At 71.1% G+C, this 55,901-nt stretch carries 50 protein-coding genes (1 of these 50 running past the window's edge); 26 read left to right on the top strand and 24 right to left on the bottom strand.

Annotated features, from left to right (window positions below):
• On the bottom strand, positions 1-512 hold the 5' portion of the coding sequence (locus D9598_RS18250) for an amidohydrolase family protein (protein WP_198367990.1). The gene continues 832 nt to the left of window position 1, outside the view; only the first 512 of its 1,344 coding nucleotides appear in the window; its start codon is at positions 510-512; the stop codon falls past the left edge of the window.
• Positions 513-649: 137 nt separating this feature from the next.
• On the opposite strand from D9598_RS18250, the gene D9598_RS18245 reads away from it, so the two are divergent.
• Entirely contained in the window at positions 650-2,029 is a 1,380-nt protein-coding gene (locus D9598_RS18245; RefSeq protein ID WP_198367989.1) for a class II 3-deoxy-7-phosphoheptulonate synthase, read from the top strand.
• 10 nt (positions 2,030-2,039) lie between these two features.
• Positions 2,040-3,221 (top strand): nicotinate phosphoribosyltransferase, encoded by a 1,182-nt coding sequence (locus tag D9598_RS18240; RefSeq protein WP_370592079.1) that lies wholly within the window; start codon positions 2,040-2,042, stop codon positions 3,219-3,221.
• A 4-nt stretch (positions 3,222-3,225) separates the two neighbouring features.
• Here the strand turns inward: D9598_RS18240 and D9598_RS18235 are convergent, their stop codons facing one another.
• Positions 3,226-3,963 carry a prephenate dehydrogenase/arogenate dehydrogenase family protein gene (locus D9598_RS18235; protein ID WP_232477422.1) on the bottom strand — a complete coding sequence of 246 codons (738 nt, stop codon included), beginning with the start codon at positions 3,961-3,963 and terminating at the stop codon, positions 3,226-3,228.
• A gap of 273 nt (positions 3,964-4,236) precedes the next feature.
• Between D9598_RS18235 and D9598_RS18230 the strand changes: the two genes are divergently transcribed.
• Positions 4,237-5,229, top strand: a complete 993-nt coding sequence (locus D9598_RS18230) for a D-2-hydroxyacid dehydrogenase (RefSeq protein ID WP_198367987.1) — start codon at positions 4,237-4,239, stop codon at positions 5,227-5,229.
• Positions 5,230-5,328: 99 nt separating this feature from the next.
• On the opposite strand, the gene gpt is transcribed toward D9598_RS18230, so the two are convergent.
• The gene (gene gpt, locus D9598_RS18225; RefSeq protein WP_198367986.1) at positions 5,329-5,808 is read right to left on the bottom strand and encodes a xanthine phosphoribosyltransferase; all 480 of its coding nucleotides are present in this window, start codon (positions 5,806-5,808) and stop codon (positions 5,329-5,331) included.
• Positions 5,809-5,810: 2 nt separating this feature from the next.
• Positions 5,811-6,152, bottom strand: a complete 342-nt coding sequence (locus tag D9598_RS18220; protein ID WP_198367985.1) for a tRNA-binding protein — start codon at positions 6,150-6,152, stop codon at positions 5,811-5,813.
• A gap of 132 nt (positions 6,153-6,284) precedes the next feature.
• Between D9598_RS18220 and ggt the strand changes: the two genes are divergently transcribed.
• Positions 6,285-7,907 (top strand): gamma-glutamyltransferase, encoded by a 1,623-nt coding sequence (gene ggt, locus D9598_RS18215; protein WP_232477421.1) that lies wholly within the window; start codon positions 6,285-6,287, stop codon positions 7,905-7,907.
• A gap of 62 nt (positions 7,908-7,969) precedes the next feature.
• Positions 7,970-9,460 (top strand): amidase family protein, encoded by a 1,491-nt coding sequence (locus D9598_RS18210; protein ID WP_198367984.1) that lies wholly within the window; start codon positions 7,970-7,972, stop codon positions 9,458-9,460.
• 46 nt (positions 9,461-9,506) lie between these two features.
• Here the strand turns inward: D9598_RS18210 and D9598_RS18205 are convergent, their stop codons facing one another.
• Genes D9598_RS18205 through D9598_RS18190 form a run of 4 tightly spaced genes read right to left on the bottom strand, consistent with a single transcriptional unit; the run spans position 9,507 to position 14,009 of the window.
• On the bottom strand, positions 9,507-10,487 hold the full coding sequence (locus D9598_RS18205; protein WP_198367983.1) for a tripartite tricarboxylate transporter substrate binding protein: 981 nt from the start codon (positions 10,485-10,487) through the stop codon (positions 9,507-9,509).
• Positions 10,488-10,527: 40 nt separating this feature from the next.
• The gene (locus tag D9598_RS18200; RefSeq protein ID WP_198367982.1) at positions 10,528-11,247 is read right to left on the bottom strand and encodes a ribonuclease activity regulator RraA; all 720 of its coding nucleotides are present in this window, start codon (positions 11,245-11,247) and stop codon (positions 10,528-10,530) included.
• Between the two features lie 34 nt (positions 11,248-11,281).
• Positions 11,282-13,033 carry an L-arabinonate dehydratase gene (araD, locus tag D9598_RS18195; protein ID WP_198367981.1) on the bottom strand — a complete coding sequence of 584 codons (1,752 nt, stop codon included), beginning with the start codon at positions 13,031-13,033 and terminating at the stop codon, positions 11,282-11,284.
• Between the two features lie 16 nt (positions 13,034-13,049).
• A complete protein-coding gene (locus D9598_RS18190; protein ID WP_198367980.1) occupies positions 13,050-14,009 on the bottom strand; it encodes a D-glycerate dehydrogenase in 960 nt (319 codons plus the stop codon).
• A 175-nt stretch (positions 14,010-14,184) separates the two neighbouring features.
• Here D9598_RS18190 and D9598_RS18185 point away from each other — a divergent pair, with 175 nt between their 5' ends.
• A complete protein-coding gene (locus D9598_RS18185) occupies positions 14,185-14,916 on the top strand; it encodes a GntR family transcriptional regulator (protein WP_198367979.1) in 732 nt (243 codons plus the stop codon).
• Here D9598_RS18185 and D9598_RS18180 read toward each other — a convergent pair.
• From D9598_RS18180 to D9598_RS18160, 5 genes are all read right to left on the bottom strand, one after another.
• Positions 14,906-15,742: a VOC family protein gene (locus D9598_RS18180; RefSeq protein ID WP_370592083.1), complete on the bottom strand. Its 837-nt coding sequence runs from the start codon at positions 15,740-15,742 to the stop codon at positions 14,906-14,908. The two genes, D9598_RS18185 and D9598_RS18180, sit on opposite strands and share 11 nt — an antisense overlap.
• Positions 15,743-15,834: 92 nt before the next feature.
• Complete coding sequence (locus D9598_RS18175) at positions 15,835-17,562, bottom strand: ABC transporter ATP-binding protein/permease (RefSeq protein WP_198367977.1); 1,728 nt, start codon at positions 17,560-17,562, stop codon at positions 15,835-15,837.
• Positions 17,563-17,601: 39 nt separating this feature from the next.
• The gene (locus D9598_RS18170) at positions 17,602-17,874 is read right to left on the bottom strand and encodes a DUF3253 domain-containing protein (protein WP_198367976.1); all 273 of its coding nucleotides are present in this window, start codon (positions 17,872-17,874) and stop codon (positions 17,602-17,604) included.
• Between the two features lie 32 nt (positions 17,875-17,906).
• Positions 17,907-19,259, bottom strand: coding sequence for an MFS transporter (locus D9598_RS18165; RefSeq protein WP_198367975.1), 1,353 nt, complete (start codon positions 19,257-19,259; stop codon positions 17,907-17,909).
• Positions 19,260-19,355: 96 nt separating this feature from the next.
• On the bottom strand, positions 19,356-20,111 hold the full coding sequence (locus D9598_RS18160) for a DUF1194 domain-containing protein (protein ID WP_198367974.1): 756 nt from the start codon (positions 20,109-20,111) through the stop codon (positions 19,356-19,358).
• A gap of 171 nt (positions 20,112-20,282) precedes the next feature.
• Here D9598_RS18160 and D9598_RS18155 point away from each other — a divergent pair, with 171 nt between their 5' ends.
• The gene (locus tag D9598_RS18155; RefSeq protein WP_198367973.1) at positions 20,283-20,507 is read left to right on the top strand and encodes a hypothetical protein; all 225 of its coding nucleotides are present in this window, start codon (positions 20,283-20,285) and stop codon (positions 20,505-20,507) included.
• A 24-nt stretch (positions 20,508-20,531) separates the two neighbouring features.
• On the opposite strand, the gene D9598_RS18150 is transcribed toward D9598_RS18155, so the two are convergent.
• From D9598_RS18150 to D9598_RS18135, 4 genes are all read right to left on the bottom strand, one after another.
• The gene (locus D9598_RS18150) at positions 20,532-22,208 is read right to left on the bottom strand and encodes a carboxylesterase/lipase family protein (RefSeq protein ID WP_198367972.1); all 1,677 of its coding nucleotides are present in this window, start codon (positions 22,206-22,208) and stop codon (positions 20,532-20,534) included.
• Between the two features lie 84 nt (positions 22,209-22,292).
• Positions 22,293-23,498, bottom strand: coding sequence for an OmpA family protein (locus tag D9598_RS18145; protein WP_198367971.1), 1,206 nt, complete (start codon positions 23,496-23,498; stop codon positions 22,293-22,295).
• A 398-nt stretch (positions 23,499-23,896) separates the two neighbouring features.
• Positions 23,897-24,472: a DUF924 family protein gene (locus D9598_RS18140; protein ID WP_198367970.1), complete on the bottom strand. Its 576-nt coding sequence runs from the start codon at positions 24,470-24,472 to the stop codon at positions 23,897-23,899.
• Positions 24,469-27,387 (bottom strand): FAD-binding and (Fe-S)-binding domain-containing protein, encoded by a 2,919-nt coding sequence (locus D9598_RS18135; RefSeq protein WP_198367969.1) that lies wholly within the window; start codon positions 27,385-27,387, stop codon positions 24,469-24,471. Before D9598_RS18135 ends, D9598_RS18140 begins: the two co-directional genes overlap by 4 nt.
• 166 nt (positions 27,388-27,553) lie before the next feature.
• Between D9598_RS18135 and D9598_RS18130 the strand changes: the two genes are divergently transcribed.
• Positions 27,554-28,738 carry an alanine--glyoxylate aminotransferase family protein gene (locus D9598_RS18130; protein ID WP_198367968.1) on the top strand — a complete coding sequence of 395 codons (1,185 nt, stop codon included), beginning with the start codon at positions 27,554-27,556 and terminating at the stop codon, positions 28,736-28,738.
• A gap of 48 nt (positions 28,739-28,786) precedes the next feature.
• Here the strand turns inward: D9598_RS18130 and D9598_RS18125 are convergent, their stop codons facing one another.
• Positions 28,787-29,800, bottom strand: coding sequence for an LLM class flavin-dependent oxidoreductase (locus tag D9598_RS18125; protein ID WP_198367967.1), 1,014 nt, complete (start codon positions 29,798-29,800; stop codon positions 28,787-28,789).
• A 155-nt stretch (positions 29,801-29,955) separates the two neighbouring features.
• Between D9598_RS18125 and D9598_RS18120 the strand changes: the two genes are divergently transcribed.
• Positions 29,956-30,264 (top strand): DUF1244 domain-containing protein, encoded by a 309-nt coding sequence (locus D9598_RS18120; RefSeq protein ID WP_198367966.1) that lies wholly within the window; start codon positions 29,956-29,958, stop codon positions 30,262-30,264.
• A 342-nt stretch (positions 30,265-30,606) separates the two neighbouring features.
• The gene (locus D9598_RS18115) at positions 30,607-30,909 is read left to right on the top strand and encodes a DUF2312 domain-containing protein (protein WP_198367965.1); all 303 of its coding nucleotides are present in this window, start codon (positions 30,607-30,609) and stop codon (positions 30,907-30,909) included.
• Positions 30,910-30,945: 36 nt separating this feature from the next.
• On the opposite strand, the gene D9598_RS18110 is transcribed toward D9598_RS18115, so the two are convergent.
• Positions 30,946-31,923: a tripartite tricarboxylate transporter substrate binding protein gene (locus tag D9598_RS18110; protein WP_198367964.1), complete on the bottom strand. Its 978-nt coding sequence runs from the start codon at positions 31,921-31,923 to the stop codon at positions 30,946-30,948.
• Positions 31,924-32,115: 192 nt separating this feature from the next.
• On the opposite strand from D9598_RS18110, the gene D9598_RS18105 reads away from it, so the two are divergent.
• Together D9598_RS18105 and D9598_RS18100 are read left to right on the top strand one after the other, a co-directional pair.
• Positions 32,116-33,516, top strand: coding sequence for an MFS transporter (locus D9598_RS18105; protein WP_370592078.1), 1,401 nt, complete (start codon positions 32,116-32,118; stop codon positions 33,514-33,516).
• 272 nt (positions 33,517-33,788) lie between these two features.
• Positions 33,789-33,941: a hypothetical protein gene (locus tag D9598_RS18100; RefSeq protein WP_198367963.1), complete on the top strand. Its 153-nt coding sequence runs from the start codon at positions 33,789-33,791 to the stop codon at positions 33,939-33,941.
• A gap of 19 nt (positions 33,942-33,960) precedes the next feature.
• Here the strand turns inward: D9598_RS18100 and D9598_RS18095 are convergent, their stop codons facing one another.
• Positions 33,961-35,667 (bottom strand): long-chain fatty acid--CoA ligase, encoded by a 1,707-nt coding sequence (locus D9598_RS18095; protein WP_198367962.1) that lies wholly within the window; start codon positions 35,665-35,667, stop codon positions 33,961-33,963.
• A gap of 194 nt (positions 35,668-35,861) precedes the next feature.
• Between D9598_RS18095 and D9598_RS18090 the strand changes: the two genes are divergently transcribed.
• Together D9598_RS18090 and D9598_RS18085 are read left to right on the top strand one after the other, a co-directional pair.
• Positions 35,862-37,697, top strand: a complete 1,836-nt coding sequence (locus tag D9598_RS18090; protein ID WP_198367961.1) for a M3 family oligoendopeptidase — start codon at positions 35,862-35,864, stop codon at positions 37,695-37,697.
• On the top strand, positions 37,690-39,063 hold the full coding sequence (locus tag D9598_RS18085) for an AarF/ABC1/UbiB kinase family protein (RefSeq protein WP_198367960.1): 1,374 nt from the start codon (positions 37,690-37,692) through the stop codon (positions 39,061-39,063). Before D9598_RS18090 ends, D9598_RS18085 begins: the two co-directional genes overlap by 8 nt.
• Positions 39,064-39,111: 48 nt before the next feature.
• On the opposite strand, the gene map is transcribed toward D9598_RS18085, so the two are convergent.
• A complete protein-coding gene (map, locus tag D9598_RS18080; protein WP_198367959.1) occupies positions 39,112-39,918 on the bottom strand; it encodes a type I methionyl aminopeptidase in 807 nt (268 codons plus the stop codon).
• A gap of 80 nt (positions 39,919-39,998) precedes the next feature.
• Positions 39,999-40,898 (bottom strand): methyltransferase domain-containing protein, encoded by a 900-nt coding sequence (locus tag D9598_RS18075; protein ID WP_198367958.1) that lies wholly within the window; start codon positions 40,896-40,898, stop codon positions 39,999-40,001.
• A gap of 77 nt (positions 40,899-40,975) precedes the next feature.
• Between D9598_RS18075 and D9598_RS18070 the strand changes: the two genes are divergently transcribed.
• The 3 genes from D9598_RS18070 to D9598_RS18060 all read left to right on the top strand — a co-directional run bounded on the left by D9598_RS18070 (position 40,976) and on the right by D9598_RS18060 (position 42,630).
• Positions 40,976-41,782, top strand: coding sequence for a ComF family protein (locus tag D9598_RS18070; RefSeq protein ID WP_198367957.1), 807 nt, complete (start codon positions 40,976-40,978; stop codon positions 41,780-41,782).
• 74 nt (positions 41,783-41,856) lie between these two features.
• Complete coding sequence (gene grxC, locus D9598_RS18065; protein WP_198367956.1) at positions 41,857-42,117, top strand: glutaredoxin 3; 261 nt, start codon at positions 41,857-41,859, stop codon at positions 42,115-42,117.
• Between the two features lie 54 nt (positions 42,118-42,171).
• Positions 42,172-42,630 (top strand): DUF1178 family protein, encoded by a 459-nt coding sequence (locus tag D9598_RS18060; protein WP_198367955.1) that lies wholly within the window; start codon positions 42,172-42,174, stop codon positions 42,628-42,630.
• A gap of 16 nt (positions 42,631-42,646) precedes the next feature.
• Here the strand turns inward: D9598_RS18060 and ubiG are convergent, their stop codons facing one another.
• Positions 42,647-43,387, bottom strand: coding sequence for a bifunctional 2-polyprenyl-6-hydroxyphenol methylase/3-demethylubiquinol 3-O-methyltransferase UbiG (ubiG, locus tag D9598_RS18055; protein WP_232477419.1), 741 nt, complete (start codon positions 43,385-43,387; stop codon positions 42,647-42,649).
• Between the two features lie 151 nt (positions 43,388-43,538).
• Here ubiG and D9598_RS18050 point away from each other — a divergent pair, with 151 nt between their 5' ends.
• The 8 genes from D9598_RS18050 (at position 43,539) to D9598_RS18015 (ending at position 52,112) form a co-directional block, all read left to right on the top strand.
• The gene (locus D9598_RS18050; RefSeq protein WP_198367953.1) at positions 43,539-44,774 is read left to right on the top strand and encodes an aspartate kinase; all 1,236 of its coding nucleotides are present in this window, start codon (positions 43,539-43,541) and stop codon (positions 44,772-44,774) included.
• Positions 44,774-45,823, top strand: a complete 1,050-nt coding sequence (locus D9598_RS18045) for a nitronate monooxygenase (protein ID WP_198367952.1) — start codon at positions 44,774-44,776, stop codon at positions 45,821-45,823. Before D9598_RS18050 ends, D9598_RS18045 begins: the two co-directional genes overlap by 1 nt.
• A 167-nt stretch (positions 45,824-45,990) precedes the next feature.
• Complete coding sequence (locus tag D9598_RS18040) at positions 45,991-46,992, top strand: helix-turn-helix domain-containing protein (protein ID WP_232477418.1); 1,002 nt, start codon at positions 45,991-45,993, stop codon at positions 46,990-46,992.
• Between the two features lie 76 nt (positions 46,993-47,068).
• Positions 47,069-48,193, top strand: coding sequence for a flavodoxin-dependent (E)-4-hydroxy-3-methylbut-2-enyl-diphosphate synthase (ispG, locus tag D9598_RS18035; protein WP_198367950.1), 1,125 nt, complete (start codon positions 47,069-47,071; stop codon positions 48,191-48,193).
• A 5-nt stretch (positions 48,194-48,198) separates the two neighbouring features.
• The gene (gene hisS / locus D9598_RS18030; RefSeq protein WP_198367949.1) at positions 48,199-49,521 is read left to right on the top strand and encodes a histidine--tRNA ligase; all 1,323 of its coding nucleotides are present in this window, start codon (positions 48,199-48,201) and stop codon (positions 49,519-49,521) included.
• Complete coding sequence (prfA, locus tag D9598_RS18025) at positions 49,518-50,585, top strand: peptide chain release factor 1 (RefSeq protein ID WP_198367948.1); 1,068 nt, start codon at positions 49,518-49,520, stop codon at positions 50,583-50,585. The genes hisS and prfA overlap by 4 nt, the downstream gene beginning before the upstream one ends.
• Positions 50,578-51,447: a peptide chain release factor N(5)-glutamine methyltransferase gene (gene prmC / locus D9598_RS18020; RefSeq protein ID WP_198367947.1), complete on the top strand. Its 870-nt coding sequence runs from the start codon at positions 50,578-50,580 to the stop codon at positions 51,445-51,447. Before prfA ends, prmC begins: the two co-directional genes overlap by 8 nt.
• Before the next feature lie 224 nt (positions 51,448-51,671).
• Positions 51,672-52,112 (top strand): DUF4167 domain-containing protein, encoded by a 441-nt coding sequence (locus D9598_RS18015; protein WP_198367946.1) that lies wholly within the window; start codon positions 51,672-51,674, stop codon positions 52,110-52,112.
• Between the two features lie 61 nt (positions 52,113-52,173).
• On the opposite strand, the gene D9598_RS18010 is transcribed toward D9598_RS18015, so the two are convergent.
• Positions 52,174-52,935, bottom strand: coding sequence for an MOSC domain-containing protein (locus D9598_RS18010; protein ID WP_198367945.1), 762 nt, complete (start codon positions 52,933-52,935; stop codon positions 52,174-52,176).
• A 140-nt stretch (positions 52,936-53,075) separates the two neighbouring features.
• Between D9598_RS18010 and clpB the strand changes: the two genes are divergently transcribed.
• Positions 53,076-55,643, top strand: coding sequence for an ATP-dependent chaperone ClpB (gene clpB / locus D9598_RS18005; protein WP_198367944.1), 2,568 nt, complete (start codon positions 53,076-53,078; stop codon positions 55,641-55,643).
• Positions 55,644-55,901 lie beyond the last annotated feature (258 nt).

Genomic DNA, 55,901 nt, shown 5'->3' with positions numbered 1-55,901 from the left:
AGCTGCATCGGCCCGGAAGGCGGGGCACCGTCGGGGACACCGATGCCGGGCCCGGCGCCCAGGAAGCGGGCGCCCGGCAGGCGTCCCTCCCGGCTGTCCTGCCGCAGCGCATGGAAGGGCGGCGGGTTGAGCCCGAGGGCGGCCACGTTGGTGACGCCGAAATTGCGGTACAGCTCCAGCTGGGCCTGCACGTTCTCCCGCGTGTAGAAGCGCCGGCCCGAGGCCCCGCCGGCCGTGTGGCCGATGTGGATGTGATCCGCCGTCATGCCGGGGAGCAGGCAATGCCCTGTGAGGTCGACGCGCCGCGAGCCCTCGGGAGGCGCCTCGCGGCCGATGGCGCGGATCAGCCCGTCCTGGATGAGGACGGTCGCCGGCTCCCCCAGGCGCTCGCCATCGAAAGGCCGCGCGCCCGTCAGGGCGGTGGGCGGCATGGGCTGGGACCGCGCGGGGCGGGACGAGGCCAGGCACAGCCCCGTCAATGCCAGCATGGAGGCGCGTCGGCTCAGATGCATGGGAGTTGCCTTCCTGTTGAATGAACCGCGGTTCATAATAGCCGGCAGGACGCTGGGTTGCGGATGGGGCGTAGCCCGGCGGGGCAGGCTCGGTCTATTCTGGCCGGCCAGAAACTCTAGTGAGGACGCTCAGTGTCATGACGGTGCGCGGGTGGCAGCCCGGAAGCTGGCGGGAGATGCCGATCCGGCAGGTCCCGGACTATCCGGACCAGGCCAGGTTGAATGCCATGGAATCCCGTCTGGCGAGCTTTCCCCCCCTGGTTTTTGCCGGTGAGGCCCGCAGGCTGCAGCAGTCCCTGGCCCTGGCCGGGCAGGGGCGGGCCTTCGTGCTCCAGGGCGGCGATTGCGCCGAGAGCTTCAACGATTTCCGCGCCAACACCATCCGCGACACCTTCCGCGTGCTGCTGCAGATGGCCGTGGTGCTGACCTTCGGCGGCTCGCTGCCGGTGGTGAAGCTCGGGCGCATGGCCGGCCAGTTCGCCAAGCCGCGCTCCTCGGACACCGAGACGGTCGATGGCGTGACGCTGCCCTCCTATCGCGGCGACATCATCAACGGGCCGGAATTCACCGCCGAGGCGCGGGTGCCCGATCCGGGGCGGATGGAATTCGCCTATATGCAGTCGGCCGGCACGCTGAACCTGCTGCGTGCCTTCGCGACGGGCGGCTACGCCGACCTGCACGAGGTGCACCGCTGGAACCTCGGCTTCGTCGCCCGCTCGCCGCTGGCCGAGCGCTACCAGGACCTCGCCGCCCGCATCGACGAGACGCTGCGCTTCATGGGCGCCTGCGGCATGTCGAACGCGCCGCAGGTGCGCGAGACGGAGTTCTACACCAGCCATGAGGCGCTGCTGCTGCCCTATGAGCAGGCGCTGACCCGGGTCGATTCCACCAGTGGCGACTGGTATGCCTGCTCCGCCCACTTCCTCTGGATCGGCGACCGCACGCGGCAGCCGGACGGCGCGCATGTCGAGTTCCTGCGCGGCGTGCGCAACCCGCTCGGCCTGAAGGTGGGCCCGACCACCGACGCGGCGGAGCTGGTGCGCCTGACCGAGATCCTGAACCCCGAGAACCGCCCCGGCCGGCTGACGCTGATCAGCCGCATGGGGGCGCAGAAGGTGATGGAGAAGCTGCCGCCGCTGCTGCGCGCGGTGAAGCGGGCCGGGCGCGAGGTGGTCTGGATCTGCGACCCGATGCACGGCAACACCCACACCGCCGGCGGCTACAAGACCCGCTCCTTCGACGCCATCCTGGCGGAGCTGCGCGGCTTCTTCGACGCGCACCAGGCCGAGGGCACCTGGGCCGGCGGCGTGCATGTCGAGATGACCGGCAGCGAGGTCACCGAATGCGTCGGTGGCGCGCACCGGCTGACCGAGGCCGACCTCTCCGCCAACTACGCCACCTTCTGCGATCCCCGCCTCAATGCCGAGCAGGCGCTGGAGCTGGCCTTCCTGGTCGCCGAGGAGCTGAAGGCGCGGCGGCCGGAGGGGGTGGCCTTCCCCTCCATCGCGGCGCAGTGAGCGAGGCCTCATGACCAAGCCCCCCGGGGCCGGGCCGTTGCACGGCTCGATGACGTCGGATGAGGCCATCGCCGGCCTCACCGACGCCTATTTCAACCGTACCAAGGCCATCGTCGCCCGCTTCGGCGATGCCCGCGTCACTTATGCCGTCTTCATGCGCCGGCCGGTGGTCTCGGCGCCACGGCTGATGGTCGAATGGCTGGAGCGCGTGGCGGCGGCGCGCGGCATCGAGATCGGCATCGAGCTGATGCACAAGGAAGGGGAGTGGATCGGCGCGGGTGATCCGATCCTCTACCTGACCGGCTCCCTGGTGCAGCTGGGTGACCTCGAGACGCTCTACCTGCAGAAGCTCGGCCCGCCCTGCGTCGCGGCGCACAACGCCTATCAGATGTGCCTGGAACTGCCCGGCGCCGCCTTCCTGGCCATGGAGGCCCGGCACTGCGCCGGGGCCGAGATGCAGGAGATGATGGCCTATGCCGCCTCGGTCGGCAGCCGCGCGGCGCAGCGGGAGGGGGCCAAGGGCTTCATCGGCAATGCCAATGACGCCACGGCGCACTGGTTCGGTCAGGGGCGGGGCTATGGCACCATGCCGCATGCCCTGATCGGCTATGCCCGCAGCACCGTGCGCGCCGCCGAGATGTTCCACGAGACCTTCCCCGACGAGCCGCTCACCGTGCTGGTCGACTATTTCGGCCGCGAGGTGACCGACACGCTGGCGCTCTGCCAGCGCTTTCCGGATCTGGCGGCGGAGGGGCGGCTCTCGGTGCGGATCGACACCCATGGCGGCCGCTTCCTCGAAGGGCTGGACCCGGCGGCCTCCTACGCGGTGCTGGAGCGGCACGCGCCCGGCGCCATCCGCCGCTACCGCTCGGAGACCGAGCTGCGCCACCTGGTCGGCACCGGCGTCTCAGCGGCGGCGATCTGGCGCATGCGCGAGGCCTTGGACGAGGCGGGCTTCCCCCGCGTGCGGATCGTCGCCTCCTCCGGCTTCGGCGTCGGCAAGTGCCGGGTGATGCAGCAGGCCCGGGCGCCGATCGACGTGGTCGGCACCGGCAGCTTCATCCCCGATACCTGGAGCGAGACCTACGCCACCGCCGATATCGTCGCCTATGACGGCGTGGCGCGGGTCAAGCTGGGGCGCGAGTTCCTGCTGCACCGCCATGGGGAGCGGCAGCGGAACTCGGGAGGCTGAGGCCTCACGCGGCCAGGGTGTCCTCGCCCTGGCCCGCGGGCGCGCGCAGCAGCGCCTCGGCCCCGGCCAGCAGCCGCGCCTTCACCTCGGGCATGAAGGGGTTCTCCTCGGTGATGGTGCGGAACAGCGCCTCGCTGTCCTGCGAGACCATGCCGAGCGCGTCCATCAACCGATCGAAGCTGCGGGTCCGGTGTGGCAGTTCGGGCATGTCCAGCCCCTGTACCAGCCGGGCCAGCAGATGGGTCAGCCCCTGCACCCAGGCCATCTGCCGGTCATGCTCCTCGGCCGTCATCCAGACCACGGCGAGGCCGAGGCGGTGCAGCAGCCGCGCGGTTAGGCGGGCGGCGGCGCCGCCGGAGGGATCGACCACCACGCGCAGCCCGACGATCCCGTCCCGCGCGCTTTGCGGCCCGAAGAGGGGGTGCAGCCCCAGGACGCGGACATGGCGCGGCAGCAGGGCGCGCAGCGTCGCCAGGGGGCGCGTCTTCAGCGAGCAGAGTTCGACCACCACGGCGCCCGGCCGCAGATGCGGCGCGATGGCACGGGCCGCCTCGGCCAGCCGGGCGACGGGAACAGCCAGCACCACGATATCCCGGCTCGCGGCCTCGGCCAGGGAGGCCGAGCCGGGCCAGGCGGGATCATGCCCGGCGACGGGGCCGAGACGTTCCAGATGCGGCCGGCAGAAGGCGCCGAAGGCACCGAGGCCGATCAGGCCGAAGCGGAGGCGGGGAAGGCGGGACATTGGCATCCTCGGCGGGCTGGCGCCGCCACCGGAAAGCCAGGGGTCCGAAATGACACTGCCGCCCGGTGGGCGGCAGGGTGTCTCGTTCAAGGCAGGGACGACCGGGCCGCTCTCTATGCGGAGAGCCGGTAATAGGATCGCAGCGCGGGCGCGGCCGGGGTCATGGCCGCATCAAAGCCGCCGCGGGAAGGACCGTCAAGGGCAGGCGCGCCGGAGGCCTTCCGCCTGTGCAACGGCCTTGACGTGGCCGCCCGCCATGCGAGGCTTCGCGCCATGCGCATCCACGTCCAGAATCCCGCCGGCGAAACCCTGTTCCCGATCACGGAGGCGCAGTGGCGCCAGGCGCTGACCCGCCATCCGGACATGACCGGCCTGACCGTCAGCTTCGCCGATGACGATGCCGGCTTCGCCGCCGGCCTGGGCGAGGCGGACATCCTTCTCACCTGGGTTTCCGAGGTGGACCGGCGCCTGAAGGGCAAGCTGCCGCCGGAGCGCGCGCCCGGGCTGAAGGCGATCTTCTGCAACTCCGCCGGGGTGGACCGGCTGCTGCCGCTGGACTGGCTGCCGGCGCGGACGGCGCTGCTGAACAACCGCGGCACGCATGGGGCCAAGGCCGGTGAATACGGCATCATGGCCCTGCTGATGCTAGCCAACCATATCCCGACCTTCGCCCAGGCGCAGCAGCGGGGCGAGTGGCGGCCGCGCTTCGCCACCCTGCTGGCGGGGCGCACCGTCTGCGTCGTCGGCCTCGGCACGCTGGGCGGCGCCGTGGCGGGCTGGGCGAAGCGCTTCGGCATGACCGTGATCGGGGTCCGCAGCCGCGCGACGCCGCACGAGTCGTGCGATGAGGTCGTGGCGCAGGGCGATATGGACAGCGTGCTGCCGCGCGCCGACTACCTCGTGCTGGCCTGCCCACTGACGCCCGAGACGCGCGGCCTGATGGATCGCCGCCGCCTCGCGCTGCTGCCCGCGGGCGCGCGGCTGGTGAATATCGGCCGTGGCGCGTTGTGGGACCAGGACGCGCTGTGCGACCTTCTGGAGGGCGGCCATCTCGGTGGGGCGGTGACCGACGTGGCCACGCCGGAGCCCCTGCCGCCGGAGCACCGACTCTGGCGGGCGCCCAACCTGCTGGTCACGCCGCATATGTCCTCGGACAATCCGGACACCTACAACGACATCAGCCTGGACATCCTGTTCGAGAACATCCGGGCGCATCGCGCCGGCCAGGGCTGGCCGAACCAGGTGCGGCCGGACCGCGGCTACTAGAGTATTTGTTTTTGCGGGCAGCTTCACCCGATCAGGCGCTTCCACCTGATCAGGATCTGCTCCGGGTGCCGCGCCGGGGACCGCCGGCCCCCGGTCGCCTCACTGCGGCGGGGCCGAGCGCGCGATCGGCGCCACGAATTGCGGCTCGGTGTCCCAGGGAAAGAGGATCCAGGTGTCCTGGCTGACCTCGGTGATGAAGGTATCGACCAGGGGATTGCCGGCCGGCTTGGCGTAGACCGTGGCGTAATGCGCCTTCGGCAACAGCCCGCGCACTACCCTGAGGGTGGTGCCGGTGTCCACCAGATCGTCCAGCACCAGCCAACCCTCGCCATCCCCGGCGGCGGCGGGCGCCTTGGCCACCACCGGCTCGCCGCGCGTCTCCTCGTCGTAGGTGACGATGGAGACGCTCTCGATCAGCCGGCAGTCCAGCTCGCGCGCCACGATGGCGGCCGGGATCAGCCCGCCGCGCGTGATGGCGACGATGCCCTTCCAGGGCCCCTTGGCGATGAGCCGCCAGGCCAGCGCCTTGCCGTCGCGGTGCAGCTGGTCCCAGGTGACGGTGTAGTAGCGCGGTGCCATGCTCAGAACATCCTGCCGCCGTTGGGCACGGCGATATCGGGCCTGAGCAGGACGACGGCGCCCTCGGTGTCAGGCAGGCCAAGGGTCAGCACCTGGCTCTCGAAGCCGGCGATGCGGCGGGGCGGGAAGTTCACCACGCAGAGCACCTGCCGGCCGATCAACTGGTCGGGCTTGTAATGCGCCGTGATCTGGGCCGAAGAACGGCGGAGGCCGAGCTCCGGGCCGAGATCGATCTCCAGCCGGTAGGCCGGCTTGCGCGCCCCCTCCAGGAGCTGCGCGTCGACCACCGTGCCGACACGGATGTCGAGGCGGTCGAAATCTTCGATCGTTGCGGTGGCTGCCATGGTCTCCGGATAGCGCGGCGGGCTGGGCGAGGGAAGTGGCAAGCCATCCCCCGCCGTGCCGGCGCGCAGGTGGTGGTGGCCGGCGGGGCGCGGTAAGCTGCTGTGCCTCAACGTCCGACGCGAAAGAGAACAATGCGCGACTACCCGACCCGCGATTTCCATGCCCCTGGCCGCAGCCCGGTCCTGGCGACCCATGGCATGGCGGCCACCTCCATGCCCGCGGCGACGCTGACGGCGATCGACATTCTCCGCCGCGGCGGCAACGCCATGGACGCCGCCATCGCCGCCGCCGCCGTGCTGGCGGTGATCGAGCCGCAGTCCACCGGCATCGGCGGCGACTGCTTCTGCCTGTATGCCCCGGCGGGCGGCGGCAAGGTCGTGGCCATGAACGGCTCCGGCCGCGCCCCGGCCGGCGCCACGCCGGAGAAGCTGCGCGCCGACGGCCTGACCGCCATGGTCAACACCTCGGCCCATTCGGTCACGGTGCCGGGGGCCGTCTCGGCCTGGGCCAAGCTCAACGCGGCGCACGGCCGGCTGTCGCTCGCCGAGATCCTGGAGCCGGCGGCGAAGCTCGCCGAGGAGGGCCACCCGGTGCACGCGCGCGTCGCCTCGGACTGGGAGGCGGCGGTGGGCAAGCTGGCGAAGCATCCGGCGGCCGCGCAGCACTTCCTGAAGGACGGCAAGCCCTTCCGCATCGGTGACATCTTCGCCCAGCTGGCGCTGGCCCGCACCCTCCGCGCCATCGGCCAGCAGGGCGCGAAGGCGTTCTACGAGGGCGAGGTCGCGGCCGACATGGTTGCGACCCTGCGCGCCGCCGGTGGCACCCACACCGAGGCCGACTTCGCCCGCGGCCTCGACGTCGCGGAGTTCGTGGAGCCGATTCAGACGCGCTGGCGCGGGCTCGACGTCTATCAGTGCCCGCCGAACGGTTCGGGCCTGCTGGTGCTGCAGATGCTCGGCGTGCTCGGTCAGTTCGAGACGCCCGAGCAGGGGCCGCTCTCCACCGAGCGCCTGCACCGCCACGTCGAGGCGGCGCGCCTCGCCTATCGCGACCGGGACGGCTTCCTGGCCGATCCCTCGCAGGTCGAGGTGCCGGTGGCGAAGCTGACCAGCGAGGACTACACCCGCAAGCTGCGCGCGCTGATCAGCGACGATGTCGCGATGCGCGAGCTGCCGCCGGCCGGCATGGCGGAGATGCTGCCGAAGCACCGCGACACGGTCTATCTCTGCGTCGTCGATGCCGAGGGCAATGCCTGCTCCTTCATCAACTCGCTCTTCGAGAGCTTCGGCTCCGGCATCCTGGCCGAGAAGAGCGGCGTCATGCTGCAGAACCGCGGCTTCGGTTTCCGCCTGCAGGAGGGCCACCCGAACTGCATCGCGCCGAACAAGCGGCCGATGCACACCATCATCCCCGGCATGGTGATGGAGAACGGCCGCGCACTGATGCCCTATGGCGTCATGGGCGGGCATTTCCAGCCGATGGGCCAGACGCTTTTCCTCTCCAACCACTTCGAGTTCGGCCTCGACGTGCAGGCGGCGCTCGACCTGCCGCGGCTCTTCCCCTACCAGGGCAAGGTGCAGGTGGAGCGCGGCATCCCGGCCGCGGTGATCGACCGGCTGAACCGCATGGGTCACCAGTGCGAGTTCATCAACAAGCCGCATGGCGGCGGCCAGGCGATCCTGATCGATCACCGGCGCGGCGTGCTGATCGGCGGATCCGACCCGCGCAAGGATGGCTGCGCGCTCGGCTACTGAACTCCGGCGGGGCGCCCGGCGCGCCCCGCTTCCCCACCCGCTTTGCCCGAAGGACGTTCCGCGTGACCGAAGCCTGCGACCTCTCCGCCGTCACCGCCCGCCGCCTGATCGGCGAGAAGAAGCTCTCCCCCGTCGAACTGCTGGAATCCTGCATCGCCCGCATCGGCGCGGTGAACCATGCCGTGAACGCCATGGTGGCGATGGATGAGGACCGCGCGCGGCGCGAGGCCAAGGCGGCGGAGGCCGCGGTCATGCGGGGCGAGGCGCTCGGTCTGCTGCACGGCCTGCCGCTCGGCATCAAGGATCTCGACGATACCGAGGGGCTGGCCACCACCTTCGGCAGCCCGATCTTTCGCGACAACGTGCCGAAGCGCGATTCCACGATGGTGGCGGATCTGCGCCAGGCCGGCGGCATCGTCCTCGGCAAGACCAACACGCCGGAGTTCGGCGCCGGGGCCAATACCCGCAACGCCGTCTATGGCGCGACGGGCAATCCCTTCGACCCGGCCCGCTCGGCGGCCGGCTCCTCGGGCGGATCGGGCGTGGCGCTGGCCTGCGGCATGGTGCCGCTGGCCAGTGGCTCGGACACCGGCGGCTCCCTGCGCAATCCGGCGGCCTTCAACGGCATCGTCGGCTTCCGGCCGAGCCCCGGCGTGGTGCCGGCCGAGCGGCGGGCCCTGGGCTGGTCGGCCCTCTCGGTGCTCGGCCCGATGGCGCGCGACACCGGCGATCTGGCGCTGATGCTTTCCGCCATGGCGGCCGACCACGGCGTCGACCCGCTGGCCTACACGCTGCCCGACATCGACGTGCGGCGCGGCATGGCGCTACATGAGGCGATCGACCTCTCGACGATCCGCGTCGCAGCCACGCCGGATTTCGGCTTCGCGCCGACGGAGCGGCATATCCGCGAGGTCTTCGCCGAGCGCGTGAAGGCGCTCGGCCCGCTCTTCGCGGGGGTCGAGGAGAAGCACCCGCAATGCGGCGGTTACGACGAGGCCTTCGCCATCCTGCGGGCCCTGAGCTTCCTGGCCGGACATGAGGAGAAGGTGCGCGCGCGCCCGCAGGATGTGGGCCCGAACGTGCGCGCCAATGTCGAGGAAGGCTGGGGCTACAGCGCCAGCGACGTGGCGCGCGCCTCGGTGTTGCAGACCCAGATCTACCGCGCCTGGCAGGCCTTCTTCGAGACCGGCGTGGATGTCATCCTCTCGCCGGCCATCACCCTCTCGCCGCGCCCGTGGAGCGAGCTCTATCCGGCCGAGATCGACGGCCAGCCGACCAAGAGCTACTTCCACTGGCTGGCCCTGGCCTATGCCGTGACCCTTCCGGCGCATCCGGCGATCAGCCTGCCGCTGGGCGTCGACCGCGCCGGCATGCCCTTCGGGCTGCAGATCGTCGGCGCGCGCGGGGCGGATGCGCAGGTCATCGCCGTGGCGGCGGCCATCGAGGCGGCGGTGAGCGGCGACGCCACCCTCGCGCGGCCGGTGCCCGATCTGGCAAAGCTGAAGGCGGCCCGGCCGATCCGCGAGATGCCGGGCTTCCTGAGCTTCGACTGAGGGGAGGGTGGGCGGGGCGCTCGGCCCACCCTCAACCTCCGGAGGGTCAGGCGGCCTCGATGTTGCCGCGCCTCACCACATCGGTCCAGCGCGCGATCTCCTTGCGCTGGAACGCCTGGAACTCCTCCGGACTGTTGCCCACGACGCTGAAGCCGATACGGTCCATCTGCTTCACGGTCTCGGGGTGCTTCAGCCCGGCGACGATGGCGGCATGCACGCGCTGGATCAGCGCCGGTTCCATCTTCGGCGGCCCGGCCATGGCCTGCCAGGAATAGACGACGAAGTCCTCGAGCCCGGCCTCCGCGGCGGTCGGGACGTCCGGCAGCAGCGGGTGCCGCTTCTCGGAGGTCACCAGGATCGGCTTGACCTGCCTGTCCTGGATGAAGGGCGTGATGAAGCCCAGGTTCTGGAAGGACAGCTGGACATTGCCGGCGATCAGGTCGGTCGTCGCAGGCGAGCCGCCGGCGTAGGGGATATGCGCGACATGGGTGCCGGTGAGCTGCTTGAACAGCTCCATGGTGAGATGATCGGACGAGCCGACGCCGCTGGTCGAGTAGGAATCCTGCGCCCCCGCGCGCTTCAGCCAGGCGATCAGGGCCTTCAGGTCGTTGGCCTGAACCTGCTTCGGATTGACCACCAGAACGTTCGGCGTGGTCACGGAGAGCGTCAGGTTGGTGAAATCCGTCTCCGGATCGTAGCCGAGCTTGGGCCGCAGCGCCTTGTTGATGGCGAAGGTGCTGATCGGCGCCGCCAGCAGCGTGTGGCCATCCGGCGTGGCGCGGGCAAGCTGCCGCGCACCGACCTCTCCGGCCGCGCCCGGGCGGTTCTCCACCACGACCGGCTGGCCCAGCGCCTCGGTCATGCGCTGCGCCACGGCCCGGCCGATGATGTCGGAGGAGCCGCCGGGGGCGAAAGGCACGATCATGGTGGTGGGCCGGTTCGGCCAGGCCTGGGCGCGAGCCTGGCGGCCCAGGATCAGGGCCGGCAGCGCGAGCGAGCCGGCCCGCAGCAGGGTGCGACGGTGCATTCTTCTTGATCTCCTTGGACGTGGAAAGGGGAGGTGGCGGCTAGCGCCCCTTCTCCTTCCTCCAGGCGGCGAAATCGGTGAGCGACTGCTCGTCGGTCGGCGGATAGAGGCCGAGGATGGAGCGGCCGCCACGCACCTGCTCGGTGACGAAGTCCTCGAAGGCCGTCATCTCCGTCGCTTCCTGGGCAAGCTCGTCGGCCAGCTCGGCGGGGATGACGATGACGCCGTCATTGTCGCCGACGATGACATCGCCCGGAAAGACCGGCGCGTCGCCGCAGCCGATCGGCACGTTGATGTCGATCGCCTGGTGCAGCGTCAGATTGGTCGGCGCCGAGGGGCGGGTGTGGAAGACCGGCATCTCGAGCGAGGCGATCTCGGCGCTGTCGCGGAAGCCGCCATCGGTGACGACGCCGGCGACGCCGCGCTTCATCAGCCGCGTCACCAGGATGCCGCCGGCCGAGGCGGCGCGCGGGTCCTTGCGACTGTCCATCACCATCACGGCGCCGGGCGGGCACTCCTCCACCGCCTTGCGCTGCGGGTGGGCGCGGTCGCGGAAGACGTCGATCCTGTTGAGATCCTCGCGCGCCGGCATGTAGCGGAGGGTGAAGGCCTCGCCCACCATGCTCTCCGCCATCGGGCGCAGCGGCTGCACCCCCTGGATCATCTGGTTGCGCAGCCCGCGCTTGAACAGCGCCGTGGCCAGGGTCGCGGTGCTGACCTGCTTCAGCTTGTCGCGGGTCTCGGGCTTGAGTTTGCTCATCGTTGGTTGCTCCGGGCGAAAGGGGGCGTGGCGGTCAGAAGATCGCCGGCTCGGGGACCGGCGGGCCGAACTCGGTCTTCAGGAAGTCGAAGTCGCAGCCCTCGTCGGCCTGGCGGATATGCTTCGAGAACATCCAGCCATAGCCGCGGCCGTAGCGCTCCGGCGGCGGCACCCATTCGGCGCGGCGGCGGGCCAGTTCCTCGTCCGGGACCCGCATGTTGATGCTGCGCGCATCGACATCCACCTCGACGATGTCGCCGGTGCGGAGCAGCGCGAGCGGGCCGCCGATATAGGATTCGGGCGCGACATGCAGCACGCAGGCGCCATAGCTGGTGCCGGACATGCGCGCGTCCGACAGGCGCAGCATGTCGCGCAGCCCCATCTTCAGCAGCTTCTTCGGCATCGGCAGCATGCCCCATTCCGGCATGCCGGGGCCGCCCTGCGGGCCGGCGTTGCGCAGCACCATCACCGTATCGGGCGTGAAGGGGAAGCTCTCGTCCTCCACCGCCTTCTTCATCGAGGGATAGTCGTCGAAGACCACCGCCGGCCCGGAATGCTTCAGGAACTTCTGGTCCATCGCGGCCGGCTTGATGACGCAGCCGGAGGGAGCGAGGTTGCCCTTCAGCACCGCCAGAGACCCCTCGCCATAGATCGGATTGGCGGTGCCGCGGATGACATCGTCGTTGTAGACGCGCGCGCCCTCGATGTTCTCGCCGAGGCTGCGGCCGGTCACGGTCAGGCAGTCGAGATGCAGGTGCTCGCGGATATTGCCCATCAGCGCCCTGATGCCGCCGGCATAGAAGAAGTCCTCCATCAGGTAGGCATTGCCGGAGGGGCGCACATTGCCGATGACCGGAACCTTGCGGCTGAAGCGCTCGAAGTCGTCGAGGCCGATCTCCTGGCCGGCGCGGCGCGCCATGGCGATCAGGTGGATGATGGCGTTGGTCGAGCAGCCCATGGCCATGGCGACGGCGATGGCGTTCTCGAAGGCCTCCCGCGTCTGGATCCTCTGCGGCGTCAGGTCCTCCCAGACCATCTCGACGATGCGCCGCCCGCTCTCGCTGGCCAGGCGGATATGCCCGGCATCGGCGGCGGGGACGGAGGAGCCGCCCGGCAGCACCATGCCCACCGCCTCGGCGATGGCGGTCATGGTCGAGGCGGTGCCCATGGTCATGCAGGTGCCATAGCTGCGGGCGATGCCGCCCTCGACGCCCAGCCAGTCCTGGTCGGTGATCTTGCCGGCGCGCAGCTCGTCCCAGTACTTCCAGGAATCCGAGCCCGAGCCCAGCACCTTGCCCTGCCAGTTGCCGCGCAGCATCGGGCCGGCCGGCAGGAAGATCGCCGGGATGTTCATGCTGGTGGCGCCCAGCAGCAGGGCGGGGGTCGACTTGTCGCAGCCGCCCATCAGCACCACGCCGTCGACGGGGTGCGAGCGCAGCAGCTCCTCCGTCTCCATGGCCAGCATGTTGCGGTAGAGCATGGTGGTCGGCTTGACGAAGCTCTCGGAAACCGAGATGGCCGGCAGCTCGACCGGGAAGCCGCCAGCCATCAGGATGCCGCGCTTCACGTCATCGACGCGGGTCTTGAAGTGCGCGTGGCAGGGCTGCAGGTCGGACCAGGTGTTGACGATGGCGATGACCGGCTTGCCGGTCCATTCCTCGGGCGCGTAGCCCATCTGCATGGCGCGGGAGCGGTGGCCGAAGCTGCGCAGGTCGGCCGGACCGAACCAGCGGCGGCTGCGGAATTCCTCGACGGTTTTGACGCGGGGCAGGGGAGACTGGCTCATGGGTTGGATCCCGGCTTCAGACAGGGTCGATCGGGGCGCGGCCTGCGGTGACGGCGGCGATGTTGTCGAGGGCGCGGAAGCCCATGGCGTCGCGTGTCTCGATCGTGGCGCTGGCCACATGGGGCGCCAGCAGGACATTGGGCAACTCGGCGAAGCGCGTGTCGTAGTCGGGTTCGCTGCGGAACACGTCGAGCCCGGCGGCGAAGAGCTGGCCGCTCGTCAGGGCCTCCAGCAGCGCCTCCTCATCGACCAGCGAGCCGCGCGCGGTGTTGACGAAGACGGCGCCGCGGGGAAGCAGGGCAAAGGTCTCGCGCGTCATGATCGTTCCACTGGGGGCGCCGCCCGGCAGGTGCAGCGACAGGATCTGGCAATGCGGCAGCATCTCCCGCAGGTCGGCGAAGTACCGCGCGCCCTGCTCCAGTTCCGGGGGGAGGCGGTTGCGGTTGTGGTAGAGCACCGTCATGCCGAAGCCGCGCGCGCGCTGGGCCATGGCGCGGCCGATGCGCCCCATGCCGACGATGCCCAGCGCCTTGCCCGAGGGCTTCACTCCCAGCATGTCGGGCAGACCCAGCTTTTTTCGCCAGCCGGCCCGCATGAGGGCGTCGTATTCATGCGCCCGGCGGCAGGCGCCGAGCAGCAGCATGAAGGCGAGATCGGCGGTGCAGTCGGTCAGCACGTCCGGCGTGTTGGTGACCAGGATGCCACGCGCCTTGGCCGCCGCGGCGTCCATGTGGTCGTAGCCGACGCTGCTGTTGGCGATCAGCCGGACATGATCGGGCAGTTGCGCGATGGCGGCGGCGTCCAGCTTCGAGGTGCCGCCGATGAGGATGGCCTCGGCGCGGTGCGCCGCCGCCGCAGCGATGGTTTCCGCGGCGTCCATGTCGTGCTCGGCCATCAGGGCGTCGAAGTCCCGGCGGGCACGGGCGGCGGCGGCTTCGGTGATACGGCGGGCGACGACGATGCGGGGCAGGGGCATGGCGGACTCCTCGGCGCAGGGCAGGGGTGCCAGTGGGCCCGCGAGACCGTCCTGACGTCCATCCCCCAATGATCGGCCCTTGGCAGCAGGGCCTTGCCGTTCCTGATACCGGACATCAGCTTGTCAGGCAAGCAGCCGATATTTCGGATTTCGGTAAAGAACGATATAAAGGGCCATGGACCAGAACGCGCCTCTGCCGATCGCCGCCCTGCGACCCTTCGGCCGCCCGCCCTCAGCGGGAGAGTTCGCCTACCGCGCACTCCGCGAGGCGATCCTGGTCCTCACCCTGGCGCCCGGCGCGGTGCTGTCGCGCGCCGCCCTCGCCGCGCAGCTCGGCCTCAGCCAGACCCCGGTGCGCGAGGCGCTGATGCGGCTGCAGGCCGAGGGGCTGGTGGAGGTGGTGCCCAGCGCCTCGACGCGGGTGGCGCGGATCGATCTCGCCAGCGCCCGCGAGGCCCTCTTCCTGCGCCGCGCGATCGAGCTGGAGACAGTCCGGCACCTGGCGGAGGCCCCCCCGGCCGGACTGCGGGCCGGCCTGCAGGAGCATCTGCGGGAGCAGCGGAGGCTGCTCGAGGGGGGCGATCACGATGCCTTCGCGGCCGCCGACGACGCCTTCCATGCCGAGCTGCATGCCGCCGCCGGCGTCGCGGGGCTCTGGGATCTGGCGCAGGCCCGGAGCGGCCACCTGCGCCGGCTGCGCCGCCTCCATCTGCCGGCTCCGGGGAAGGCCGCCGCGATCCTCGCGGAGCACGAGGCGCTGGCCGACGCGATCCTGGCGGGGCGGGTGGAGGCGGCGGTGGCCGGCCTGCGCCGCCACCTCTCGGACACGCTGGGCCGGATCGCGGAGATCCAGGCCCGGCATACCGGCTATTTCACCGAGGCCAGCGAGGCGCCCCTCAGCCGCTGAAGCTGAGCGCCAGGCCGCCGGTCTCCGCGGCGGGCAGCAACAGGCGGCCTTCCTTCTCACGGGGCCGGAAGCCGGACCGCCGCAGCAGGTCGCGGCTGTCCTCGAGGCGGGCGCTGCGCAGGCCGAGAGCCACCATGCGTTCCCGGCCGTCCGATGGCAGCCGGGGCAGGGCCCGGCCCCAGCGGGCCCGCGCGGCCTCCGGTGTCAGGATCAACACCCGCGCCCCCGCCGCGGCGATCGCCACGCCGCCGGGGATCTCGGCCACGGCCTTGCCGAACAGCGCGCGGTAGGGCGCCGCCGTCCGTGCCGGCTCGCCGCTCGTCACGCCGAACTCGGCCACGCCGGTCACGGCGTTGTCGTGGCGCTGCCATTCCTGCCGCCAGACCAGCTCGGGCGTGTGGTGGTGGCAGAAGAAGACGCGGCCGCCCAGGCTGGCCCCGGCCGCGAGGTGGGTGACGCGGAAGCGCGCTTCCCGCGCGCCGCCGCCGGGCAGCGCGACGGGGCGCGCGAAGTCGCGGGACTCGCCGACCGGCACGCCGGCCTCGGCGATCCGCCTGGCGAAGTCCTCCGTCGGCAGCGGCTTGAAGACCAGACCGCCGAGGCCATCGGGCATCTGCCAGGGCGGCGCGGCGCCCTGCAGCCGGGCCGGCTCGTGGCCGAGCAGTTCCAGATAGTCCGTGCCGAAGACCGCCAGGTGGTTGCTGGAGCCGAGGCTGTGGTGCCCGCGTTCGGTGAGCGTGAAGCCCAGGCGGCGATAGGTCTCGGCCGCCTCGTCCAGACGGTCCCCGACGGAGACGACCACATGATCGATGACAGGCGTCAGCACGGCACTCAAGGCGAGGCTCCTTCGCGCGGCAGGCGCCCCAGCTATGGACGGCTTTTCCGGTGCCGCGAAGCCCCCTCCGGCGATGCCCGGCGTCAAACCGGGCGCAGCACGCCCTCCTCCAGGCGCAACACGCGGTCGTGATGCCGCGCGACGGCGGGGCGATGCGCGATGGACAGGATCCCCGTCTCCGGCAGTTCCCGCCGCAACAGGGCGTAGAGCGCCTCCTCCGCCTCGGGGTCGAGGCTGGCCGTGGCCTCGTCGAGGAACAGCCAGCGCGGGCGCAGCAGCAGGGCGCGGGCGATCGCCAGGCGCTGCTGCTCGCCGCCCGAGAGCCGCTTGTCCCAGGTCTCGGCTTCGTCCAGCCGGGGCAGCAGCCGCCCCAGCCCGACCTGCTCCAGCACCGCGCGCAGCCGCGCCTCCGGCACTTCCGCCGGGTCGCGCGGATAGGTCACGGCGGCGCGCAGCGTGCCGAGCGGCAGGTAGGGCCGCTGCGGCAGGAACAGCGCCTCGCCGGGCGGGGTGGCGATCTCGCCCGAACCGAAGGGCCAGATGCCGGACAGCGCGCGGAACACGGTGGACTTGCCGCTGCCCGAGGCGCCGGTGATCAGCACCGCCTCGCCCGGCCGCACCGAGAGCCGTGCCTGCCGCGTCAGGGTGCGGCCATCGGGGAGATGGATGTCGAGCTGCTCGGCGCGCAGCTCCGGCCCCGGCGTCGCCACGCGGCGCGGCCCTTCCCCGGCGGCGGCGTGGGCGAGGGCGATGGCCCGGCTGAAGCCGGTCAGCCGCTCCACCGTGGCGCGCCATCCGGTCAGCCGGCCGTAGTTGTTGATCGCCCAGGAGAGCGAGCCCTGCACCTCCTGGAAGGCCGAGGAGGTCTGGATCAGCCCGCCGAGGTCGAGGCGCCCGGCGAAGAAGGCCGGGGCGGCGACGAGGATGGGAAAGACGATGGCGACCTGCGTGAAGCCGGCGGTGAAGAAGGTGAGGTGCTTGGTGACGCGCATGATGCCCCACCAGTTCTCCAGCACCGCGTGGAAATGCGCCAGCAGCCCCTGCCGCTCCCGCGCCTCGCCGCCCTGGAGGGCGATGCCCTCCATGTTCTCGCGGAAGCGCACCAGGGCGAAGCGCAGATCCGCCTCGACCCGCTGCTGCAGGAAGTTCAGCCGGATCAGCCGTCGCCCCACCAGATGGGCCAGCCAGGTGCCGATGACGGAATAGAGCAGCGCCACCCAGACCATGTAGCCGGGGATGCTGACACCCAGGATCTCCATCGGCCCCGACAGGCTCCAGAGCACGAAGACGAAGGAGACCAGCGTCACCACCGCGTTCATCAGGCCGAGGCCGAGGCTCAGCGTGTCATCGACAAAGAGGCGGGTGTCCTCGGCGATGCGCTGGTCGGGATTGTCGGTGCCGCGATCGGTCAGGGCGATGCGGTAATAGGCGCGGTGCTCCAGCCAGCCCTCGATCAGCTTCTCGGTCATCCAGCGGCGCCAGCGGATCTGCAGGGCCATCTGCAGGTAGAGCGCATAGACCGCGACCAGGATGTACAGCGGGGCGATCACCGCGAATCCCGGCATGAAGCCGCCGGCGCCGCGGTGGCCGAGGAGCAGCAGGGCGCCGAAGGCCTCGGCGTCCCGGGCCTCCAGCACGTTGTAGAACTGGCGGTTCCAGAAGGTGAGCAGCACGCCCATGCCGACCAGCGCCAGGTTCAACGCGACGACGACGGCCAGCAGCAGGCGCGCCCGCCAGCGTTCCTCGCTGCTCCAGTAGGGCCGGGCGAGGGCCCAGGCGTCGCGCAGGAAGGGGAAGCGGGGGATGGCCATCGGCGGGGGCCTTCTTCGCACGGCAGGGGATGGGCGGCGTCAGCCGGGGAGCGCGCGCAGGCGGATGACGCCGCGCACCGCCTCGGGCGGTACCGGCTTGCCCTTGCGCAGGATCTCGATGCGCCCCGCCTCGGCCAGCGCGATGGCGGCGCGCCGCACCGGCCCCATCAGGCCGCGCCACGCCTCGCCCGGCGCCAGGGCGCGGGCGACCTCGCTGGGACAGACGGATTTCTCCAGCCCGCGCGCCGTCGTCTGGCGCAGGATCTCGGCCGCCAGGAGTTCGGGAGAAGGCTGCGGGGTATCGGAGGACATGGGCAGGGATCCGTTGCAGAGGCGGGAGGGGCTCAGCCGGCGCGCAGGCGGCTGAAGCTGATCAGGGCCGCGGCCGCGGCGATGCCGCCGGCCACGGTGAGCGCCGTGCCGGTGCCGTCGGTGCCCGAGAGGCGCAGCACCAGCGCCGCCAGCGCGGCGCCGGTGGTCTGCCCGATCAGGCGCGAGGTCGAGAGCATGCCGCTGGCGCCGCCGCTGCGCTCGCGCGGGGCGGAGGAGAGCAGGGCGCGGTTGTTCGGGCTCTGGAACAGGCCGAAGCCGAGGCCGCAGAGGGCCATCCGCCAGCCGATGTCGAGCGCGGTCGGCGCGGGCGGCAGCCCGGCCAGCAGGAACAGGCCGCAGGCCATCACGGCCAGCCCGATGCCGCCGAGAAGGCCGGCGGAGATGCGGTCCGACAGGCGTCCGGCGAGGGGGGAGATGATGACCAGCATGACCGGCCAGGGCGTCATCAGCAGCCCCGTCTCGACCTGGTTCCGCCCCAGCCCGTGCTGCAGGAAGAAGGGCAGGGCGACGAAGGCCAGCATCTGCGCCGCGAAGGAACTGATCGAGGTCAGGACGGACAGGGCGAAGATGGGGATTCGCAGCAGGTCCACGGGCAGCAGCGGCGCCGGCCGCCCCGCCTGCCGCCGGACCAGCAGGAAGCCGGCCAGGATGCCGCCGCCCAGCAGCGGCAGCGCGGACAGCCAGCCGCCGCCGCGCGTCCCCTGTTCCACCCCGGTCATGAAGAGGCCGAAGGTGGCGGCGCTGAGCAGGGCGCTGGCGGCATCGAAGCGCCGGCTGGCCCGCGGCGTCTGCGGCAGGAAGCGCCAGGCCAGCGCCAGGGCGACCAGCCCGATGGGGATGTTCACCGCGAAGATCCAGGGCCAGTGCGCCACGCTCAGGATGCCGGCCGCGACCGTCGGCCCGAGCGCCGAGGACAGCGCGACCACCAGCCCGTTGACCCCCATGCCCTGGCCGAGCAGGCGCTGCGGATAGATGAAGCGCACCAGCGCGGTGTTGACGCTCATCAACCCAGCGGCGCCGAGCCCCTGGGCCGCGCGGGCGATGGTCAGCCCGGTCAGCGACTCCGACAGGGCGCAGGCGCAGGAGGCGCCGATGAACAGCACCAGGCCGGCGCGATAGACCCGCTGGTAGCCGAGCAGCTCACCCAGGGAGGCCAGCGGCAGCAGGGACATGACCACGGCGATCTGGTAGGCGTTCACCACGAGGATGGCATCGGCGGGCGCCACCCCGAGGTCGGCGGCGATCGCGGGAAGGGCCACGTTGGCGATGGAACTGTCCATCACCGAGAGGGCGATCGAGGCCGCCAGCGCCAGCACCGCCCAGAACCGCTCCGGCTGCGGCAGCCCGTCCGTGTCCCGCTCCATTCCGCCCCTGAGTCCCTTGTCGTCCAGGCGGAAAACTGCGCCGGGGCGCGGCGGCGCGCCAGGGGGGTGAGGGCAGGGCAGCCATCCGCCGCCGCGTCAGGCGGTGGCGCGCTCCACCCGGGGGCCCGGCGCCGGGCGGGCGGCGATCTCGCGGATGATCTTGCGCCGGACAGCGCCCTCGAAAGCCGCGAAGCTCTCGGCCACCATCAGGAAGGCGCCGGGCCCGCCGATCACCTGGTCGCGGTAGTACTCGTCCAGCGGCGGCTGCAGCGCGGCGAACTGCGGCGAGGGCGGGGTGTGGTCCAGCACCGCCAGGCCGTTGAGCACGATGCCCTTCCGCAGGGCCTCGGCACGCGCCAGATCGAGCGGGCGGCCCGAGTTGTTGACGCCGTCGCCGGAGATGTCGACCACCTGCCGGGTGCCCTCATAGCCCTGACCGAAGAGGCCCGAGGCATAGTCGATGGCGGCGGAGATCGAGGTGTAGAGGTGGGTCCGCCGGGGCGCGGCCTCGATGGCGCGGGCGAAGTCCTCCGCGCTGGCCGGGCCGTCGATCCGCCGCCAGGGCACCAGCAGCTCCTGCACGTTCCAGTCTGACCAGGTGAAGAAGCAGACGGCGATGGCGCCGATCGCGCCATGGGCGATGCCGTCGATCAGCCGGGCGTCGCGGAAGGCGCGGGCATAGCCCTGGAACTGCATCTCCTGCTCGTCGGCATCGACCGAGCGGCTGACATCGACGGCCAGGACCAGCTCGACATCCACCGGCTCCGTGGCGCGGGCACGGCCGCCGGGAAGGAGGGCCGGGGCGGCCAGCAGCCCGGCCGACACGTGGCGCAGGAGATTTCGTCGTCGCATGGGAACCTCCGCTTGCGGAGCCGCGGACGGGTTCCTCCCTTTTCAACTCTATGACGAAGCCGATTGTGCATTGCAACAAAAACTGCCGCATCGCAGGGCGTGAGCGCGCCGTGGAAACTTCACGGTCCCTGCTTCTCTTCTCCTTCGAGACGAAGAAGGAGAGGGCATGCCATGACCGCGCCGGCCGACACCGCCCCTGACGCCCTGCGGGCGCAGATCCCCATTCCGCCGAGCGATCCGCCCAGCCCGGTGCCGCCCATGCCGCCGGAGCCCCCCGGCCCGGACCTGCCGGAGCCGCCTATCCAGGACCCGCCGGGCCCCGACGAACCCACGCCCGACGCGCCGGACATCCCCCCGGTGGGCGATCCTCCGCTGGAGCCGCCGATCCGGGTCTAGAGTTCCGCGCGGCGGGAGCCGGACCTAGAGGCCGAGGGCCTCCCAGACGCCGCAGCGGTGCGCCTGCCAGAGATCCGGCCCGATTAGCCCGATGCCGGCCGGCCGCAGCGCCAGGGTGGTGTCCTCATCCTCCCGATAGGTGGGCCAGGCCGGCAGGTCACCGCCGTTGGGGTCGCCGCTCCGGGCGAACCGCCCCCAGGCCGCCTGCATCCTCTCCGCCAGGGCGTGCTGCGCGGGCGAGAACTCCGACGGATCGGCCAGGATCCAGCGGGTCCGGAAGATGAAGGGGATTTCCGAGGCATGATATGCCCCGAGCGGCGGCAGGAAGGGCAGGGCCGGGAGGCTGGAGACCGGGCTGGGATCGGCGAACTGATAGGCACGCAGCGGCAGGCGGGGCGCCAGCAGACGGTTCAGGCGCAGGGCCGGGCAGGCGAATATGCCGTCCGTCACCAACTGGGCGAAGGCGAGCGCCGGCCCGCCTGAGGATGACGGGGGGTAGGCCCGCAGCGCCGCCGCGGCGCGGTCGCCGAGCAGGCGGGTCACAGCGGACTCATAGCTGGCCTCGGTGAAAAGCGCGCCGCTCATTCGATACAAGGTGGCGAAGAGCCGGCCCTCATCCCGGGTGGTGCCGTTGATGACGGGGGGGCCATGGAAGTCCGGCCGGGCGAAGGCCTCGCCGGGTGAGAGGGGCAACACGGCATCGCCGTGCGCCGGGCCCCAGCTGCTGACCCCCAGCATGCCAGGCGTGCGCGCCGCCGCCGCCGCCAGCTCCTCCGCCGGCTTGCGGCGCAGGCAGGCCACGCCCGCCTCGCCCTCACCACAACCCAGCTCCCGCGCCAGGGCCGCGCCGGCGGCTTCGGCGCGGGCCAAGGGAACGGTCGAGATCGGCAGGGTGCAGACGCCGCTCTGCAGGATGACGCGGTGGAAGAGCCCGGCGGCACCGGGCGAGGCCATCTGGAAGCAGGCGCTCCAGCTTCCGGCGGATTCGCCGAAGAGCGTGACATTCCCCGGATCGCCGCCGAAACCGGCGATGTTGTCGCGAACCCAGCGAAGCGCCGCCTGCTGGTCCAGCAGCCCGGCATTGGCCGTGCCGCTCTCCCCACGCAGCCCGGAATGCGCCAGGAAGCCCAGTGTGCCGAGCCGGTAGTTGGGCGCCACGACAATGACCCGCTGCGCCTGGGCCAGGTGGCTCGGATCGTATTGCCTGTTGCTGCCCAGAACCAGACCGCCGCCATAGAGCCAGACCATGACCGGAAGGCGTTCGCCCGGCCGAGCGGAGGCGGGGGCGTAGACATTGAGGTTCAGACAGTCCTCATCGCCGCGGATCAGCCATCGCGAGGAGCCGCCCTGCTGATAGGCCGGGCTGTAGTTCTCCAGACAACCGGGGCCGAGCCGCGTCGCGTCGCGCTCCGTCGTCCAGGGCTCGGCCGGAACGGGTGCGCGCCAGCGCCGCTCTCCGGTGGGCGGGGCGGCGAAGGGAATGCCGAGGAAGGCCTGCCCCTCCGGGGTGGCGACGCCGCGTACGGGTCCCTGCCGGGTCGGGACCACACGGGGTCGGGCGTCGGCGGCCTGGGTGAGATGGGGCACGGCCGCCGGGTCCGGACCGCAGGCGGCGAGCAGCAGCAGGCCGGCCAGGCCGGCCAGGCTGGCCAGGCGGCCCCGGATGAGGGCACGGGGCCCGGCGGAAGGACGCGAAGGCATGCCTCGCCTTTATCCGGAGAGGGCGCATGAAAAAAGGGAAGCGCCGCGTGGCGCTTCCCTCCTGCTCCGGTCGAAGCGTGCTGCTTAGCGCAGCACGATCTCGACGCGGCGGTTCTGCGGCTCGCGCACGCCATCGGCGGTCGGCACCAGCGGACGGCTCTCGCCGAAGGCCTCGACCATGATGGAGGAGCGGTTCACACCCAGGCGCACCAGCTCGGCCGCCACGGCGTCGGCGCGACGCTGCGACAGGCGCTGGTTGTACTGCGGCGAGCCGGAGCGGTCGGCGTGGCCGGCCACCTCGATGCGGGTGGTCTGCACGCGGCCGGCGTTCTGCGCCGCCTCGGCGATGATCTGGCGGGCGCGCTCGGTCAGGTTGTACCGATCCCAGTCGAAGAAGACGAGATAGGTGCGGGCCGGGGCCGGGGCGGCGGCGGGAGCCGGAGCGACCGGAACCGGGGCCGGCGGGACCGGCTGGTTGAAGGCGTAGCGCACGCCGATCAGGGCGGAGTGGTTGTGCGCCTGATCGACTTCATACTTGCCACGCGACACGACCGCGCCGTTGGGCGCCCGTACGGTGCCGTCGAACTTGCTCTGCAGCGCGCCGGTGTAGCGGTACTCGGCCGTGATCGAGAGGCCCGGCACGGCCGTGATCGGGAAGGACAGGCCGGCAATGCCCTGGTAGGCGAACTGGCCGGTCGTGTCGTCGATATGCACCGAGTTGGCGCCAGCCGGCAGACGGGCACCGCTGGCGTCGAGATCGGTCCACATATAGCCGACACCGCCGCCGATGTAGGGCACCACCGCAACCGGCATGTTCGGGAACCAGCGGGGCAGCTGGAAGTCGTAGTAAAGATTGGCCATCACGGCGTACTGCTGCAACTCGCCGTCGATGTTCCGGAAGGCCACACCCGGCGGGCCGCCGGCACGGTTCTGGAATCCGCCCAGGCGATCGACGTTGTTATGGCGGTAGCTGCCCTCGACCTCGGTGCGGAAGCCGTTCCCGAAACCATAGCCGATGGCCAGGCTACCCATGAAGCCTTCCTCGAAGCCGAGGTTGCCCTGACGGTTGCCCGAGGTGCCGTCAAAGTAGGCCGCGTTGCCACCCTGCGCGGTAAGGCCGCGGGAGTCGGAATGGTTCCAGCCGGCGCCGGCGCCGAGATAGACGCCCTGGATCGGCTGGGCGGCGGCGGTGGGCAGCCAGGAGGTCGGCGAATACCAGGCGTCCTGCGCCATGGCAGCACCCGGCACGGAAAGAACGGTGGCAGCAAGCAGGATGCGACGAAGCGTCATTGTTGTGGTCCCTTGAAACGCAACGCTTTGGAGCGGGCGACGAGAAAACCGGGGTTGCAGGTCCAGGTTGCGGTTCCTTCCTGCAATCGCGGCGAACTGTGGCAGAAAGAACACAGACTTATGTTAGGTCGGGGCGGCGGAACCTCTCCGTCACGGGTGGCCGCCGGAAACCGCCCGCAAATCCTTGATAAATGGAATATCCTCCGGGTGGCAGAGGCGCGGCGGTAAAGCTTTCGATAGATGAGGCGAGCGGCAACACACGCGTAGGGCCGATCGGCTTGGCCGAGGGCCGAGTTCTGCCTTTGCCGGCAGGGGCAGACACTGCGCGGCAGCCATTCGCGCACTCTCTTGTGAAGAGAACCCGCCGAAACCGGGCGGTCCCAGACCCCCGCGTGCCTTCAGAATCCGGCGTCGGGACGGGCGAGGTAGACCTCTTCCGCCGGCGTGCTGGTCCGCCCCAGCGCAGCATTGCGGTGCGGAAAACGACCGAAGGCGCGGATCACCCGCCAGTGCCGCCAGGCATAGTCGATGCCGCCGCCCGCCGCGCGCGAGGCCGGCTCGTCGCGCAGCCCTTCGAACAGGGTGACGGAGAGATCCTGGTCCGCCATCGCCTCGGAATGCTCGAAGGGCAGGTAGAGGAAGCTCCGCGCCGTGGGCGGCAGCCGCAGATCCTGCGCCTCGGCCAGCACCGCCCGGCGCGCGACCTCGCGCGCCCTGGCATCGCTGGCGAAGGCCTCCGGCCGGCCGCGATGCAGGTTGCGCGGGAACTGGTCGAGCAGGATCAGGAGCGCCAGCGTGCCCTTGGGCCGCGCCGTCCATCCGTCCAGCGCGCCCGCGCGCGCCGGGGCGAGGAGATCGCCGAAGCGCCGGCGGATGTCGGCGTCGAAGGCATCGTCGCGCTGGAACCAGGCGGCGCGGGGGGTGTCGAGGCCTTCGCTGAACCAGAAGTCGAGGATGTCGTTCGGCTGGGTCATGCGGGCGGGATAGCCCGCGCCAGCAGCCGGATGGAATGCACGGCCTCGCGACCGGCGAGGTCGCCGATCTGGTGGCGGCAGGAGGTGCCGTCGGCAACGATCACATCCCCCGGCGCCGCCGCGCGCACCGCGGGCAGCAGGGAGAGATTGGCCATCGCTTTGCTGGTCTCGAGGTTCTTCGCCTCATAGCCGAAGCTGCCCGCCATGCCGCAGCAGGAGGAGGCGATCGGCGTCACCTCCAGCCCCGGGATGCGGCGCAGCGCCTTCACCGCCGCGGGAAAGGCGCCGAAGGCCTTCTGATGGCAATGGCCATGGATATGCGCCCGCGCGGCGCCGATCTCGCGCAGCGGCGGCGCGGCGCCCTCGCGCTCCAGGAACTCGCTGGCCAGGAAGGCGCGGGCGGCGAGCTTCTCGGCCGCGGCACCGGGCAGCAGGGAGAGAAACTCGTCGCGCAGCGTGGTCAGGCAGGAGGGCTCCAGCCCGACCACCGGCGCGTCGCTGGCCGAAAGCGCCTCCAGCGTCCGCCGCGCCTCGGCGCGGGCGCGCTCCACCATGCCGGCGGCCAGATAGGTGCGGCCGCAGCAGAGCGGTCGCCCGTCCGGCGCGGCGGCGGGACGCAGCCGGTAGCCCGCATGGGCCAGGACCTTCACCGCGTCGCGCAGGACCTCGGGCTCGTAATGGCGGTTGAAGGTGTCGGCGAAGAGCAGCACCTCGCGGCCCGGCCCCTCCCGCACCGCCTCGGCATCCCGGAAGCGGTCGCGGCGGAACCTCGGCAGGCTGCGCCCGGCGGCGAGGCCGAGCCAGCGCTCGGTCAGGCCGGCAAGGCCCGGAATGCTGTCCCGCGCATTGGCGAGGAAGGGCAGGCGCGCGGCCCAGGGCGCCCAGCGCGGCAGCTCGGCGATCAGCCGGTCCTTCAGCCGGATGCCGTGGCGCCGGGCCCGCGCGTGCAGCACCTCGATCTTCATCTTCGCCATGTCCACGCCGGTCGGGCATTCGCGCTTGCAGCCCTTGCAGGAGACGCAGAGCGACATGGCTTCCGCGACCTCGTCGCCGGCCAGCGCATCGGCGCCGAGCTGGCCGGTCAGCGCCAGGCGCAGCGTGTTGGCGCGGCCGCGCGTCAGGTGCTGCTCCTCCCGCGTGACGCGGAAGGATGGGCACATGACGTTGGCGTCGAACTTCCGGCATGTGCCGTTGTTGTTGCACATCTCGACGGCGCCGAGGAACCCGCCCTGCGGACCCGGCCAGGCGGACCAGTCGAGCGCGGGCCTGATGCCCTCCTCGGCGCGGTAGCCGGGTGGGTAGCGGAACAGGCTGCGGTCATCCATGCGGGGCGCGCGCACGACCCGCCCGGGATTGAGCAGCCCGTCGGGATCGAAGCTGTCCTTCACCGCCTCAAAGGCGCGGACGATGCGGGCGCCGAACATCGGCTCGTGGAACTCCGATCGCACGATGCCGTCGCCATGCTCGCCCGAATGGCTGCCCTTGTACGCGCGGACGAGGGCGAAGCATTCCTCGGCGATGGCGCGCATCTTCGCCACCTCCGCGCCGTCCTTCATGTTGAGCACCGGCCGCACATGCAGGCAGCCGACCGAGGCGTGGGCATACCACGTCCCCTTGGTGCCGTGCCGCGCGAAGACCTCGTTCAGCCGCTCGGTGTAGTCGGCGAGATCAGCGAGATCGACGGCGGTGTCCTCGATGAAGGAGACCGGCTTGCCGTCGCCCTTCATCGACATCATGATGTTCAGCCCGGCCTCGCGCACCTCGGCGACGCTGGCCTGGAAGGCGCTGTCGGTGACGCGGACGACCTGGCCGGGATAGCCGAGATCACCCATCATCTCCTCCAGGCGGTCGAGATCGCGCGTCAGCGCCGCGTCGTCGTCGCCATGGAATTCGACGATCAGCAGGCTGTCGGGCTCGCCGATCAGGATGCGCTCGATGGTGTCGCGATAGAGGGCGATGGAGCGGCCGAGATCGATCATGGTGCGATCGACCAGCTCCACCGCCTCGGGGTCGAGCGTCACCAGATGCTGGCTGGCCGCCATGGCGGCGCGGAAGGTGGGGAACTGGCAGATGCCCAGCACCTTGCGCGGCTTGATCGGCCAGAGCTTGAGGTCGAGCGTGGCGGAGAAGGCCAGCGTTCCCTCGCTGCCGACCAGCAGCCGCGCGAGATTGCCACGCCCCGCCGCCCGTGCCGCCGGCGTCAGCGCCTCGATATTGTAGCCTCCGACACGGCGGAGCTGCCGCGGGAAGCGCGCCGCGATCTCCTCCGCCTCGCGCGCGCCGAGCGCCCGCAGGGACTGGATCAGCGCCGCGACATCGGCGGGGACGTCATCGCCCAGATTGTCGCCCAGCTCGCGGAAGGTGAAGCGCTCTCCGCTGGCCAGCAGCGCGTCGATGGCCAGCACGTTGTCGGCCATCAGCCCGTAGCGGATCGACTTGCTGCCGCAGGAGTTGTTGCCCGCCATGCCGCCGATGGTGCAGCGCGCCCAGGTGGAGGGATCGACCGGGAAGAACAGCCTGTGCGCCTTCAGCGCGTCGTTCAGCGCGCCGAGCGCGATGCCGGGCTGCACGCGCGCGATGCCCGCCGCGGCATCGACCGAGACCACCTCGCGAAGGAACTTCGTGCAGTCGATCACCAGGGCGCGGTTGACGGTCTGGCCGCACTGGCTGGTGCCGCCGCCGCGCGGCAGCACCGGCACGCCGGCCTCGCGGCAGATCGCCAGCGCCGCCGCCACATCCTCGATGCTCCGCGGCACCAGCACGCCGATGGGCTCCACCTGGTAGATGCTGGCATCGGTGGCGTAGCGGCCACGATCGGCCGGGGCGAACTTCACCTCGCCCGCGGTCTCCCGGCGCAGCCGGGCCGCCAGGGCGGTATCACCCGGCCGCACCCGGGACTGGTGAATGGCGTTCATCTTGGCTTCCTGGCGCTTCCGGTCGTCTCGTCCTGCCCCTGTCTAGCGCGCGCCGGCGGGCCTGTCCGATCTATAATGCTCATCAATCCGACAACGCGAACTCATTGGCGAAACGCATGGATTACGCCTAACCCTCGGCGCATCGGACCCCGAGGAGGAAACCATCATGGCCTATTTCCAGTCCAGGCCCACCGCCGGCCGCCATTTCCTGCAGATCCCGGGCCCGACCAACGTGCCGGACCGCGTGCTGCGCGCGCTCGACAACCCGACCATGGACCATCGGGGCCCGGATTTCGGCAAGCTCGGCGCGCAGATCCTGGAGAAGGTCAAGGCGGTCTTCGCGACGCGGCAGCCGGTGATCATCTACCCGGCCTCCGGCACCGGCGCCTGGGAGGCGGCGCTGGTCAACACGCTCTCGCCGGGCGACACGGTGCTGATGTGCGAGACCGGGCAGTTCGCCTTCCTCTGGCGCGAGATGGCCGAGCGCCTGGGCCTGCGCCCGGAGCTGATCCAGACCGACTGGCGCCGCGCGGCCGATGTCGAGGCCATCGGCGAGCGGCTGCGCGCCGACAGGGGCCACGCCATCAAGGCCGTCTGCGTGGTGCACAACGAGACCTCCACCGGCTGCACCTCGCGCATCGACGAGGTGCGGCGCGCCATGGATGAGGCCGGGCATCCGGCGCTGCTGCTGGTGGACACCATCTCCTCGCTGGGCTCGATCGACTACCGCCATGACGAATGGGGCGTCGATGTCACCGTGGCCGGCAGTCAGAAGGGGTTGATGCTGCCGCCGGGCCTGTCCTTCAACGCCATCTCGGAGAAGGCGCTGAAGGCCAGCGAGACGGCGCGGCTGCCGCGCAGCTTCTGGGACTGGAAGCCGATGCTGGCCTCCAATGCCACCGGCTACTTTCCCTACACCCCCGCGACCAACATGCTCTACGCGCTCGACACCGCGCTCGACATGCTGCTGGCCGAGGGGCTGGAGAATGTCTTCGCCCGGCACGACCGCCATGCCGAGGCCACGCGCCGGGCCGTGCGCGCCTGGGGGCTGGAGGTGCAGTGCGCCGAGCCGCGCCACTATTCCTCGGCGCTGACCGCGGTGCGCCTGCCGGAGGGGCATTCGGCCAATGCGCTGCGCGCCGCCATCCTGGAGCGGTTCAACATGTCGCTCGGCAACGGGCTCGGCCGGCTGAACGACCGGGTCTTCCGCATCGGTCATCTGGGCGATTTCAACGACCTGACCCTGATGGGCACGCTGTCGGGCGTCGAGATGGGGCTGCGCATCGCCGGGGTGCCGCACGAGGATGCGGGCGCGAAGGCGGCCATGGACTATCTCTCCGGCAACGCCTGACACGTCCGCGGCGGCGGGGGGCCTGGCCGGCTCCCCCTTTCGCCCGCCTCAGCCGCAGGCCGCCGGCTCCCGCGCCAGGGCACGACACACCTCGGCGCCGATCTCGAAGCTGCGCAGCCGCGCGGCATGGTCGAAGATCTGCCCGGTGAGCATCAGCTCGTCCACGCCGGTCCGCTCGAGGAAGCCCTCGATGGCGGCGCGCACCGTGGCGGGCGCGCCGACCGCCGAGCAGGAGAGGCTGTGGCCGACCCCGGCCAGCCGCGCCTCCTGCTGCAGGGCGGCGATATCCTCCGCCGGCGGCGGCAGCTTGCCCGGCGTGCCCCGCCGCAGGTTGAGGAACTGGCGCTGCAGCGAGGTGAAGAGGCGTTCCCCCTCGGCATCGGTCGCGGCGGCGAAGAGATTCATCGCCGCCATGGCGTAGGGCCGCTTCAGCGTCTCCGAGGGGCGGAAGCCCTCGCGATAGACCGCCAGCGCCTGGTCCAGCATCTGCGGCGCGAAATGCGAGGCGAAGGCGAAGGGCAGGCCGAGCATCGCGGCGAGCTGCGCGCCGTAGAGGCTGGAGCCGAGGATCCAGATCGGGATCTCCATCCCGCCGCCGGGCACGGCCTGCACCGGCTGGCCCGGCTGCACGGGCGCGAACCAGTTCTGCAACTCGACCACGTCCTGCGGGAAGCTGTCGGCGTCGCCGGAGAGATTGCGGCGCAGCGCGCGGGCGGTGCGCATGTCCGTGCCCGGGGCGCGGCCGAGGCCGAGGTCGATGCGGCCGGGAAAGAGGGCGTTCAGGGTGCCGAACTGCTCGGCCACCATGAGCGGCGCGTGGTTGGGAAGCATGATCCCCCCCGAGCCCAGGCGGATGCGGCGGGTGGCGGCGGCGACGTGGCCGATGACCACCGCCGTGGCGGCGCTGGCGATGCCCGGCATGTTGTGGTGCTCGGCCAGCCAGAAGCGGTGGTAGCCCCAGTCCTCCGCATGGCGCGCGAGGTCGGCGGAATGGCGGAAGGCGTCGGCGGCCTCCTCGCCCTGATTGATCGGGGCGAGGTCCAGGACGGAATAGCGGATCATGCGGCGGTCTCCCGGCTGCGTGTGAGGCGGGCCCTGGGGAAGGGCGGTCACGGGGCATATGGGAGGCGGGGGAGGCAAAGGCAGGGGCGATGATGCGGCCGGCTTGGCAGAGGGGCGGTGGCAACCCCACCTTGGGGTGGAAGGAGGGCCCGCCCATGACCGATGTCAACGACCCCGCCACCCGCACGGAGCTGGAGGCCGCGGCCTTCCGCCGCCTGCTGGAACATCTGCGCGAGCGGAGCGATGTGCAGAACATCGACCTGATGAATCTGGCCGGATTCTGCCGCAACTGCCTGAGCCGCTGGTATCGGGAGGCGGCGGAGGCCCGGGGGCTGGACCTGCCGGACCCCGCGGCGCGCGAGATCGTCTACGGCATGCCCTACAAGGAGTGGCAGGCCCTCCACCAGAAGGAGGCGACGCCCGAGCAGAAGGCCAGGTTCGCCGCCACCAGCCCGGGGCACTGACATCCCCGGCGCCGGAATGCCCGATGGAAGTCTCCCGGAAGTCACGTGGAGCCGGACAGCGGCGGAACAGGCCGAGGCGTGAAGATGGAGTGACCAGACGCCCGGGGATGTACCAGGACCGCCAGAAGGGGCGGACAACAGGAACTTGCCTGCATCGCGTTCTTTATTGGCGCAGGGCGGCTGGGCCACCGTTCCTGGCGGAAATCGCGTCGGCGATGACTGAGGGTTGAGGGGTGCCATCTGAATGCGCCCGGATTTGCCCCCGCTGGCGCCGCCGGTTATATGCCGCCGCCCCGGCCCGCTTCCTGGAGCCGGTCGTGTTCGGCAGCCCGGAGACCCTTGATGAGCGATTTCGACGAGCAGGACGCCAAGGCCAGCCGTGACCGTCAGGCCGCCGATCCCGAATCCGAGGTCGGCGGCATCGCCGTCGATCGCCTGCGCTCGATCATCGAGCGGGTGGAGCGGCTGGAGGAAGAGCGCAAGGCGCTGGCCGACGACATCAAGGATATCTTCGCCGAGGCCAAGTCCGCCGGCTTCGACGTCAAGGTCGTCCGGCAGCTGATCCGCCTGCGCAAGCAGGAGCCGGCGGAGATCGAGGAGCAGGAGACGCTGCTCGATCTGTACCGCCGCGCCCTCGGCATGTGAGGGCCGGGCCCGCCGCCGTGACGGCGGGCCTCTCGGCTATTCCGGCCGGATGCCGGCTTCGCGGATCAGCGTGCCCCATTGCGTGCTGTCCTCGGCCAGGATGCGGCGCATGACCGCCGCGTCGCCGGTCTCGATGGCGACGCCCTGCTCGGCCATCCGCGCGCGCAGCCCCTTGTCCTCGGTGGCGGCCGTCAGCGCGGCGGAGAGGGGCGTGACCACGGTGGGAGGCAGGCCGGGCGGTGCGAACAGGCCCTGCCAGAAGACCGCGTCGAAGCCGGGCAGGGTCTCCGCCACAGCCGGGACGTCCGGCAACAGTGCCATCCGCTGCGCGCTGCTCACCGCGATGGCCCGCGTCACGCCCTCGCGGATCACCGGCATCGCCTCCAGCGCCGCCTGGAACATCGCCTGGATCCGGCCGGTCCGCAGGTCCGTCAGGGCCGGAACGCCGCCGCGATAGGGCACATGGAGCACATCGATTCCCGCCCGCTTGCGGAGCAGTTCCAGCGCCAGATGATTCACCGCGCCCGTGCCGCTGCTGCCGAAGTTGATCTTGCCGGGATTGGCCTTGGCGTAGTCGATGAACTCGGCGGTGCTGCGCACCGGCAGGTCGGGATGCACATGCAGCACGAAGGCACTGCGGTAGGCGAGGCCCAGCGCCTCCAGCTCCCGCTGCGGATCGCGCGGCGTCAACTCAGGCTGCAGCGCCGGGTTGATCGCCAGGGAGGAGGCGCCCATCAGCAGCGTGTAGCCATCCGGCGCGGCGCGGGCGACATAGGTGGCGGCGACGGAGGTGGCACCCCCCACCCGGTTCTCCACCACGATGGGCTGGCCCAGCTCCTGCTCCATCCGTTGGGCGATGGCGCGGGTCGTGACATCGGTCAGGCCGCCCGGGGCATAGCCCGTCACCATCGAGACCGCGCGCGCGGGCCAGGCCGCCTGGGCCAGCGCGGGGCGGGCGAGGGCGAGGAGCGGCAGCGCGAGCGTGGCGCGGCGGCCGGTGGTCCAGCGAATCATGCGACGTTTCCTTCCTTTTATTTTCCAGGGAAATTTTCCAGGGTTTTATCGGCGATGGCCCAATCCGCAACCCTGCGAGAGGTGGTCAGGGCCGCGGCTTGAAGTGCCGGTCGTCCCTGGTTATGCCGGCCGGGCCGCGACCCGCCGGGCGACCCCGCCCGCGGTATCCACCCTCTGCCCGCGGAGTGCCGAGTGGCCTCTACCTCCTCTTCCTCCCCCGCCATGGCCACCGCGCCGGTGGCCTCGCTCTCCGCCACGCTGGCGCCGGTCATCGCCCTGCTGTTCGGCTATGCCATGCTGCAGATGGGCAATACGCTGCAATCCTCGTTGCTGACGGTGCGCGGCGGGCTGGAGGGCTTCACCGCGACGCAGATCGGCCTCGTCGGCAGCGGGTTCTACATCGGGCTGATGCTCGGCTCGCTGCGCGGCGGGCAGTTGGTGCGGGTGGTGGGGCACACCCGGGCCTTCGCGGCACTGGCGGCGATCGCCTCCTCGGTGCCGCTGCTGCATCTGATGCTGATCCATCCCTGGCTCTGGCCGGTCGGGCGGGCGCTGACCGGCTTCTGCTTCGCCGGCCTGTTCATCGTGGTGGAAAGCTGGCTGAACGGGGCCTCGGCCTCGGCGGTGCGCGGCCGCATCCTCAGCATCTACGGCATGACCGGCATGATCGCCGGCGTCTGCGGCCAGATGCTGCTGACCGCCGCCCCACCACGGGGCTTCGTGCTGTTCTGCCTGATCTCCATGATCATCTCCTTCGCCCTGGTGCCGGTCGTGCTCTCCCGCGCCCAGGCGCCGGCGCAGGCCGAGGGCGCCGCCGAGCTGAACCTGCGGCGGCTTTACGAGCAGTCGCCCTTCGGCGTGGTCGCGGCCTTCCTGATCGGCGTCAGCACGGGTGCCTACTACTCCCTGGGCCCGCTCTTCGCGCAGCGCATCGGGCTGGATGCCGGCTCGGTCGCCATCTTCATGGCCTGCGGGTCGCTCGGCGGCTTCGCCGCGACCTGGCCCGCCGGCTGGCTCTCGGACCGGATCGACCGCCGCCTGCTTGTCGTCAGCCTGGCCGGCGCCGCGGCGATGGCGCTGCTCGCCATGATCCTGCTGGTGCCGGACCATCCGCCGCGCTGGCTGTCCTACAGCCTGGTCGCCGCCTTCGGGGCCATGGTCATCCCGGCCTACAGCCTCGTGCTGGCGCATGTGAACGACCATGTCTCGCCCTCCGAATTCGCTGCCGCCTCGGGCGGGCTGCTGATCCTCTGGGGCGCCGGTTCGGCCCTCGGGCCCTTCGCCGGCGGCCTCGCCATGGGGCGCCTCGGCCCGTCCGGCCTGGGCTGGCTGATCCTCTCGGCGCAGGCATTGATCGCGGGTTGGGGCCTCTACCGCATGCGCCAGCGCAGCGCGCCCGAGGCGAAGGAGGACTTCCTGGTCATGCCGGTGCAGCCGGTCAGCACCGAACTCGTGGCGGTGGCGCAGGAGGCCGCCGTGGAGCGCGAGGAGATCGCCCAGGCGGAGGAGGCCGGCACGGTGGCGGAAGACGGCGAGGCCCCGCCGGACCGGCCCGCCGCCGCTCCGGCCGGCGAAACCGACCGGCAGGCTTGATATCCCGGATCAAGAGTGCCAAGTAAGCGCTGTCTGATCCGTCTCCGTTTCAGGCCGCTCCCGGGCATCTGCCCCTGGCATTTGCCTTGTCCGCGCCTGTCGCGGCGGATCGGCCCTTCTCCCGAAGATGATGTCGGTGCCGTGCGTCCGCGCTGAAACCCGCGCGGGACCCGCGGCTTTTCACGGATCCCGGCCCCTGGGCCGAAGGACGATCCTTAACCTGTTGATGACATGGCGGCCCGCTGCGGCGGGCGCCAGGAAAGATGACTAGCGTGACCATGATTCACAAGAACAACAACGACACGTCCCATACCCCTTCCATCCTCCAGACCGGCCTGCCCGCCGCCCTGCTGCGGCAGGCGGAGCCGCGCCCCTCGATGAGCCAGGCGGAGATCCGCCGCCTGGTGCTCGAGACCATCGGTTGAGGCCAGCGGCGCGCCAGCCTCAGCGATAGAGGTTGGCGATCAGCTCCTCCCGCGCCTGCAGGACGGCGCGGCGCTTGATCTTCATGGTGGGGGTCAGCAGCCCGTCCTCGACCCGGAAGGGCTCCACGGTCGCGAAGCGGCGGATCCGCTCGGGCCCGCCCAGCCTGCGGTTCACCCGCCCCACCGCCTGCTCCACCGCCTTCTCCGGCACCTTCTCGGCCGGGACGATCAGGGCGACGATGCCCGGGCGTCCCTCGCCGGCGACCACGGCATGCTGGATCTCCGGCTCGGCCATCAGCAGGCTCTCGATGCGGGCCGGGCTGATCATCTCGCCCCCCGCCGTCTTGATGAAATCCCGTTTGCGATCGGTGATGTAGAGCCGGCCTCCTTCCAGACGGCCGGTGTCGCCGGTGTGCAGCCAGGGCGGCCCCTCCGGGGTATCGGGGCGAAGCGCCTGGGCGGTGGCCTGGGCATTGCCCCAGTAGCCATCCATCACCAGCGGCCCCTGGACCAGCACTTCGCCATCCTCGGCGATGCGCAGGGTCACGCCGGGCAGGGGGCGGCCGACGCTGTGCCGGTCGTTGTCCCAGGGCAGGTTGACGCTGACCACCGGCCCGGCCTCCGTCTGCCCGTAGCCCTGCAGCACCGGCAGGCCGAGGGCGAGGAAGAAGCCGGACAGGCCCGGGTCGAGGCGCGCGCCACCGGAGACGAGGGCCATCATGCGTCCGCCGAAGCGGCCCCGGATGCGGCGGCGCACCAGCCGGTCCAGCACCGCGTCCTGCAGCCGCTCCCAGAGGCCGAGCGCCGGCCCGTCCAGGCGCCGCAGCCCGAGGCGGAGCGCCGCCTCGAACAGCATCCGCTGCCGCGGCGGCTGCTTCTCGGCGGCGGCCAGGATGCGGGCCCGCAGCACCTCGAACAGCCGTGGCACCGCGGTCACGATATGCGGGCGGATCTCGGTCAGCTCGGCGGCCAGCCGTTCGGCGCCGCGGCTGAACACCAGCTCGATCCCGAAGGAGCAGAGCAGGTAGCCCACCGTGTGCTCATAGGCGTGCGACAGCGGCAGGAAGGAGAGGTAGCAGCCATCCTCGGGCAGGTTCAGCCGCCGGATGAAGCTCTCGATGCCGCGGCGGTTGGCCAGCATGGCGCGATGCGGAAGCATGACGCCCTTGGGCGGGCCGCCGGTGCCGGAGGTGTACATCAGGCAGGCCAGGCGGCCATCGGGGATGTGATCCACCTCGGCGGCGAGCATGGCCAGGTCGCCGCCTGCCGCCGCCAGATCGGACCAGTCCACAGCCTCCTCGACAGGCTCCATGGTCACCATCAGATCCAGGCCGCCGGCGCCGGCGGCCTCCCGCAGGCTGGCGGCGAGCCTGGCGGTGGAGACGATGGCGCAGCGCGCCCCGGCGTCCCGCAGGATATGCCCGTGATCCGCGACCGTGCCGGTCGTGTAGGCAGGCACGGTGACGGCACCGATCGCCATGAGCGCCGTATCGGCGATCAGGAACTCCGGACGGTTCTCCGCCAGCAGCAGCACTCGGTCACCGGGAGCGACGCCGTGGCTCCGCAGCCCGGCCGCCACGGCGGCGACCTGCAGGGCGAACTCGGCCCAGCGCATCCGCCGCCAGCCGCCGTCGCGCCAGTAGCGCAGCATCGGCCTGTCGGGCCAGCGGCGGGCCTGGTTCAGCAGCAGCGCGGGGATGCTGTGGCTCTTGTCCTGCTCGGGCATGGGTCGTCCAGCGTCCTGTCAGAGATTGGCCTATCAAAGATGGGCCTGTCGGAATCGGGGCGCAGCCGATCTGCGGCCGGCTTCATGGCGCGCGCGTCGGTTGGCGGCGGGCGGCAATCGGACGGGGGGCGCTTGGCCTCCCCATCCATGGGCTTATATCCACGGGAGCAAATCTCACAACCGCAGGGCCTCCCGTGCAGCTTCACTCTCTCCGCCATCCGACCCGAGACACCGCCGCCCGCTCCCAGGGGGGAAAGGATGCGGCGGGGCTGCCGGTCTGGGATCTCTCCGACCTCTATGACGGCACCGCGGACCCGGTGCTGGAGGCCGATCTCGCCCGCGCCGAGGCCGAGGCCCGGGCCTTCGCCGAAGGGCATGCCGGGCAACTCCCGGGCCTCTCCGGCGACAGGCTGGCCGAGGCCATCGCGACCTACCAGCGAATCGACGAGGTGCTGGGACGGGTGATGTCCTTCGCCCAGCTGCTGTTCTCGGGAGACTCCCAGGACCCCGCCAACGGCCGCTTCTACCAGGACATGCAGGAGCGAGTGACCGGCATCTCCACCCATCTGCTGTTCTTCACGCTGGAGCTGAACCGGCTCGAGGAGGCGAGGCTGGAGGAGAAGTTCGCCGGCTCGGCCGCCCTGCGCCACTGGCGGCCCTTCCTGCGCGACCTGCGCGTCTTCCGTCCGCACCAGCTCTCGGACGAGGTCGAGCGCCTGTTGCACGAGAAGGAGGTGACCGGGCGCTCCGCCTGGAACCGCCTGTTCGACGAGACCATCACCGCCATGCAGGTGACGGTGAAGGGTGAGACGCTGAACGTCTCCGGCGCCCTGAACAAGCTCTCCGACCGCGACCAATCGGTGCGCGAGGCCGCCGCGAAGGGCGTCGCCGCCGCCTTCGGGGACAAGGCGCGGCTGTTCACCCTGATCACCAACACCCTCGCCAAGGACAAGGAGATCATCGACGGCTGGCGGAAGTATCCGCGGCCCGGCAGCAGCCGCAACCGCGCCAACATGGTCGAGGACGAGGTGGTGGACGCCCTGGTCTCGGCCGTGACGGCCAGCTACCCGGCGCTGTCGCACCGCTACTACGCCATGAAGGCGCGGTGGCTGGGGCTGCCGAAGCTGCAGCACTGGGACCGCAATGCGCCCCTGCCGGATGAGGACGACAGCCGGATCCCCTGGGACGCGGCGCGGGAGCGCGTGCTCGCGGCGTATTCCGCCTTCAGCCCGGAGCTCGGCCGCGTCGGGCGAGAGTTCTTCGACCGGCCCTGGATCGACGCGGCGCTGCGCCCCGGCAAGTCCTCCGGTGCCTTCGCCCACCCCACGGTGCCCTCGGCGCATCCCTATCTGCTGCTGAACTACCACGGCAAGTCGCGCGACGTGATGACATTGGCGCATGAGCTGGGCCACGGTGTGCACCAGGTGCTGGCGGCGAAGCAGGGCTATCTGATGTCCGGCACGCCGCTGACCCTGGCCGAGACCGCCAGCGTCTTCGGCGAGATGCTGACCTTCCGCGCCGTGCTGGACGCCGAGACCGATCCGCGCCGCCGCCGCGCGCTGCTGGCCGGCAAGGTCGAGGACATGCTGAACACGGTGGTGCGGCAGATCGCCTTCTACCGTTTCGAGACCCTGCTGCACGACTCCCGCCGCCGGGGCGAGCTCTCGCGCGAGGAGATCGGCGCGCTCTGGATGCAGGTGCAGACCGAAAGCCTCGGCCCGGCCTTCGAGTTCACGCCGGACTACGAGATCTTCTGGTCCTACGTGCCGCATTTCGTCCACACGCCGTTCTATGTCTATGCCTATGCCTTCGGGGATTGCCTGGTGAACGCGCTTTACGGCGTCTATCAGGAGGGCAGCGTGCCGGACTTCCAGGGCAAGTATCTCGAACTGCTGCGCGCGGGCGGCACCCTGCGGCACCGCGAGCTGCTGGCGCCCTTCGGCCTCGATGCCTCGGACCCGGCCTTCTGGCACAAGGGGCTGAACGTCATTTCCGGCTTCATCGACGAACTGGAGCGTGCCGATGGCTGACGACCGCGAGGCGAGCAGCCTCTTTGGCGAGATCCGCCGCATGGCACGCACCTCGGGCGCGGTGGGCGGCATCGCGGCACGGGTGGCGGGGGAGCGGTTCCTCGGTATCCGCACCGACCGCAATGCCCATGCGGGCGACCTCAAGGCGCTGCTCGGCGGGCTGAAGGGTCCGTTGATGAAGGTGGCGCAGTTCCTGACCACCGTGCCCAATGCCCTGCCGCCGGAATATGCGCAGGAACTGGCCGCGCTGCAGGCCAATGCCCCGCCGATGGGCTGGGCCTTCGTGCGCCGCCGGATGTCCTCCGAGCTTGGGCCGGCCTGGCAGTCGAAGTTCGCCAGCTTCGGCCAGGAGGCGGCGGCGGCGGCGAGCCTCGGCCAGGTGCATCGCGCGACATTGCCCGATGGCCGGCTGGTGGCCTGCAAGCTGCAATACCCCGACATGGCCAGCGTGGTGGAGGCGGACCTCCGCCAGCTCAAGCTGGCCATGGGGATCTTCGCGCGGATGGACGATGCCATCCAGCACGACGATGTCTATGTCGAGCTGTGCGACCGGCTGCGGGAGGAGCTGGACTATGGCCGGGAGGCGGCGCAGATGCGGCTCTACAACCGGATGCTGGCGCCGGTGCCGGAGGTGCGCACGCCCAGCCCGGTCGAGGGGTACTGCACCCGCCGCCTGCTGACCATGAGCTGGCTCGACGGCCGGCCGATCCTCGAGCGGCTGGCGGAGGAGCCCTCGCAGGAGGAGCGGAACGCCTATGCCACGGCGCTGTTCAAGGCGTGGTATCTGCCTTTCTACCGCTACGGCGTGATCCATGGCGATCCGCACCTCGGCAACTACCAGGTGCGGCAGCCCTCGGAGGAGGGGCCCGCGGGCATCAACCTCCTCGACTTCGGCGCCATCCGGGTCTTCCCCCCCGCCTTCCTGCGCGGCGTCATCATGCTGTACGAGGCGCTGCGCGACGAGGACCGGGACAAGGCGGCCGAGGCCTACCGGATCTGGGGCTTCACCAACCTGTCGAAGGAGAAGATGGAGGTGCTCGGCCTCTGGGCGCGGTTCCTGCACGAACCCCTGCTCGACGACCGCGTGCGGCCGATCCAGGAGGTGGACGACCCGGATTTCGGCCGCAAGGTCGCGGCCGAGGTGCATGCCGGGCTGAAGCGCACCGGAGGGGTCAAGCCGCCGCGTGAATTCGTGCTGGTGGATCGTGGCGCGGTCGGCCTGGGCAGCGCCTTCATGCGGCTGCGCGCCGAACTCAACTGGCACCGCCTGTTCCAGGAGCTGATCGCCGACTTCAACGAGCAGGACCTGGCGGCGCGCCAGGCCGAGGCGCTTCGCGAGGCCGGCGTGCCGGCCACCGCGCCCTGAGGGGAACTGAGGGCAGCAGGGCGGAGCGCCTGGGGCTCCGCCCGCCGCTCAGACGGCGTAGGGCGGCTTGTCGAGCCCCGCCGGGGAAAAGGTGAAGACCTCGCAGCCGGTCTCGGTGACGCCCACCATGTGCTCGAACTGGGCGGAGAGGCTGCGGTCCCGCGTCACGGCGGTCCAGCCGTCATCGAGCACCTTCACCTCCGGGCGGCCGATGTTCACCATGGGCTCGATGGTGAAGAACATGCCGGGCTTCAGCACCGGCCCCTCGCCGGGGCGGCCGAAATGCAGCACGTTGGGCGAGGCGTGGAAGGTGCGGCCGATGCCGTGGCCGCAGAAATCCCGCACCACGCTGAAGCGGTTCTTCTCCACGTAGCTCTGGATCGCGTGGCCGATATCGCCAAGCCGGGCGCCGGGCTTCACCACCTTGATGCCGCGCAGCAGGCTCTCATAGGTCACATCCATCAGCAGCCGGGCCTTGGTGCTGGGCGTGCCGGCGACATACATGCGGCTCGTGTCGCCGTACCAGCCGTCGAGGATGACGGTGACGTCGATGTTCAGGATGTCGCCGTCCACCAGGACCCGGTCGCCCGGGATGCCATGGCAGACCACGTGGTTGAGCGAGATGCAGACCGACTTCGGATAGCCCCGGTAGCCGAGGCAGGCCGAGACCGCGCCGTTCTCCTGGATGAAGGCATCGCAGAGACGATCCAACTCGCCCGTGCTCACCCCCGGCCGGACATGCGGGGCGATCATGTCGAGCGTGGCCGCGGCCAACTGCCCCGCGCGCCGCATCCCTTCGAAATCCTCAGGCGCGTGCAGGGTGATCCGCCGCGCCTCTGCACCAGACTGTTCCATGACGGGGAAAAATGCGCGCCAACGGGCGGTGTTGCAAGCCATGCCTGCGCAGGGCTGCCACCGGCGGCAGGAATGCGCTCCTAGTTCCCGGGCCGCTCGCCGGTCCCGTGCTCGACCGTCCCCAGTGCATCGGCGAGGCGCAGGCCGGCGCTGCCGCGGGGGGCCGGGCGCGGCTGGTCCGGGCCGGGGGCCCAGCCGGTCAGGATCAGCATCTCCAGCGGCATGGCCAGGCCATCCGGGCCGGGGGTCAGCGCCGCCAGCGCCATGGGGAACAGCGCGCGGGGCGGAACGCGCGGGTCGCGCGCCAGGACCGCATTGCCCTCTCCGGCGGCGCGGAGATCCCGCAGCAGCGCGAGCGGGCTGCGGTAGCGCAGGTCCAGCCGGTCCCGGTCGGCGACCGGCATGGCGAAGCCGGCCCGTTGCAGCAGCGCAGCACCATCGCGCAGCTCCGGGAAGGGCGAGACGCGCGGGCTGAGACCGCCGCGCAGCTCGCTCTCGGCGCGGGCCAGGGCCTCGCGCAGCGGCTGCAGGGTGCCGAGCGCCGGCAGGCTGGCCAGGAACAGGCCATCCGGCGCCATGGCGCGGCGGAGCTGCAGCAGGGCGCCCGGCAGATCGTTCACCCAGTGCAGGGAGAGGTTGGCCAGGACCAGGTCGAAGCTGCCGGGTGCGAAGGGCAGCCACTCCTCATCCCCGGCCAGGGGCAGGATGCCCTCCTCCGGTCCCGGCCGGCACGCCATGGCGGCGGAGAGATCCATCGACACCACCTGCCCGATGCCGCGCGCGCGCAGCGCGGGAGCCACCACGCCACGGCCGCCGAGGTCGAGCGCCCGGTGAAAGCGGCGCGTGGTGTCGTCCAGCCGATCCAGCAACAGGGCCGCCGCCGCCTCCAGGATGGGGGCGACAGCGCCGATCCCGCCCGCCGCGCGGTCCCGCCGGCGGCGCACCAGAGCCCGATCGAAAACCTGCATCGCATCCGCCATGCCGGGCAGATGCCCTCGGGAGCGGCGACGTGCAAGGCGGCTTGTGCGCGATCGGGATGCAGGCCTAATCTCACGAAATGGTGAATACGCTTCGCCGCTGGGTCGCGCCCGCCTGTTCCACCGGTCTGCGCCGCCTGGGCGCCGCCGCGATCGACCTGCTGCTCCCGCCCCGCTGCATGGCCTGCGCCGAGCCGGTGCTCGACCACGACACGCTCTGCACCGCCTGCTTCCGCGCCACGACGCTGATCAACTCGCCCTGTTGCGACCGTTGCGGTCTGCCCTTCCAGCATGACGGCCAGGGCCTGCCAGCGGCGGAAGGGGAGGGGCTCGCCTGCGCGCAGTGCCTGGTGCGCCCACCGGATTACGGCCGTGCCCGTGCGGCTCTTCTTTATGACGAGGGCTCCCGGCGGCTCATCCTGCCCCTGAAATATGGCGACCGCACCGAACTGGCCGGCCTGCTGGCGCGGCAGATGGTGCGGGCCGGGCGGGAGCTGCTGGCGGAGGCGGAGCTGATCCTCCCGGTGCCGCTGCACCGCAGCCGCCTGCTGACGCGACGCTACAACCAGGCGGCGCTGCTGGCACGCCGCCTGTCGCGCCTCTCCGGCCGGCCCTGGGCGCCGGATCTGCTGCTCCGCGCCCGGCGCACGCCGCCGCTGGCCGATTTCGGCGCGGCGCAGCGCGCCCTGGTGCTGGAAGGGGCCTTTACCCTCGCGGCCGGGGCGGCACGGCGGATCGAGGGCCGCCGACTGCTGCTGGTGGATGACGTGCTGACCTCCGGCGCGACGGTGGGGGGCTGCACGCGGCTGCTGCTGGCCGCCGGCGCCGCCTCGGTGGATGTGCTGGCGGCGGCGCGCACCGCGGCGCCCCGCGCGGCGGGGCAGTGACAGCCCGTGCTCCAGTGTGGCCACGGGTGTGAAACGCCCTTGACCGTCGCCTGGAGCGAGACGATCTGTGCTGCATGGCCCAGGTCGAAATCTACACCACCGCCTTCTGCCCCTACTGCTCCCGCGCCAAGCTGCTGCTGGGCCGCAAGGGCGTCGATTTCCGGGAATACGATTCCCCGCACGGCTCGGCGGAGCGGCAGGAAGCCATCCGGCGCTCCGGCGGCCGCAGCACGGTGCCGCAGATCTTCATCGACGGCGAGGCGATCGGCGGTTGCGACGATCTTTTCGCGCTGGACCGTACCGGCAAGCTCGATGCCATGCTGCAGGGCGGCTGAGGCCGGTCCCGGCGGCAGCCGCCCCTTCCTCCCCGTCATTGGCTTGGCGAAGGCATGATCCACTATCAGCTGCGCTGCGATCAGGACCACGGTTTCGATGGCTGGTACAAGGACAGCCAGGCCTACGAGAAGCTTGCCCGCGGCGGGCTGATCGAATGCCCTGTCTGCGGCGGCACCAGGGTCGCGCGCGCCCTGATGGCGCCCGCCATCGGCAAGGGGCAGGTGGCCGAGCCAGCGCCTCCGCCCCCCGTGGCTCCCAAGGCCGGCGCGCCCGCCGTGGCCGGGCCCATGCCTGCGCAGATGCTCGCCCTGCTGCAGAGGATGCGCGCCGAGGTGGAGCGGCACTGCGAGGACGTCGGCGCCGATTTCGCGGAGGAGGCGCGCCGGATGCACCGGGGCGAAAGCGACCATCGCGGCATCTACGGCGAGACCTCGGACGCCGAGGCCGAGGCCCTGCGGGACGAGGGCATCGAGATCGCGCGGCTCCCCTGGGTGCCGCGCGCGGACGGCTGAGGCCCCCGGCGCCGCGCTAGTCCCGGCGCATCGCCACGATGTAGTTGACCGAGACGTCCCGGCTCTCCCGCCATTCCTGACGCGGAAGGCCGGGCACCATGCCGGCGATGTCGGTGGTCCGCAGGCCGGCCCGGCGGGCCTCGGCGCCTAGCTCGGCCGGCGTCACGAACATCCGCCAGTCATGCGTGCCGCGCGGCAGCAGGCGCAGCAGGTACTCGGCCCCCAGCTTGGCGAAGAGAAAGGCTTTCGGCGTGCGGTTCAGGGTGGAGAGGAAGACCATGCCGCCCGGCCTGGTCACCGCCGCCAGGGCCGCCAGGAAGGCCGGGCGATCGGCCACATGCTCGATCACCTCCAGCGCCACCACGGCATCGAAACGCCGCTCCTCGGCGGCGAGATCCTCCGGCAGGCCCTGGCGGTAGTCGATGGAGAGCCCGCCCGCCGCCGCATGGGCGCGGGCCGCGGCCAGCGCCTCGCCGGCGGCGTCCAGGCCGGTCACCGCCGCGCCCTTCCGCGCCAGCCCCTCGCTGGCCAGCCCGGCGCCGCAGCCGACATCCAGGATGGCCAGGCCGGAGAGATCCTCGCCGGCGCGCCCGGTCGCGGCGGCCAGGCGGCGGGCGATCCAGCCGCAGCGCAGCGGATTCATCCGGTGCAGCGGCGCCATCGGCCCCGCCGGGTCCCACCAGCGCGTCGCCAGGGCGTCGAACTTGGCGATCTCGCCGGCCATGGCGGTATTGCTGGCGGTATTGCTGGCGGGCATGGCGGGGCCTCCGGGCATGGCGCCGGCGCGGCGGCGGCCTGCGGTTGCAGGTTGCGGCGGGGCGCGGCCTTGGTTATCTGTCCCAGCCCTTCGCCGGCTGCAACCGTGGCCGGCCCCCGAAGCCCCACCGGAAGCGATCCTTCAGACCCGCATGGCCCGTATCGTGATGAAGTTCGGCGGCACCTCCGTCGCCGATCTGGACCGTATCCGCAACGTCGCCAACCGGGTCAAGCGCGAGGTCGACGCCGGGAACGAGGTCGCCGTCGTCGTGTCCGCCATGTCCGGCGTCACCAATCAGCTGGTGAAATGGTGCCAGGAGCTCTCGCCGCTGCATGACGCGCGGGAGTATGACACGGTGGTGGCCACCGGCGAGCAGGTGACGATCGGCCTGCTGGCCATCGCGCTCCAGACCATCGGCGTCGATGCCCGCTCCTGGCAGGGCTGGCAGATCCCCATCCGCACGGACGCCGCGCACGGCAAGGCGCGGGTCGAGGAGATCGAGGGCGCCGTCCTGATCGAGCGGATGCGGATGGGCCAGGTGCCCGTGGTCGCCGGCTTCCAGGGCGTCGGGCCGGACAATCGCGTGACCACGCTGGGGCGCGGCGGGTCGGATCTCTCCGCCGTCGCCGTCGCCGCCGCGGTGAAGGCCGACCGCTGCGACATCTACACCGATGTCGACGGGATCTACACCACCGACCCGCGCATCGTGCCGCGCGCGCGCAAGCTGCCGGCGGTGGCCTATGAGGAGATGCTGGAGCTGGCCTCGGTCGGCGCCAAGGTGTTGCAGACCCGCTCGGTCGAGCTGGCGATGAAGCAGCGGGTGCGGGTGCAGGTGCTGTCCTCCTTCGAGGACAAGCCGGGCGAGCCCCTCCCTGGTTCTCTGGTCGTGGATGAGGATGAGATCGTGGAACAGCCGCTGGTGACGGGTGTCGCCTATTCCCGCGACGAGGCCAAGGTGACGCTGCGCCGGGTGCCGGACAAGCCGGGCGTCGCCGCCGAGGTCTTCGTGCCGCTCTCGGCCGCCAATGTGAATGTCGACATGATCGTCCAGAACCTGGGCGCGGACGGCACCACCGACATGACCTTCACCGTCGGCAAGACCGATCTGCCGCGCGCCAAGGACGTACTGGAGAAGGCGCGCGCCACCATCGGCTTCGAGGCCATGCTGACCGATCCGGATGTCGCCAAGATCAGCATCGTCGGCATCGGCATGCGCTCCCATGCCGGCGTCGCGGCGACGATGTTCAAGGCGCTGTCGGAGAAGGGCATCAACATCCAGGTCATCTCGACCTCGGAGATCAAGACCAGCGTGCTGGTCGGCGCCGAGTACACCGAGCTGGCCGTGCGGGCCCTGCACACCGCCTACGGCCTGGACGCCGAGGGCTGATGGCCCTCCAGGAGCAGGCCGGTTCCGCCGCGGTGCGGCCCGGTTCCGTCGAGGCGTTGATGGCGCGCGGCGCGGCCTTCCTCGGCTCGCGCCACGCCATCCTCGGCGGCGCCATGAGCTGGGTCAGCGAGCGCAACCTGGTCGCCGCCCTGTCGAATGCGGGGGCCTTCGGCGTCATCGCCTGCGGGGCCATGATGCCCGAGCGGCTGGCCGAGGAGATCGCCGCCACCCAGGCCCTGACCGACCGGCCCTTCGGCGTCAACCTGATCACCATGCATCCGAACCTGATGGAGCTGGTGCAGGTCTGCCTGGACGCGAAGGTCGGCCATGTCGTCTTCGCCGGCGGCATTCCCCCGGGCCCGGCCATCAAGGCCGCGAAGGAAGGCGGCGCGAAGGTGATCTGCTTCGCCCCGGCCCTGGCCCTGGCGAAGAAGCTGGTCCGCTCCGGCGCCGATGCCCTGGTCATCGAGGGCTCCGAGGCCGGCGGGCATATCGGCCCGGTCAGCCTGACCGTGCTGGCGCAGGAGATCCTGCCGCACATCCGCGACGTGCCGGTTTTCGTGGCCGGCGGCATCGGCCGGGGCGAGGCCATCCTGTCCTATCTGGAGATGGGCGCGGCCGGCGTGCAGATCGGCACCCGCTTCGTCTGCGCCACCGAGAGCATCGCGCATCCGAACTTCAAGCGGGCCTTCCTGCGCGGCGCCGCGCGGGACGCCATGCCCACCGTGCAGCTGGACGACGCCTTTCCGGTCATTCCTGTCCGCGCCCTGCAGAATGACGGGACCAAGCGCTTCCTGGCGCATCAGGCCGAGGTGATCCGGCGCTACAAGGGGGGGGAGCTGACGCGGGAGGCCGCCCAGCTCGACATCGAGCACTTCTGGGCCGGCGCCCTGCGCCGGGCGGTGATCGACGGCGACGTCGAGAACGGCTCCCTCATGGCCGGCCAGAGCGTGGGCATGGTGACGCGGGAGCAGCCGGTGGCCGAGATCATCGGCGAGCTGCTCGATCAGGCGGAAGCGGCCGTGGCGGCGCGCGCCGCGGGCCACTAAGTCTCCGCGGAGCCGCCGCGGGCGCGGGTCCGCATGGCTTGAGGTTGCGGCCACCGCCAAGACATGGCCTCATGCGTGTATGCGGAATCGCCTTTCCGCCCAGCGCTGAGGTCATTCGTCCCGTGCTTCAGGACAGCAAGCGGCAGACCCGGATGGAAGCCTCCGGCATGGAGGCGGCTCGCGTTGGCCAGGCGCTGCGCGAGGCCCGGATGTCGCTCGGCCTCAGCCTGGAGGACATGTCCCAGAGGCTGCGCATCAACATGCGCTACATGGCGGCGCTGGAGGAGGGACGGCCCGAGGATCTGCCCGGCACCGCCTACGGCGCCGGCTTCGTGCGCAGCTATGCGGAGGCCATGGGCCTGGACGCGCCGGATCTGGTGCGCCGCTTCCGGGAGGCGGCCGGAGCGCCGCAGCAGGGTCGCGAGCTGATCTTCCCCGAGCCGGTCCCGGACCGCGGCGTCCCGACCGGCCTCCTGATCCTGCTGGGCGCGCTGCTGGCCGGTGGTGGCTACTTCGCCTGGTATCAATGGAGCGGCGCCGGCCTCCGGACGGTGGATGCCGTCCCCGACCTGCCGCCGCGCCTCGAGGAGACGGCGCGGCAGGCGGGACAGCCGCCGCTGCCTCGCCCCCAGGTGCCGCCGGGCGGCGGGGGCGTAGCCCCGGCGCCTTCCGCCCCGCCGCTCGCCGCCGCGCCCCCCGTCTCCGTGCCGCCGCTCGCCGTGGCGCCGGTCGCGCCGCCCCCTCAGGGCGCGCCGGCCGTCCCCTCCGGCGCCCCGCCCGCCGAGCCGCCGGCCGCGCCCGCGCCGCCGGCGCCTATCGGGGCTCCCGCCGGGGCTCCCGCCGGACCGGCCGCGGGCGCCGAGACGCGCGCCACCCCGGCGCCCAATGCCGTGGTGTTGAGAGCGGAGCAGGAGTGCTGGGTGCAGATCCGCGATCCCCGCTCGGGCCGCATCCTGCTGAGCCGCCTGCTGCAGCCGGGGGAGACCTTCGAGGTGCCGCCCGAGCCCCCCGGCCTGCTGCTCAACACCGGCCGCATCGAGGCGCTGGCCATCCAGGTCGGCGGCGTCGCCTCGGCCGCGACCCAGGGGCTGACCGGCGTCCGGCGCGATGTCGCGCTGGATGCGGAGCGCCTCCGCGCGGCGCCGCCGGGGCAGCTTCCCTTCCGCTGAATTCCGGTTATCGCTTGGCCACCGGCCGGCATGCTGCCATATCGGCGGCATGCCGAAGCGGGAGGCCTGACCGCCAATGTCCTATCGTCCCTATCAGCAGATCCAGCGCCGCAAGTCCCGCCAGATCTGGGTCGGCAAGGTGCCGGTGGGCGGGGATGCGCCCGTCTCCGTCCAGACCATGACCAATACGCCGACCGAGGATGCCGAGGCGACCATCGCCCAGATCCGCCGGGCCGAACTGGCCGGAGTCGACATCGTCCGCGTCTCCTGCCCCACGGAGGAGGCGACGGCGGCGTTGAAGGAGATCGCGCACGAGGTGAACGTGCCGATCGTGGCCGACATCCACTTCCATTACCGGCGGGCCATCGAGGCCGCCGAGGCCGGCGCCGCCTGCCTGCGCATCAACCCGGGCAATATCGGCAGCAAGGAGCGGGTGAAGGAGGTCGTGAAGGCCGCCCGCGACCACGGCTGCTCGATCCGCATCGGCGTCAATGCCGGCAGCCTCGAGAAGCATCTCCTGGAGAAGTATGGCGAGCCCAATCCGGAGGCGCTGGTGGAAAGCGCGCTCTGGCACGCCGCGCACCTGCAGGAGCTGGACTTCCACGAGTTCAAGATCAGCGTGAAGGCCTCGGACGTGTTCCTGGCCGTCGCCGCCTACCAGCAGCTGGCGGAGGCCTGCGACCACCCGCTGCACATCGGCATCACCGAGGCGGGCGGCAAGCGCACCGGCACGGTGAAGTCCTCGATCGGCCTGGGCTCGCTGCTCTGGGCCGGCATCGGCGACACGCTGCGCGTCTCGCTCTCCGCCGAGCCGGAGGAGGAGGTGCATGTCGGCTGGGATATCCTGAAGTCGCTCGGCATCCGGCATCGCGGGGTGAAGATCATCTCCTGCCCGTCCTGCGCGCGGCAGGGCTTCAACGTCATCCGGACGGTGGAGGCCCTGGAGGAGCGGCTGGCGCATATCGAGACGCCCCTGACGCTCTCCATCATCGGCTGCGTCGTCAACGGGCCGGGCGAGGCGCTGATGACCGATCTCGGCGTCACGGGCGGTGGCGCCGGCCGCCATATGGTCTATAGCGCCGGCCGGACCGATCATACCGTGGAGGATGCGCGGATGGTCGACCACATCGTGGAACTGGTCGAGAGGAAGGCCGCCGAGATCCAGGCGGCGGAGGCTCTGGCCAAGCAGGCGGCGGAGTAAGCACCTTGAGCGGCATGCAGCCGGTTCGCGGCACCAGGGACCTGATCGGCGAAACCTTCCGCCGCCACCACCACATCGTCGAGACGGCGCGCCACGTCAGTGGCCTCTACGGCTTCGAGGAATGGGCGACGCCGATCTTCGAGGACACGGCGGTGTTCGCCCGGTCCCTGGGCGACACCTCCGACGTGGTGAGCAAGGAGATGTACACCTTCCAGGATCGCGGCGGCGATTCCATCACGCTGCGGCCCGAGGCCACGGCCGGCATCTGCCGCGCGCTGGTCTCCAATGGGCTGACCCAGGGCGGCCTGCCGCGCAAGGTGTTCTACACCGGCCCGATGTTCCGCTACGAGCGGCCGCAGAAGGGTCGCTTCCGGCAGTTCCACCAGATCGACGTCGAGGTGCTCGGCGCCGCCGAGCCGCTGGCCGACGCCGAGGTGATCGCCATGGGCTGGCAGTTGCTCCAGCAGCTGGGCATCGATGACGGCGTGGTGCTGGAGATCAACACGCTGGGCGACACGCCGAGCCGCGATGCCTATCGCGCCGCCCTGGTCGCCTATTTCCGGGCCTATGCCGGGCAGCTCTCCGCCGACAGCCAGGCGCGGCTCGAGAAGAACCCGATGCGCATCCTGGACAGCAAGGATGAGGGTGACAAGAAGCTGGTCGCGGCCGCGCCGACCATCGATGCGCATCTGACGCCCGAGGCGAAGTCCTTCTTCGACAAGGTTCTGTCCTATCTGGACCTGTTCGGCGTGCCCTACCGCCGAAACCCGCGGATCGTGCGCGGGCTGGATTACTACAGCCACACCGCCTTCGAGTTCGTCACCGATCGCCTGGGCGCCCAGGGCACCGTGATGGGCGGCGGCCGTTACGAGGGGCTGGTCAGCGAGATGGGCGGGCCGCCCACGCCCTCGGTCGGCTGGGCGGCGGGGGTCGAGCGGCTGGCCGAGCTTCTGGCGGAATCGCCGGAGCCGACGCGGCCCGTCGCCATCCTGCCGGTCAGCGAGGCGGAGGAGGCGCCGGCCATCGAGCTGCTGCAGATGCTGCGCGCCTCCGGCGTCCCGGCCGAGATCGCCTACAAGGGCAATCTCAAGCGGCGCATGGAGCGGGCCAACAGGATCGGCTCCCAGGCGGCGGTGATCCTGGGCGAGAGCGAGGTGGCGGAGGGCGTCGTGCAGGTGCGCAACCTTGCGGACGGGTCGCAGGAGCGGGTTGGCACGGCGGGGCTGCTCTCGGCCCTCGCCGCCGCGGGCGTGGTCGATGCCATGCTTGAGCAGGTGGTGGAGGGGCTGGAACTCGCCGCCGAGGATGACGAGCCGGGCGAGGAATGAGCGGCGGCAGCACGCTCGCCGGCAAGCTCGATCGCCTGCTGTACCGGGCCGACGAGATCCGCGCCCTGCTGGAGACGGCGGAGGGCACGCAGATCGGCGCCCTGGCCAGGGAGCTTTCCGAGCTGGAGCCGGTGGTCGCCAAGGTGCGGGCGCTGCGCGCCGCCGAACAGGCGCGGGACGAGGCCGAGCAGCTCCTGGCCGATCCCGAGATGCGCGAGCTGGCGGAGGCCGAGTTCTACAGCCAGCGCGACGCCGTGCCGGCGCTGGAGCGGGAGATCCGCCTGCTGCTGCTGCCGCGCGACGCCGCCGACGCCGGCAGCGCCATCCTGGAGATCCGCCCCGCCGCGGGCGGCGATGAGGCCGGCCTCTTCGCCGCCGAGCTCTTCGCCGCCTATCAGCGCTATGCCGCCCAGCGCGGCTGGCGGTTCGGCGTGCTGGAATACGACGAGTCCGAGCTGGGCGGCATCCGGGGCGCGGTGGCCGAGGTCGAGGGCCAGGGGGTCTTCGCCCGCCTGAAGTTCGAGAGCGGGGTGCACCGCGTGCAGCGCGTTCCCTCCACCGAGACGCAGGGCCGCATCCACACCTCGACCGTGACCGTGGCCGTCCTGCCGGAGCCGGCCGAGGTGGATGTGCAGGTCAACGAGTCCGATCTGCGCATCGACACCTACCGTGCCTCTGGCGCCGGGGGGCAGCACGTGAACAAGACGGACAGCGCCGTCCGCATCACCCATCTGCCGACCGGCACGGTGGTGGCGATGCAGGAGGAGCGCAGCCAGCACAAGAACCGCGCCAAGGCGATGAAGGTGCTCCGCGCCCGGCTCTACGAGCAGCAGCGCTCGGCGGCGGACAGCGCCCGCTCCTCCGACCGCCGCTCCCAGGTCGGCACCGGCGACCGCTCCGAGCGCATCCGCACCTACAACTTCCCCCAGGGCCGCGTCACCGACCACCGTATCGGGCTGACGCTGCACAAGATCGACCGCGTGATGCAGGGCGAGTTCGATGACATCATCGACGCGCTGACCGCCGAGGACGAGGCGGCGCGGCTGGCGGCGGCGGATGTCTGACGGCGGCTGCGCCGATCCCGCGGGGTCGGTCGGCGCCTTCCTCTGCCGCGCCGGCCAGCATCTTCGCGCCGCCGCCATCGAGAATCCCAGGCTGGAAGCCCGCCTCCTGCTGGGCGAAGCCATGGGCCGGGAGCCGGCCGCGCTGCTCGGCATGGCTCGCGCCCCGGTGCCGCCGGCGGCGGCCGGCCGCTTCGCGGCCATGCTGCGGCGGCGCCTGACACGCGAGCCGATGGCCTTCATCCTGGGCCACCAGGGCTTCTGGAGCCTCGACCTCGAGGTGTCTCCGGACACCTTGATCCCCCGCGCCGACTCCGAGGCGGTGGTCGAGGCCGCCCTGGCCGCGATGCCGGCCGGCGCTCATCGCGTGCTGGACCTCGGGACCGGGACGGGCTGCCTGCTCCTGGCCGTCCTGTCCGAATGGCCCCTGGCCTTCGGCGTCGGCGTGGACCTTTCGCCGGGGGCGGCGGCGCTGGCGGCCCGCAATGCCGCCCGCAACCGGCTGGCGGACCGCGCCGCCTTCCTGGCCGGCGACTGGGCGGCATCGCTGAGGGGCGGGTTCGACCTGGTGCTGTCGAACCCGCCCTATATCGAGAGCGGGGCGCTGGCCGCCCTGATGCCCGAGGTGGCCCAACATGAGCCGCCACGCGCGCTGGATGGCGGCGCGGACGGGCTGGAGGCCTACAGGAGCCTGACCGGCGCGTTGCCGGCCCTGCTCTCACCGCAAGGCTGCGCCGTGCTGGAGTTGGGGCAAGGCCAGGCCAGGCCGGTTTCCACCCTGGCGGAAAGGGCGGGGCTTGCGATTCGCGACATCAGAACCGATCTCTCGGGCATCGAGCGTGCCCTGGTTCTGGCCAGACGGTGAAAAAACCGTTTGGCTGCGCTGCGGTGCGCGGCTAGGGTGCCGAGGCGGCCCCGGGCGGTTGAGTCCCCCGGCTGGACCCGCCGGGATGATCTGGCATGGCAGACTGGCCATGCCCTTCTCCGGCGCCGCAGCGATGCAACACCATCAGCAAGCCCCGCGGTGTGCTTGTCCCTTTGGACAGATGCGCTGCATGGCGCGAGCATGAGACGGCGAACGCAACACCGATGAATATGAAACGCATGCGCGGCCGTGGCGGCCATCGCCATGGTGGCGGCGGCAGCGGCGGGGGCGGACAGTTCCGCCAGCCCAGCCATCAGCCGATGAACCGCAACCATGTCTTCGACTCCAGCGGTCCGGACATGCGGCTGCGTGGCACGGCGCAGCAGCTTTTTGAGAAGTACCTTCAGCTCGGCCGGGACGCGACCGGCTCCGGTGACCGGGTCATGGCCGAGAGCTATTTCCAGCACGCCGAGCATTATTTCCGCATTCTCAACGCCATGGCCCAGGCGGCCGCCGCGGCCCAGCAGGGCCAGCCTCGCCGGGCTTCGAATGGCGAGGGCAGCGAAGGCGGTGAGGGGGAGGGCGAGATGAACGGCCACTCCCAGTCCGGCTTCGGAGGCGACTCCGATGCCAGCGACGCCGATCAGCGCGAGACCATCCAGTAGGCCGGAGCCCGTCGTCCGGGGCCGGGCGGTGTGACCGCCGGCCTCGCCGGCCGGGGCCGCTTCAGGCGTCGAGGGGTGCCTCCAGGGAGTCTCCCAGCGCGACGCGTCCGCCTTCCAGCACGCGGGCATGGACGCCGAGATCGGCATGGCCGAAGTGCTGGCGCAGCAGGCGCGGGATGTCCAGGTCGCGTTCGCCGGTCCGCAGGTTCACCTGCGTGGCCGGGCAGCGCACCGTTCGCTTGAACACCTGCAGCCGCGCGCCGCCCACCAGGATTTCCCGGTCCACCCAGTCGAACTCCGCCCAGGCCGGCAGGCCGGTGAAATAGAGATTGGCCCGGAACCTGAGCAGGTCGAGCTTCTGCCCGATGGCGGCCTCCAGGGCTTCCAGGCTGGCCATGTTGATCAGCGAGATGCCCTTGGTCTTCTGGTCGGTGAAGTTGTGCGCCGACGCCTCCGTGAAGTAGGGGTTGCCTCGCGCCTCATCGGCCATGTAGCGGCTGAGCAGCGCGGCGATGCTGGCGCGCCCCTCGGGGCTGCGCGTATCCGCCAGCAGCGGCGCCGCGCCCGGAACGGAAAGCGAGAGCTGCCCGCTACGCCCGTCATAGGCGGAGGCGACGAGCGCCAGGCGGGCATTGACCATGAGGCAGGCGAAGTTCTGCTTGGGCAGGAAGCGCGGTGCGGCCGGGTCGAAGGGCGCGTCGCCCTGCACCAGGGCGAATTGCCGGTCATGGGCGATGCATTCCCCCTCCCGGAGCTCCACCTGCTCCAGCGCCTCGGCCGAAAGACCCTTCACCGGATAGCGGTAGAGATGCTCGACACGCATCGGTTCAGCTCCTGCTTTTTTGGCGCCAACCCCTTGAAGGCGCGTCGCTTCCCTTACCACATCCCGGACAGGATGCCGCACCGGGTGTTGCCTTGCGGGACACCGGGCGACGGTTGCCTCATGTGGAGGGACCAGATTCTATGGACATTGAGAAGTTCACCGAGCGCGCCCGGGGCTTTCTGCAGGCCGCACAGACCATCGCCATCCGTGAGTACCATCAGCGCATCACGCCTGAGCATCTGCTGAAGGCGCTGCTCGACGACGAGCAGGGCGCCGCGGCCGGGCTGATCCGCGCCGCTGGCGCCGATCCGAAGCCGGTTCAGACGGCGGTGCAGCAGGAGCTGGACCGGCTTCCGCGCGTCGAAGGGGCGGGCGCCGGGCAGCCGCAGTTCACGCCCGATATCGTCCGCGTTCTCGACGCCGCGCAGCAGCAGGCCGGAAAGGCGGGCGACGCCTATGTGGCCCAGGACCGGCTGCTGACCGCGCTGGCGGCCAGCAACACCCCGTCGGGCAAGGCGCTGATCGCCGCCGGCGCCACGGCGCAGAAGCTGGATGCCGCCATCGCCACCATCCGCAAGGGCCGGACTGTGGATAGCGCCAGCGCAGAGCAGAGCTTCGACGCGCTGAAGAAGTATGCCCGCGACCTGACCGCCGCCGCGCGCGAGGGCAAGCTCGATCCGGTGATCGGCCGCGACGAGGAGATCCGCCGCGCCATCCAGGTGCTGGCCCGGCGCACCAAGAACAATCCGGTGCTGATCGGTGAGCCGGGTGTCGGCAAGACGGCCATCGTCGAGGGCCTGGCGCTTCGCATCGTCAATGGCGACGTGCCGGAGGCGCTGCGCAACAAGCGCGTCCTGGCGCTCGACCTCGGTGCCATGGTGGCTGGCGCCAAGTATCGCGGCGAGTTCGAGGAGCGGCTGAAGGGCGTGCTGTCCGAGGTGGAGAGCGCGGCGGGCGAGATCGTCCTCTTCATCGACGAGATGCACACGCTGATGGGGGCGGGCAAGGCCGATGGCGCGATGGACGCGGCCAATCTGCTGAAGCCGGCCCTGGCCCGGGGCGAGCTGCACTGCATCGGCGCCACCACGCTCGACGAGTATCGCAAGCACGTGGAGAAGGACGCCGCCCTGGCGCGGCGCTTCCAGCCGGTTTTCGTCGGCGAGCCGACGGTGGAGGACACCATCTCCATCCTGCGCGGCATCAAGGAGAAGTACGAGCTGCACCACGGTGTGCGGATCGCCGACAGCGCCCTGGTGGCGGCGGCGACCCTGTCCAACCGCTACATCACCGACCGCTTCCTGCCCGACAAGGCCATCGACCTGGTGGACGAGGCGGCATCCCGCCTGCGCATGCAGGTGGACAGCAAGCCGGAGGAGCTGGACGAGGTCGACCGGCGGCTGATGATGCTCAAGATCGAGCGCGAGGCACTGAAGAAGGAGGACGACGCGGCCAGTCGCGATCGCCTGGGCAAGCTGGAGCGCGAGATCTCCGATCTGGAGGAGCGGTCCGATGCCATGGCGGCGTCCTGGCAGGCGGAGAAGGACAAGCTGAACTCGGCCCAGAAGGCCAAGGAGGAGCTGGACCGCGCCCGCACCGAGGTGGAGGTGGCGCAGCGCAAGGGCGACTATGCCCGCGCCGGCGAACTGACCTACAGCGTCATTCCCCGACTGGAGCGGCAGATCGCCGAGGCCGGAGGCGAGGGCGGCAAGCTGGTCAACGAGGCGGTGACCGAGGAGGGCATCGCCGCGGTGGTCAGCCGCTGGACCGGGATCCCCGTCGAGAAGATGCTGGAGGGCGAGCGCGCCAAGCTGCTGCGCATGGAGGACTCGCTCCGGCAGCGCGTGGTGGGGCAGGAGGAGGCCCTGGAGGCGGTTTCCAAGGCGGTGCGCCGTGCTCGCGCCGGCCTGCAGGATCCGAACCGGCCGATCGGCAGCTTCCTCTTCCTGGGCCCGACCGGTGTCGGCAAGACCGAGCTGACCAAGGCCATAGCCAGCTTTCTCTTCGACGACGAGAAGGCGCTGCTGCGGATCGACATGTCCGAGTACATGGAGAAGCACGCGGTCAGTCGCCTGATCGGCGCGCCTCCGGGCTACGTCGGCTATGAGGAGGGCGGCGCGCTCACCGAGGCGGTTCGCCGGCGGCCTTATCAGGTGATCCTTTTCGACGAGGTCGAGAAGGCGCACGAGGACGTGTTCAACGTCCTGCTGCAGGTGCTGGATGATGGGCGGCTGACGGACGGGCAGGGGCGGACGGTCGACTTCCGCAACACCCTCATCGTGCTGACCAGCAATCTCGGCTCCGAGATCCTGGCCGCGCAGCCGGAAGGGGAGGATGTCGATCTGGTCCGCGGGCAGGTCATGAATGTCGTCCGTGGCCGGTTCCGCCCCGAGTTCCTGAACCGGCTGGACGAGATCGTGCTGTTCCGCCGTCTGGCGCGGAACGACATGGGCGCCATTGTCCAGATCCAGCTGGGCCGGCTGCGCAAGCTGCTGGAGGATCGGAAGATCACCCTGGAGCTGGATCCGGCCGCGACGGAATGGCTGGCCGAGGCGGGCTATGACCCGGTCTATGGTGCCCGACCGCTGAAGCGGGTCATCCAGCGCAACCTGCAGGACCGCCTGGCCGGCATGCTGTTGGAGGGCAACGTGTCCGACGGTGCGACCATCCATGTGACCGCCGGGCCCGAAGGCCTTGATCTGAGGGTCTGAACTCCCCTGGGATCCAGGCTGAGAAGATTTTTGTGAAATCCCTTTGACAGGCGCGGGAGGCGGGGATAAAAGCCGCCTCCCGACGCTGAGGCCACTTCGAGAGAATGGCCGAAGCCGAGGGAAGCGGCGAAAATTAAGCCGGACAGGGTGTTGACCGGCGAAGAAAACTTCGCTAGATACCGCACCCCGCCGACGAGGTCTTCGACGGTGAAGCCAAGACAGTATCACTTACCGAGCAATCGGCGTGACGGTCAAGGC

This window comes from Roseomonas sp. KE0001, from assembly GCF_016107285.1.
Taxonomy (GTDB): domain Bacteria; phylum Pseudomonadota; class Alphaproteobacteria; order Acetobacterales; family Acetobacteraceae; genus Pseudoroseomonas.
Note: the sequence above shows the minus strand (reverse complement) of the source record. Positions and strands in the feature narration are given on the sequence as shown.

Excerpts from the sequence above, each read along its gene's own strand:
- D9598_RS18245 (WP_198367989.1), top strand. The coding sequence starts at position 650 with ATGACGGTGCGCGGGTGGCAGCCCGGAAGCTGGCGGGAGATGCCGATC.
- D9598_RS18240 (WP_370592079.1), top strand. The coding sequence starts at position 2,040 with ATGACCAAGCCCCCCGGGGCCGGGCCGTTGCACGGCTCGATGACGTCG.
- D9598_RS18235 (WP_232477422.1), bottom strand. The coding sequence starts at position 3,963 with ATGTCCCGCCTTCCCCGCCTCCGCTTCGGCCTGATCGGCCTCGGTGCC.
- D9598_RS18230 (WP_198367987.1), top strand. The coding sequence starts at position 4,237 with ATGCGCATCCACGTCCAGAATCCCGCCGGCGAAACCCTGTTCCCGATC.
- gpt (WP_198367986.1), bottom strand. The coding sequence starts at position 5,808 with ATGGCACCGCGCTACTACACCGTCACCTGGGACCAGCTGCACCGCGAC.
- D9598_RS18220 (WP_198367985.1), bottom strand. The coding sequence starts at position 6,152 with ATGGCAGCCACCGCAACGATCGAAGATTTCGACCGCCTCGACATCCGT.
- ggt (WP_232477421.1), top strand. The coding sequence starts at position 6,285 with ATGCGCGACTACCCGACCCGCGATTTCCATGCCCCTGGCCGCAGCCCG.
- D9598_RS18205 (WP_198367983.1), bottom strand. The coding sequence starts at position 10,487 with ATGCACCGTCGCACCCTGCTGCGGGCCGGCTCGCTCGCGCTGCCGGCC.
- D9598_RS18200 (WP_198367982.1), bottom strand. The coding sequence starts at position 11,247 with ATGAGCAAACTCAAGCCCGAGACCCGCGACAAGCTGAAGCAGGTCAGC.
- araD (WP_198367981.1), bottom strand. The coding sequence starts at position 13,033 with ATGAGCCAGTCTCCCCTGCCCCGCGTCAAAACCGTCGAGGAATTCCGC.
- D9598_RS18190 (WP_198367980.1), bottom strand. The coding sequence starts at position 14,009 with ATGCCCCTGCCCCGCATCGTCGTCGCCCGCCGTATCACCGAAGCCGCC.
- D9598_RS18185 (WP_198367979.1), top strand. The coding sequence starts at position 14,185 with ATGGACCAGAACGCGCCTCTGCCGATCGCCGCCCTGCGACCCTTCGGC.
- D9598_RS18175 (WP_198367977.1), bottom strand. The coding sequence starts at position 17,562 with ATGGCCATCCCCCGCTTCCCCTTCCTGCGCGACGCCTGGGCCCTCGCC.
- D9598_RS18170 (WP_198367976.1), bottom strand. The coding sequence starts at position 17,874 with ATGTCCTCCGATACCCCGCAGCCTTCTCCCGAACTCCTGGCGGCCGAG.
- D9598_RS18165 (WP_198367975.1), bottom strand. The coding sequence starts at position 19,259 with ATGGAGCGGGACACGGACGGGCTGCCGCAGCCGGAGCGGTTCTGGGCG.
- D9598_RS18160 (WP_198367974.1), bottom strand. The coding sequence starts at position 20,111 with ATGCGACGACGAAATCTCCTGCGCCACGTGTCGGCCGGGCTGCTGGCC.
- D9598_RS18155 (WP_198367973.1), top strand. The coding sequence starts at position 20,283 with ATGACCGCGCCGGCCGACACCGCCCCTGACGCCCTGCGGGCGCAGATC.
- D9598_RS18150 (WP_198367972.1), bottom strand. The coding sequence starts at position 22,208 with ATGCCTTCGCGTCCTTCCGCCGGGCCCCGTGCCCTCATCCGGGGCCGC.
- D9598_RS18145 (WP_198367971.1), bottom strand. The coding sequence starts at position 23,498 with ATGACGCTTCGTCGCATCCTGCTTGCTGCCACCGTTCTTTCCGTGCCG.
- D9598_RS18140 (WP_198367970.1), bottom strand. The coding sequence starts at position 24,472 with ATGACCCAGCCGAACGACATCCTCGACTTCTGGTTCAGCGAAGGCCTC.
- D9598_RS18135 (WP_198367969.1), bottom strand. The coding sequence starts at position 27,387 with ATGAACGCCATTCACCAGTCCCGGGTGCGGCCGGGTGATACCGCCCTG.
- D9598_RS18130 (WP_198367968.1), top strand. The coding sequence starts at position 27,554 with ATGGCCTATTTCCAGTCCAGGCCCACCGCCGGCCGCCATTTCCTGCAG.
- D9598_RS18125 (WP_198367967.1), bottom strand. The coding sequence starts at position 29,800 with ATGATCCGCTATTCCGTCCTGGACCTCGCCCCGATCAATCAGGGCGAG.
- D9598_RS18120 (WP_198367966.1), top strand. The coding sequence starts at position 29,956 with ATGACCGATGTCAACGACCCCGCCACCCGCACGGAGCTGGAGGCCGCG.
- D9598_RS18115 (WP_198367965.1), top strand. The coding sequence starts at position 30,607 with ATGAGCGATTTCGACGAGCAGGACGCCAAGGCCAGCCGTGACCGTCAG.
- D9598_RS18110 (WP_198367964.1), bottom strand. The coding sequence starts at position 31,923 with ATGATTCGCTGGACCACCGGCCGCCGCGCCACGCTCGCGCTGCCGCTC.
- D9598_RS18095 (WP_198367962.1), bottom strand. The coding sequence starts at position 35,667 with ATGCCCGAGCAGGACAAGAGCCACAGCATCCCCGCGCTGCTGCTGAAC.
- D9598_RS18085 (WP_198367960.1), top strand. The coding sequence starts at position 37,690 with ATGGCTGACGACCGCGAGGCGAGCAGCCTCTTTGGCGAGATCCGCCGC.
- map (WP_198367959.1), bottom strand. The coding sequence starts at position 39,918 with ATGGAACAGTCTGGTGCAGAGGCGCGGCGGATCACCCTGCACGCGCCT.
- D9598_RS18075 (WP_198367958.1), bottom strand. The coding sequence starts at position 40,898 with ATGGCGGATGCGATGCAGGTTTTCGATCGGGCTCTGGTGCGCCGCCGG.
- D9598_RS18070 (WP_198367957.1), top strand. The coding sequence starts at position 40,976 with ATGGTGAATACGCTTCGCCGCTGGGTCGCGCCCGCCTGTTCCACCGGT.
- grxC (WP_198367956.1), top strand. The coding sequence starts at position 41,857 with ATGGCCCAGGTCGAAATCTACACCACCGCCTTCTGCCCCTACTGCTCC.
- D9598_RS18060 (WP_198367955.1), top strand. The coding sequence starts at position 42,172 with ATGATCCACTATCAGCTGCGCTGCGATCAGGACCACGGTTTCGATGGC.
- ubiG (WP_232477419.1), bottom strand. The coding sequence starts at position 43,387 with ATGCCCGCCAGCAATACCGCCAGCAATACCGCCATGGCCGGCGAGATC.
- D9598_RS18050 (WP_198367953.1), top strand. The coding sequence starts at position 43,539 with ATGGCCCGTATCGTGATGAAGTTCGGCGGCACCTCCGTCGCCGATCTG.
- D9598_RS18045 (WP_198367952.1), top strand. The coding sequence starts at position 44,774 with ATGGCCCTCCAGGAGCAGGCCGGTTCCGCCGCGGTGCGGCCCGGTTCC.
- D9598_RS18040 (WP_232477418.1), top strand. The coding sequence starts at position 45,991 with ATGGAGGCGGCTCGCGTTGGCCAGGCGCTGCGCGAGGCCCGGATGTCG.
- ispG (WP_198367950.1), top strand. The coding sequence starts at position 47,069 with ATGTCCTATCGTCCCTATCAGCAGATCCAGCGCCGCAAGTCCCGCCAG.
- prfA (WP_198367948.1), top strand. The coding sequence starts at position 49,518 with ATGAGCGGCGGCAGCACGCTCGCCGGCAAGCTCGATCGCCTGCTGTAC.
- prmC (WP_198367947.1), top strand. The coding sequence starts at position 50,578 with ATGTCTGACGGCGGCTGCGCCGATCCCGCGGGGTCGGTCGGCGCCTTC.
- D9598_RS18015 (WP_198367946.1), top strand. The coding sequence starts at position 51,672 with ATGAATATGAAACGCATGCGCGGCCGTGGCGGCCATCGCCATGGTGGC.
- D9598_RS18010 (WP_198367945.1), bottom strand. The coding sequence starts at position 52,935 with ATGCGTGTCGAGCATCTCTACCGCTATCCGGTGAAGGGTCTTTCGGCC.
- clpB (WP_198367944.1), top strand. The coding sequence starts at position 53,076 with ATGGACATTGAGAAGTTCACCGAGCGCGCCCGGGGCTTTCTGCAGGCC.